Annotated in this window: 54 protein-coding genes and 1 pseudogene (1 of these 55 running past the window's edge); 30 read left to right on the plus strand and 25 right to left on the minus strand. The window is 71.9% G+C overall.

Annotated features, from left to right (window positions below):
- Positions 1 to 148 precede the first annotated feature (148 nt).
- Together ACF1G2_RS11530 and ACF1G2_RS11535 are read right to left on the minus strand one after the other, a co-directional pair.
- Positions 149 to 370, minus strand: a complete 222-nt coding sequence (locus ACF1G2_RS11530) for a hypothetical protein (protein ID WP_329122086.1) — start codon at positions 368 to 370, stop codon at positions 149 to 151.
- 12 nt (positions 371 to 382) lie between these two features.
- A complete protein-coding gene (locus tag ACF1G2_RS11535; protein WP_391798062.1) occupies positions 383 to 1,648 on the minus strand; it encodes an anion permease in 1,266 nt (421 codons plus the stop codon).
- Between the two features lie 398 nt (positions 1,649 to 2,046).
- Between ACF1G2_RS11535 and ACF1G2_RS11540 the strand changes: the two genes are divergently transcribed.
- Both ACF1G2_RS11540 and ACF1G2_RS11545 read left to right on the plus strand, forming a co-directional pair.
- The gene (locus tag ACF1G2_RS11540) at positions 2,047 to 3,174 is read left to right on the plus strand and encodes an alpha/beta hydrolase (RefSeq protein ID WP_391798063.1); all 1,128 of its coding nucleotides are present in this window, start codon (positions 2,047 to 2,049) and stop codon (positions 3,172 to 3,174) included.
- 110 nt (positions 3,175 to 3,284) lie between these two features.
- A complete protein-coding gene (locus tag ACF1G2_RS11545; RefSeq protein ID WP_391798064.1) occupies positions 3,285 to 4,838 on the plus strand; it encodes a hypothetical protein in 1,554 nt (517 codons plus the stop codon).
- 15 nt (positions 4,839 to 4,853) lie between these two features.
- Here ACF1G2_RS11545 and ACF1G2_RS11550 read toward each other — a convergent pair whose 3' ends face one another.
- Both ACF1G2_RS11550 and ACF1G2_RS11555 read right to left on the minus strand, forming a co-directional pair.
- On the minus strand, positions 4,854 to 5,255 hold the full coding sequence (locus tag ACF1G2_RS11550; RefSeq protein ID WP_391798065.1) for a VOC family protein: 402 nt from the start codon (positions 5,253 to 5,255) through the stop codon (positions 4,854 to 4,856).
- A gap of 76 nt (positions 5,256 to 5,331) precedes the next feature.
- On the minus strand, positions 5,332 to 6,222 hold the full coding sequence (locus ACF1G2_RS11555) for a neutral zinc metallopeptidase (RefSeq protein WP_391798066.1): 891 nt from the start codon (positions 6,220 to 6,222) through the stop codon (positions 5,332 to 5,334).
- A gap of 266 nt (positions 6,223 to 6,488) precedes the next feature.
- Between ACF1G2_RS11555 and ACF1G2_RS11560 the strand changes: the two genes are divergently transcribed.
- From ACF1G2_RS11560 to ACF1G2_RS11570, 3 genes are all read left to right on the plus strand, one after another.
- Positions 6,489 to 8,087: an ABC-F family ATP-binding cassette domain-containing protein gene (locus tag ACF1G2_RS11560; RefSeq protein WP_391798067.1), complete on the plus strand. Its 1,599-nt coding sequence runs from the start codon at positions 6,489 to 6,491 to the stop codon at positions 8,085 to 8,087.
- 323 nt (positions 8,088 to 8,410) lie between these two features.
- Positions 8,411 to 8,632, plus strand: coding sequence for a helix-turn-helix domain-containing protein (locus ACF1G2_RS11565; RefSeq protein WP_006123601.1), 222 nt, complete (start codon positions 8,411 to 8,413; stop codon positions 8,630 to 8,632).
- A gap of 119 nt (positions 8,633 to 8,751) precedes the next feature.
- Positions 8,752 to 9,549 (plus strand): enoyl-CoA hydratase/isomerase family protein, encoded by a 798-nt coding sequence (locus ACF1G2_RS11570; protein WP_391798068.1) that lies wholly within the window; start codon positions 8,752 to 8,754, stop codon positions 9,547 to 9,549.
- Positions 9,550 to 9,630: 81 nt separating this feature from the next.
- Here the strand turns inward: ACF1G2_RS11570 and ACF1G2_RS11575 are convergent, their stop codons facing one another.
- On the minus strand, positions 9,631 to 10,335 hold the full coding sequence (locus ACF1G2_RS11575) for a hypothetical protein (RefSeq protein WP_391798069.1): 705 nt from the start codon (positions 10,333 to 10,335) through the stop codon (positions 9,631 to 9,633).
- Between the two features lie 57 nt (positions 10,336 to 10,392).
- On the opposite strand from ACF1G2_RS11575, the gene ACF1G2_RS11580 reads away from it, so the two are divergent.
- The 4 genes from ACF1G2_RS11580 to amaP all read left to right on the plus strand — a co-directional run bounded on the left by ACF1G2_RS11580 (position 10,393) and on the right by amaP (position 12,634).
- Positions 10,393 to 10,845 (plus strand): Asp23/Gls24 family envelope stress response protein, encoded by a 453-nt coding sequence (locus ACF1G2_RS11580; RefSeq protein WP_391798070.1) that lies wholly within the window; start codon positions 10,393 to 10,395, stop codon positions 10,843 to 10,845.
- Positions 10,846 to 10,875: 30 nt separating this feature from the next.
- A complete protein-coding gene (locus tag ACF1G2_RS11585; protein ID WP_391798071.1) occupies positions 10,876 to 11,115 on the plus strand; it encodes a hypothetical protein in 240 nt (79 codons plus the stop codon).
- Positions 11,116 to 11,385: 270 nt separating this feature from the next.
- Positions 11,386 to 12,042: a DUF6286 domain-containing protein gene (locus tag ACF1G2_RS11590; RefSeq protein ID WP_391798145.1), complete on the plus strand. Its 657-nt coding sequence runs from the start codon at positions 11,386 to 11,388 to the stop codon at positions 12,040 to 12,042.
- Between the two features lie 4 nt (positions 12,043 to 12,046).
- Positions 12,047 to 12,634 (plus strand): alkaline shock response membrane anchor protein AmaP, encoded by a 588-nt coding sequence (amaP, locus tag ACF1G2_RS11595; RefSeq protein WP_391798072.1) that lies wholly within the window; start codon positions 12,047 to 12,049, stop codon positions 12,632 to 12,634.
- A gap of 66 nt (positions 12,635 to 12,700) precedes the next feature.
- Here amaP and ACF1G2_RS11600 read toward each other — a convergent pair whose 3' ends face one another.
- The 6 genes from ACF1G2_RS11600 to ACF1G2_RS11625 all read right to left on the minus strand — a co-directional run bounded on the left by ACF1G2_RS11600 (position 12,701) and on the right by ACF1G2_RS11625 (position 18,603).
- Positions 12,701 to 13,456, minus strand: a complete 756-nt coding sequence (locus tag ACF1G2_RS11600; RefSeq protein WP_391798073.1) for an SDR family oxidoreductase — start codon at positions 13,454 to 13,456, stop codon at positions 12,701 to 12,703.
- A gap of 4 nt (positions 13,457 to 13,460) precedes the next feature.
- Positions 13,461 to 15,245, minus strand: coding sequence for a glycoside hydrolase family 15 protein (locus tag ACF1G2_RS11605; RefSeq protein WP_391798074.1), 1,785 nt, complete (start codon positions 15,243 to 15,245; stop codon positions 13,461 to 13,463).
- Positions 15,246 to 15,297: 52 nt separating this feature from the next.
- Positions 15,298 to 16,098 (minus strand): SURF1 family protein, encoded by an 801-nt coding sequence (locus tag ACF1G2_RS11610; RefSeq protein WP_391798075.1) that lies wholly within the window; start codon positions 16,096 to 16,098, stop codon positions 15,298 to 15,300.
- Positions 16,099 to 16,235: 137 nt separating this feature from the next.
- Positions 16,236 to 16,469, minus strand: a complete 234-nt coding sequence (locus ACF1G2_RS11615; RefSeq protein ID WP_361432443.1) for a hypothetical protein — start codon at positions 16,467 to 16,469, stop codon at positions 16,236 to 16,238.
- A gap of 54 nt (positions 16,470 to 16,523) precedes the next feature.
- Positions 16,524 to 17,498 carry a DEDDh family exonuclease gene (locus ACF1G2_RS11620; protein ID WP_391798076.1) on the minus strand — a complete coding sequence of 325 codons (975 nt, stop codon included), beginning with the start codon at positions 17,496 to 17,498 and terminating at the stop codon, positions 16,524 to 16,526.
- 520 nt (positions 17,499 to 18,018) lie between these two features.
- Entirely contained in the window at positions 18,019 to 18,603 is a 585-nt protein-coding gene (locus ACF1G2_RS11625) for an ArsR/SmtB family transcription factor (protein WP_391798077.1), read from the minus strand.
- Between the two features lie 57 nt (positions 18,604 to 18,660).
- Here ACF1G2_RS11625 and ACF1G2_RS11630 point away from each other — a divergent pair, with 57 nt between their 5' ends.
- Positions 18,661 to 19,230: a dienelactone hydrolase family protein gene (locus ACF1G2_RS11630; RefSeq protein ID WP_391798078.1), complete on the plus strand. Its 570-nt coding sequence runs from the start codon at positions 18,661 to 18,663 to the stop codon at positions 19,228 to 19,230.
- 12 nt (positions 19,231 to 19,242) lie between these two features.
- Here ACF1G2_RS11630 and ACF1G2_RS11635 read toward each other — a convergent pair.
- Together ACF1G2_RS11635 and ACF1G2_RS11640 are read right to left on the minus strand one after the other, a co-directional pair.
- Positions 19,243 to 19,420: pseudogene (locus ACF1G2_RS11635) on the minus strand (IS5/IS1182 family transposase); the annotation flags it as partial.
- Between the two features lie 47 nt (positions 19,421 to 19,467).
- Positions 19,468 to 20,106, minus strand: coding sequence for a TetR/AcrR family transcriptional regulator (locus tag ACF1G2_RS11640; RefSeq protein ID WP_391798079.1), 639 nt, complete (start codon positions 20,104 to 20,106; stop codon positions 19,468 to 19,470).
- A gap of 96 nt (positions 20,107 to 20,202) precedes the next feature.
- Between ACF1G2_RS11640 and ACF1G2_RS11645 the strand changes: the two genes are divergently transcribed.
- The 5 genes from ACF1G2_RS11645 (at position 20,203) to ACF1G2_RS11665 (ending at position 25,215) form a co-directional block, all read left to right on the plus strand.
- Positions 20,203 to 21,000 (plus strand): acetoacetate decarboxylase family protein, encoded by a 798-nt coding sequence (locus ACF1G2_RS11645; protein WP_391798080.1) that lies wholly within the window; start codon positions 20,203 to 20,205, stop codon positions 20,998 to 21,000.
- A complete protein-coding gene (locus tag ACF1G2_RS11650) occupies positions 21,000 to 21,884 on the plus strand; it encodes an SDR family NAD(P)-dependent oxidoreductase (RefSeq protein WP_391798081.1) in 885 nt (294 codons plus the stop codon). Before ACF1G2_RS11645 ends, ACF1G2_RS11650 begins: the two co-directional genes overlap by 1 nt.
- An 89-nt stretch (positions 21,885 to 21,973) precedes the next feature.
- Positions 21,974 to 23,254, plus strand: coding sequence for an amidohydrolase family protein (locus ACF1G2_RS11655; RefSeq protein ID WP_391798082.1), 1,281 nt, complete (start codon positions 21,974 to 21,976; stop codon positions 23,252 to 23,254).
- The gene (locus ACF1G2_RS11660) at positions 23,254 to 24,477 is read left to right on the plus strand and encodes an amidohydrolase family protein (protein WP_391798083.1); all 1,224 of its coding nucleotides are present in this window, start codon (positions 23,254 to 23,256) and stop codon (positions 24,475 to 24,477) included. The genes ACF1G2_RS11655 and ACF1G2_RS11660 overlap by 1 nt, the downstream gene beginning before the upstream one ends.
- A gap of 24 nt (positions 24,478 to 24,501) precedes the next feature.
- Complete coding sequence (locus ACF1G2_RS11665) at positions 24,502 to 25,215, plus strand: VIT family protein (RefSeq protein WP_391798084.1); 714 nt, start codon at positions 24,502 to 24,504, stop codon at positions 25,213 to 25,215.
- Here the strand turns inward: ACF1G2_RS11665 and ACF1G2_RS11670 are convergent.
- Positions 25,212 to 28,283 carry an NACHT domain-containing protein gene (locus ACF1G2_RS11670; RefSeq protein WP_391798085.1) on the minus strand — a complete coding sequence of 1,024 codons (3,072 nt, stop codon included), beginning with the start codon at positions 28,281 to 28,283 and terminating at the stop codon, positions 25,212 to 25,214. The two genes, ACF1G2_RS11665 and ACF1G2_RS11670, sit on opposite strands and share 4 nt — an antisense overlap.
- A 158-nt stretch (positions 28,284 to 28,441) precedes the next feature.
- Between ACF1G2_RS11670 and ACF1G2_RS11675 the strand changes: the two genes are divergently transcribed.
- The 3 genes from ACF1G2_RS11675 to ACF1G2_RS11685 are packed head-to-tail and all read left to right on the plus strand — an operon-like array spanning position 28,442 to position 31,158.
- Positions 28,442 to 29,410 (plus strand): sterol desaturase family protein, encoded by a 969-nt coding sequence (locus tag ACF1G2_RS11675; protein ID WP_391798086.1) that lies wholly within the window; start codon positions 28,442 to 28,444, stop codon positions 29,408 to 29,410.
- Positions 29,407 to 30,096, plus strand: a complete 690-nt coding sequence (locus ACF1G2_RS11680) for a lysoplasmalogenase (RefSeq protein ID WP_391798087.1) — start codon at positions 29,407 to 29,409, stop codon at positions 30,094 to 30,096. Before ACF1G2_RS11675 ends, ACF1G2_RS11680 begins: the two co-directional genes overlap by 4 nt.
- 18 nt (positions 30,097 to 30,114) lie before the next feature.
- On the plus strand, positions 30,115 to 31,158 hold the full coding sequence (locus ACF1G2_RS11685) for a zinc-dependent alcohol dehydrogenase family protein (RefSeq protein ID WP_391798088.1): 1,044 nt from the start codon (positions 30,115 to 30,117) through the stop codon (positions 31,156 to 31,158).
- A 190-nt stretch (positions 31,159 to 31,348) separates the two neighbouring features.
- Here ACF1G2_RS11685 and ACF1G2_RS11690 read toward each other — a convergent pair whose 3' ends face one another.
- On the minus strand, positions 31,349 to 32,674 hold the full coding sequence (locus tag ACF1G2_RS11690) for a CoA transferase (protein WP_391798089.1): 1,326 nt from the start codon (positions 32,672 to 32,674) through the stop codon (positions 31,349 to 31,351).
- An 85-nt stretch (positions 32,675 to 32,759) separates the two neighbouring features.
- A complete protein-coding gene (locus ACF1G2_RS11695; RefSeq protein ID WP_391798090.1) occupies positions 32,760 to 34,298 on the minus strand; it encodes a S8 family serine peptidase in 1,539 nt (512 codons plus the stop codon).
- 294 nt (positions 34,299 to 34,592) lie between these two features.
- On the opposite strand from ACF1G2_RS11695, the gene ACF1G2_RS11700 reads away from it, so the two are divergent.
- From ACF1G2_RS11700 to moaA, 3 genes are all read left to right on the plus strand, one after another.
- Positions 34,593 to 34,976 carry a DUF485 domain-containing protein gene (locus ACF1G2_RS11700; protein WP_391798091.1) on the plus strand — a complete coding sequence of 128 codons (384 nt, stop codon included), beginning with the start codon at positions 34,593 to 34,595 and terminating at the stop codon, positions 34,974 to 34,976.
- On the plus strand, positions 34,973 to 36,598 hold the full coding sequence (locus ACF1G2_RS11705; RefSeq protein ID WP_391798092.1) for a cation acetate symporter: 1,626 nt from the start codon (positions 34,973 to 34,975) through the stop codon (positions 36,596 to 36,598). Before ACF1G2_RS11700 ends, ACF1G2_RS11705 begins: the two co-directional genes overlap by 4 nt.
- Before the next feature lie 152 nt (positions 36,599 to 36,750).
- Positions 36,751 to 37,740: a GTP 3',8-cyclase MoaA gene (moaA, locus tag ACF1G2_RS11710; RefSeq protein ID WP_391798093.1), complete on the plus strand. Its 990-nt coding sequence runs from the start codon at positions 36,751 to 36,753 to the stop codon at positions 37,738 to 37,740.
- On the opposite strand, the gene ACF1G2_RS11715 is transcribed toward moaA, so the two are convergent.
- Both ACF1G2_RS11715 and ACF1G2_RS11720 read right to left on the minus strand, forming a co-directional pair.
- Positions 37,723 to 37,962, minus strand: coding sequence for a hypothetical protein (locus ACF1G2_RS11715; protein ID WP_391798146.1), 240 nt, complete (start codon positions 37,960 to 37,962; stop codon positions 37,723 to 37,725). The two genes, moaA and ACF1G2_RS11715, sit on opposite strands and share 18 nt — an antisense overlap.
- Positions 37,963 to 38,146: 184 nt before the next feature.
- Positions 38,147 to 38,491 (minus strand): DUF3099 domain-containing protein, encoded by a 345-nt coding sequence (locus ACF1G2_RS11720; protein WP_391798094.1) that lies wholly within the window; start codon positions 38,489 to 38,491, stop codon positions 38,147 to 38,149.
- A 179-nt stretch (positions 38,492 to 38,670) separates the two neighbouring features.
- Here ACF1G2_RS11720 and ACF1G2_RS11725 point away from each other — a divergent pair, with 179 nt between their 5' ends.
- Entirely contained in the window at positions 38,671 to 38,946 is a 276-nt protein-coding gene (locus ACF1G2_RS11725; protein WP_391798095.1) for a GlsB/YeaQ/YmgE family stress response membrane protein, read from the plus strand.
- A gap of 71 nt (positions 38,947 to 39,017) precedes the next feature.
- Here the strand turns inward: ACF1G2_RS11725 and tyrS are convergent, their stop codons facing one another.
- From tyrS to ACF1G2_RS11740, 3 genes are read right to left on the minus strand one after another with little or no spacing between them, the layout of a single operon-like run.
- The gene (gene tyrS, locus ACF1G2_RS11730; RefSeq protein ID WP_391798096.1) at positions 39,018 to 40,289 is read right to left on the minus strand and encodes a tyrosine--tRNA ligase; all 1,272 of its coding nucleotides are present in this window, start codon (positions 40,287 to 40,289) and stop codon (positions 39,018 to 39,020) included.
- Positions 40,290 to 40,343: 54 nt separating this feature from the next.
- Positions 40,344 to 41,738 (minus strand): metallopeptidase TldD-related protein, encoded by a 1,395-nt coding sequence (locus tag ACF1G2_RS11735; protein WP_391798097.1) that lies wholly within the window; start codon positions 41,736 to 41,738, stop codon positions 40,344 to 40,346.
- Positions 41,735 to 43,255 (minus strand): TldD/PmbA family protein, encoded by a 1,521-nt coding sequence (locus ACF1G2_RS11740; RefSeq protein WP_391798147.1) that lies wholly within the window; start codon positions 43,253 to 43,255, stop codon positions 41,735 to 41,737. The genes ACF1G2_RS11735 and ACF1G2_RS11740 overlap by 4 nt, the downstream gene beginning before the upstream one ends.
- 197 nt (positions 43,256 to 43,452) lie before the next feature.
- On the opposite strand from ACF1G2_RS11740, the gene fabG reads away from it, so the two are divergent.
- From fabG to ACF1G2_RS11755, 3 genes are all read left to right on the plus strand, one after another.
- Positions 43,453 to 44,157: a 3-oxoacyl-[acyl-carrier-protein] reductase gene (gene fabG, locus ACF1G2_RS11745; RefSeq protein WP_391798098.1), complete on the plus strand. Its 705-nt coding sequence runs from the start codon at positions 43,453 to 43,455 to the stop codon at positions 44,155 to 44,157.
- A gap of 5 nt (positions 44,158 to 44,162) precedes the next feature.
- Positions 44,163 to 44,939 carry an enoyl-ACP reductase FabI gene (fabI, locus tag ACF1G2_RS11750; protein ID WP_391798099.1) on the plus strand — a complete coding sequence of 259 codons (777 nt, stop codon included), beginning with the start codon at positions 44,163 to 44,165 and terminating at the stop codon, positions 44,937 to 44,939.
- A gap of 184 nt (positions 44,940 to 45,123) precedes the next feature.
- On the plus strand, positions 45,124 to 45,528 hold the full coding sequence (locus ACF1G2_RS11755; RefSeq protein ID WP_391798100.1) for a hypothetical protein: 405 nt from the start codon (positions 45,124 to 45,126) through the stop codon (positions 45,526 to 45,528).
- On the opposite strand, the gene ACF1G2_RS11760 is transcribed toward ACF1G2_RS11755, so the two are convergent.
- Positions 45,473 to 46,177 (minus strand): FadR/GntR family transcriptional regulator, encoded by a 705-nt coding sequence (locus ACF1G2_RS11760; protein WP_391798101.1) that lies wholly within the window; start codon positions 46,175 to 46,177, stop codon positions 45,473 to 45,475. The genes ACF1G2_RS11755 and ACF1G2_RS11760 overlap by 56 nt on opposite strands.
- 75 nt (positions 46,178 to 46,252) lie before the next feature.
- Between ACF1G2_RS11760 and ACF1G2_RS11765 the strand changes: the two genes are divergently transcribed.
- The 4 genes from ACF1G2_RS11765 (at position 46,253) to ACF1G2_RS11780 (ending at position 48,656) form a co-directional block, all read left to right on the plus strand.
- Entirely contained in the window at positions 46,253 to 47,572 is a 1,320-nt protein-coding gene (locus ACF1G2_RS11765) for a CynX/NimT family MFS transporter (protein WP_391798102.1), read from the plus strand.
- 17 nt (positions 47,573 to 47,589) lie between these two features.
- Positions 47,590 to 47,706 (plus strand): SGM_5486 family transporter-associated protein, encoded by a 117-nt coding sequence (locus ACF1G2_RS11770; RefSeq protein ID WP_352192473.1) that lies wholly within the window; start codon positions 47,590 to 47,592, stop codon positions 47,704 to 47,706.
- A gap of 158 nt (positions 47,707 to 47,864) precedes the next feature.
- Positions 47,865 to 48,071 (plus strand): hypothetical protein, encoded by a 207-nt coding sequence (locus tag ACF1G2_RS11775; RefSeq protein ID WP_391798103.1) that lies wholly within the window; start codon positions 47,865 to 47,867, stop codon positions 48,069 to 48,071.
- A 66-nt stretch (positions 48,072 to 48,137) separates the two neighbouring features.
- On the plus strand, positions 48,138 to 48,656 hold the full coding sequence (locus tag ACF1G2_RS11780; RefSeq protein WP_391798104.1) for a SixA phosphatase family protein: 519 nt from the start codon (positions 48,138 to 48,140) through the stop codon (positions 48,654 to 48,656).
- Positions 48,657 to 48,794: 138 nt separating this feature from the next.
- Here ACF1G2_RS11780 and serB read toward each other — a convergent pair whose 3' ends face one another.
- Positions 48,795 to 50,009 carry a phosphoserine phosphatase SerB gene (serB, locus tag ACF1G2_RS11785; protein WP_391798105.1) on the minus strand — a complete coding sequence of 405 codons (1,215 nt, stop codon included), beginning with the start codon at positions 50,007 to 50,009 and terminating at the stop codon, positions 48,795 to 48,797.
- A 361-nt stretch (positions 50,010 to 50,370) separates the two neighbouring features.
- On the opposite strand from serB, the gene ACF1G2_RS11790 reads away from it, so the two are divergent.
- Positions 50,371 to 52,956, plus strand: a complete 2,586-nt coding sequence (locus ACF1G2_RS11790; protein WP_391798106.1) for an FHA domain-containing protein — start codon at positions 50,371 to 50,373, stop codon at positions 52,954 to 52,956.
- A gap of 91 nt (positions 52,957 to 53,047) precedes the next feature.
- On the opposite strand, the gene ACF1G2_RS11795 is transcribed toward ACF1G2_RS11790, so the two are convergent.
- Both ACF1G2_RS11795 and ACF1G2_RS11800 read right to left on the minus strand, forming a co-directional pair.
- On the minus strand, positions 53,048 to 53,797 hold the full coding sequence (locus tag ACF1G2_RS11795; protein WP_391798107.1) for a transglycosylase SLT domain-containing protein: 750 nt from the start codon (positions 53,795 to 53,797) through the stop codon (positions 53,048 to 53,050).
- Between the two features lie 303 nt (positions 53,798 to 54,100).
- Positions 54,101 to 54,981: the 3' portion of an S-adenosylmethionine:tRNA ribosyltransferase-isomerase gene (locus tag ACF1G2_RS11800; RefSeq protein ID WP_391798148.1), read on the minus strand. Its footprint extends 187 nt past the window's final position; only the last 881 of its 1,068 coding nucleotides appear in the window; the start codon falls outside the window, past its right edge; the stop codon is at positions 54,101 to 54,103.

Below are 54,981 nucleotides of genomic sequence, written 5' to 3' on the forward strand. Positions count from 1 at the left end.
TTTCCCCCACCCCCTTAAACTTTTTGTTGCCGGGGGGGGGGGCGTGGGGGCGCCCCCCCCCCCCCCCCGGGGGGGGGGGGGGGGCCCGGGGGGGGGGGGGCCCCCCCCCGCGGGGGCGCCCCCCCCGGCCGTCGAAGCGGGACCGCCGTCAGACGACGATCAGATAGATGCCGTACGCGACGGCCGCCGCGCACAGCGCGAAGCAGGCGTACGCGCCGGTGCGCGCCAGGGCGGCGGAGCCACCCTGGGAGGCGGCCTGCTCCTGCTTGGAGAGGCCGACGATGCCGAGGGTGAACAGGCCCACCAGGGCCACGGTCGCCACGAGGCTGACTCCGAAGACGGAGCCGAGAGCTGCCCAGTCGATCTTCATGTCTGTCGTTCCTTACACCGCGGCCGAGGCGGCGGGGGCTGCCGGGTCCGTGGGGGCCGGCGAGGGGATGGTGGTCTTGAAGTCCTCGTCCGCGACGGCGGAGACCGAACCGGCGGGGACGGGCGGGGCGACGGCCGCGATCGCGGTGGTCACGACGCCGGCGGGCTCGTCGTCGATCTCGTCGGCGGTCACGTTGTGGTGGTCCACCGGCTTGCGGCGCGACAGCGCCCAGATGACACCCGAGCCGGCCACCAGGAGGACCGCGACGACGGCGACGCCCCAGCTGCCCTGCTTGGTGAGGAACTCGGCGCCGGCGCCTACGAGGCCCGCGGCGGGCAGGGTCAGACCCCAGGCGACGAACATCCGGGTCGCGGTCGACCAGCGGACGACCCCGCCCTTGCGGCCGAGGCCCGCGCCCATCACGGCCCCGGAGCAGGACTGCGTGGTGGAGAGGGAGAAGCCCAGGTTGGACGAGGCCAGGATGACCGTGGCGGCGCTGGTCTGGGCGGCGAAGCCCTGCTGCGGCTGGAGGTCGGTGAGGCCCTTGCCCATGGTGCGGATGATGCGCCAGCCGCCGAGGTAGGTGCCGAGCGCGATCGCGACACCGGCGGAGACGACGACCCACATCGGGGGGTTGGAGCCGGGGGCGAGGACGCCGCCGGTGACCAGAGCGAGGGTGATGACACCCATCGTCTTCTGCGCGTCGTTGGTGCCGTGCGCGAGGGAGACGAGACCGGCGGAGGCGATCTGACCGGCCCGGTAGCCCTTGGCCGTGGCCTTCGTCTCCGTCTTGGAGCCGATCTTGTACGTCAGCTTGGTGGCGGCCATCGCGGCGAGACCGGCGACGAGCGGCGCGGCGATCGCGGGGATGAGGACCTTGCTGACCACGGTCGAGCCGTTGACGGCCGACCAGCCGGCGGACATGACGGCCGCGCCGATGAGTCCGCCGAAGAGGGCGTGGGAGGAGCTGGAGGGCAGACCCAGGAGCCAGGTCAGCAGATTCCAGAGGATGGCGCCGACGAGCGCCGCGAAGATCACTTCGGTACGAATGCCCTGTTCGTTGATGATCCCGCCGGAGATCGTCTTGGCGACCTCGACGGACAGGAACGCGCCGACCAGGTTGAGCACGGCGGACATGGCCACCGCCGTCTTGGGCTTGAGGGCACCGGTCGAGATGGTCGTCGCCATCGCGTTGGCGGTGTCGTGGAAACCGTTCGTGAAATCGAACACGAGAGCTGTCACGACCACAATCGCGAGCAGCAGCGTGATGTGTTCCATTTACCCAGGCAATCGTTTGACGTCAGTGGCTGGACGAACGTAGGCAACCTGAGTGAACGGAAGGTGAACTGGGCCCGGCGGTGTGGTGACTCGAATCGGGGTCCAGGCATTCCGCTTAGGGCTCGGGTGGACGGCCCGTCCACGATGTGGGCAGGGTGCGACCCCGGGTAATCCGTGCCATCAACGGACATGGAGGATTCCCGCCGCTTCCTCCCCGACCACCCGTGTCAGCCCGTGGACGCTCCAGGGGCCGCGTCAGCCGACCGAGGGACCCGCGGAGGAGACCCATGTCACTCTCCGGGGGTGCCGACCTGGTGCCGACCGGGTGCGAACGAGGGCCGGACCACGGGCGGCTCCGTCCGGTGGCAGCCCCGGCCGGACCTGTCGACACTGGGACCGTGCGCCCGGCTACAGCGACGGCAGCGGCCGTCACCACTCTGATCGGTGTCGGCGCGGCCGCGATCGCGGCCGGCCGGTACGCCGGCGACGTCGCCCTCAAGGCCTCGTCCGGCCGGCCCCTGCCCGGCGACCCCCGGCTCACCGTGCACGCCACGGGCCCCGACCGGGTCACCCTCACCCGCAGCCTCGCCTCCCTGCGCCCCGGTACGTACGGGATCGAGGGCGCCGGCGTCCACGCGGTCGTGGGCCCCGTCCTCGACCGGGTGCCGCACACCGCGGACACCGTCGTACGCCGCCTGGAACGCGTCGAGCTCGGCGACCTGGAGCCCGGCGCCCGGGTCCGCCTCACCCCCGAGCTGCACGGCGGCACCCCGTACAGCTCCCTCGGCATCGTCCACGAGGACGTGGAGATCCCCGGCGAGCTCGGCCCGCTGCCCGCCTGGCTCGTCCCCGGGCCCCGCCCCACCTGGGTCATCGCGCTGCACGGCATCGGCACCACCCGGCGGCACCCGCTCAATCTCGTCCCCTTCCTCGCCCGGCGGCAGATTCCCGTCCTCTGCCTCTCCTACCGCGGCGACGAGGACGCGCCCGCCTCGCCGGACGGCCTCGGCCACCTCGGTGACACCGAGTGGCGCGACGTCGACGCCGCCGTCCGCTACGCCGTCCGCAGGGGTGCCGAGCACGTCGTCCTGCACGGCTGGGGGCCCGGCGCCACGATGGCCCTGCACGCCGCCGCCGACTCCGGCGTACGGGACGTGATCCGCGGCCTCGTCCTGGACTCCCCGGTCCTGGACCGGGAGGCCACCCTGCGCAACCTCGCCGCGGCCCGCCGCGTGCCCGGCCCGCTGCTGCCCCTCGCCGTCCGCGCCGCACAGGGCAGGGCCGGGCTGCACGGCGACCGCGTGCGGGAGGCCGCCGACCCGGGAGCCCTGCGCGTGCCGACGCTGGTCTTCCACGGCCCCGACGACACGATCGCCCCCTGGGAGCCGTCCCTCGAACTGGCCGCCCGGCGCCCGGAACTGGTCACCCTGAACACCGTGCGCGGAGCACCGCACGCGGCGATGTGGAACGCCGACCCGGTCCGGTACGAAGAGGCCCTGCGACGGTTCGTCACACCGCTCCTCTAGACCTTCCGCACCCCTCCGCCAGGGCCTCGGCCCGGGGCGTGCGGCCGGTGTTCCGGCGGCCTGTCCGATTCCGATTGGGCTTTCGGGCCGCCAACGGGAAGACTGCCCCCGTGACGTCTCGAAAGCCCGATGAGCAATTGGCGCGCAACTCCAGACTCCGACTTGTCCGTCCGCGGGCACTCGCCACCGCACGGCGTGCCGTGACGACCCGGCGGACCCGCCCGGCCCCCCGGCCGCCGGAGGGCACTCCGCCCCGCGCGGAACTCGCCCGCCAGGCGCGGACCGTCCTCGCCGACGCCGTCCGGATCGCCCGCTGGGTCACCCTCGACGGCGGTGACCGGACCACGGCGGCGTCCGGCCCCCGGTCCGTCCGCGCGACCGCAGCCACCGCCGCGGCGACGGGCACGGCGAAGGGTGCCGCGAAGGGTGCCGCGAACCCCCAGGCGCCCGTGGCCGCGCCCGACGGCGTCCCCGCCCCGGAACGGGCCGCCGCCGCACTGGACCTGACACCCGGCCAGATCCGGGCCGGCTGGGACCGGGCCCGGCTCGCCGGCCTCGTCGAACTCCACGGCGACACCGCCCGCCCCGGCTGGCGGCTGCACGCCTGGGACCGCGACGACTCCGCCGTCCTGCGCGGCTGGGTCGCCCTGTTCGACGCCTGGTCCCTGGTCCACCCCGCCCCGGCGGACGTCGCCCCCGGCGCCGTGGCCGAGGTCGTCGAGGCCGTTCCCCAGGTGCTCTCGCTCCTGCAGCTCTCGGCCGGCCCCGTGGTGGTCCCCGCCCTCCTCGACCTGCTCCGGCAGCGGGTCGAGGAACTGCGCGAGGAGCGCTGCGAGGTGCCAGTCGAGGGCGCGGACATCACGCCCGGCACCGCTCCCGACTCCGCGTCAGGCGCCTCCTCGGCCTCCGTCGCCGCTCTCGCCGGGCCCGAGGGGCTCGACGCCCTGCTCGACTGGGCCCTGGAAGGGCTCGCCGCCGTCGGCGCCCTGACCCTCGGCGAAGGGTCCGACGGCCGCCAGGCCACCCTGACCCCGCTCGGCAACTGGGCGGTCTGGGTCAAGCTGGAGCAGATCTGCGTCGCCGCCCAGAGCCCCGCCGGCAACATCGAGCAGTCCGCCGAGGACATGCTCCGCGGCTGCGCGAGCCTCACCCCCGGCCCGGCCCGCGACGAGTACCGCGCCTGGCTTGCCGCCCGCACGCTCACCAGCGCCGTCGCGGAGCTGCTCGCCGTCGCCCGCGGCGAGGACGCCCTGCTGCGCGGGCTGGCCTTCGAGGCGCTCCGGGTCGTCGGCGCCCCCGCCGAGGCCGAGGTCAGGGCGGCGGCCGAGGAGGCCTCGCTCCGGCCGTACGCCCTGCTGTGGATCGCCGAGTACGAGGGCGCCGACCCCGACGACGCCCAGGACGTCCTCACCCGGGAGGAGGCCACCTGGCTCTGGGTGGACACCGCCGCCGCCGTCGCCGACCACGGGGAGAGCACGCTCCTGGTGCGCCACCTCGACTCGGCCGTCCAGGGCACGGTCCCGGCGCTCCTCGACGCGGTCCGCGCCGTCGGCCACCCCCGTACGGTCCAGGTCCTCGTGGCCCTCGCCGCGGCCCACCCCGACCCCGCCCTCGCCAAGGCGGTCCGCCGGGCGGCCTTCCAGGTCCACACCGGGGGAAGCTGACCGCCCCGCCGGCTCTCAGCCGGTGGCCCCCGGCAGATAGGTGCCGAAGCTCCAGACGTTGCCCTCGCCGTCACGCGCGATGTAGTCCCGCGAGCCGTAGTCCTGGTCCGTCGGCGGCATCACGATGTCGACGCCGTGGGCCACCGACCGGGCGTGGTGATCGTCCACGTCGTCCACGTGGACGTACACCCCGCTGGGTCCGGAGCCCTCGACCAGCTTGTCGAACTCGCTGCCGGTGCCCTTGCTGCCGAGCATCACCATGCCGTTGCCGTACGACAGCTCCGCGTGCACGACCTTGCCGTCCTCGCCCTCGTAGACCGCGGTGCGGGTGAAGCCGAACGCCTCGGTGAGCTGCCGGATCGCGGCATGCGCGTCGTGGTAGGTCAGGGTCGGACAGATGTGGGGTGCCTCGGCCATCCCGATCACTCCTTCTCGCGGCGGGGGAATGTGACCTGGATCTCAGTCTGGCATCCGGTGCGGACATCGGGACGCGTCAGCGGAAGGTGTTGCAGCGCGCCATGTCACCGGTCCTGAAGCCGGTGGCGAACCACTGCCGGCGCTGCGCGGCCGAGCCGTGCGTCCAGTTCTCCGGTGTGACCCGGCCCTGGAACCTCTCCTGGATCCGGTCGTCGCCCACCGCGGCCGCCGCGTCCAGGCCGTCCCGGATGTCGGCCTCGGTCAGGCTGGTGATCAGGGGCCGCCCCGTCTTCTCGTCGGAGGTGGTCGTCGCGTGGCGCGCCCAGACGCCCGCGTAGCAGTCGGCCTGCAGCTCGACCCGTACGGCGTTGGAGTTCGCGCCCGTCCTGCCGTCCTGGGCGCGGGCCAGGGTCCCCATCATGTTCTGCACATGGTGGCCGTACTCGTGCGCCACGACGTACGCCTGGGCGAAGGGCCCGCCGCTCGACCCGAACTTCGTCCGCAGCTTGTCGAAGAAGCCCAGGTCCAGATAGACCTGGCGGTCGCCCGGGCAGTAGAACGGCCCGACCGCCGAGGTGGCCGAGCCGCAGGCGGTGCCGACCCGGTTGGTGAACATGACCGTGCGCGCGTCCCCGTACCGTCCGCCGCGCCGCTCGTACTCCGCCCGCCAGAAGTCCTGCACGCTGTTGACGACCGCCACGATCCGGCAGTCCTCGCGGGTGTTCGCGTCCGATCCGGTCCGGCAGCCCTGCTCGATCTGAGCCGCCGAGGAGGAGGTCGCGACCGGCGCGGGGTCGCCCGAGGCGAGCCCCAGCTGCTCGGGGCCGACCCCGAAGAGCAGCCCCAGGATCAGCGCGATGACGCCGGCGATGCCGCCGCCGACGGTGGCCTTCCCGCCGGGGACGCGGCTGCCGCGGACGTCCCGTACCTCCGAGGTGTCCAGGTCGGCGTCGTCGTCGAACCGCATGCGCCACCACCCTCCGCGTCTCTGCCGCGGCAGTGGCCGCCGCCCTGCGCCCGAGTATCGGAGAATCCGACAGGTGTCGCCCCTTTTGCCGGGCATGGGTGGTAGAGGCCGGTACGTGGGGTGAGGCGCCGGTGCCGGACTGTGGCCGAAAAGCAGTTGCATGCGCCCGTTAGACTGGCCGCATGGCCATTCTCCCCGCGCATGACTAGCGGCGTCGAATCCGCATACAGCCCCTTCCGCCGAACCGTCCGCCCTGGAGTCTGTCCGTGATCACCGCTTCCGGCATCGAGCTGCGCGCCGGCGCCCGCATCCTCATCGAGTCCGCTTCCTTCCGCATCGCCAAGGGCGACCGCATCGGCCTCGTCGGCCGCAACGGAGCGGGCAAGACCACCCTCACCAAGTGCCTCGCGGGCGAGGGCGTGCCCGCCGCCGGCCAGATCGCCCGCTCCGGCGAGGTCGGCTACCTCCCGCAGGACCCGCGCACCGGCGACCTCGACGTCCTGGCCCGCGACCGCATCCTCTCCGCCCGTGGCCTCGACGTCCTCATCAAGAAGATGCGGATGAACGAGGAGCGCATCGCGACCGGCACCGGCGCCACGCGCGACAAGGCGATGAAGCAGTACGAGCGCCAGGAGACCGAGTTCCTCACCAAGGGCGGGTACGCCGCCGAGGCCGAGGCGTCGACCATCGCCGCCGCCCTCGGGCTCCCCGACCGCGTCCTCGGCCAGCCGCTGCACACCCTCTCCGGCGGTCAGCGCCGCCGGGTCGAACTGGCCCGGATCCTGTTCTCCGACGCCGACACGCTCCTTCTCGACGAGCCCACCAACCACCTCGACGCCGACTCCATCGTCTGGCTGCGCGACTACCTCAAGACCTACCGCGGTGGCTTCATCGTCATCTCCCACGACGTCGACCTCGTCGAGACCGTCGTGAACAAGGTCTTCTACCTGGACGCCAACCGCTCGGCGATCGACGTCTACAACATGGGCTGGAAGCTCTACCAGCAGCAGCGCGAGGCCGACGAGAAGCGCCGCAAGCGCGAGCGCCAGAACGCCGAGAAGAAGGCGGCCGCTCTCAACTCGCAGGCCGACAAGATGCGAGCCAAGGCCACCAAGACCGTCGCCGCGCAGAACATGGCCAAGCGGGCCGAGCGTCTGCTCTCGGGCCTGGAGGCGGTCCGGGTCAACGACAAGGTCGCCAAGCTCCGCTTCCCCGAGCCCGCGCCCTGCGGCAAGACCCCGCTGACCGCGGAGGGTCTGTCGAAGTCGTACGGCTCGCTGGAGATCTTCACCGATGTGGACCTCGCGATCGACAAGGGATCGCGCGTCGTCATCCTCGGTCTCAACGGCGCCGGCAAGACGACGCTGCTGCGTCTGCTCGCCGGGGCCGAGAAGCCCGACACCGGCGAGGTGACCCCCGGCCACGGCCTCAAGCTCGGCTATTACGCCCAGGAGCACGAGACGCTCGACCCGGACCGCACGGTCCTGGAGAACATGCGCTCGTCCGCGCCCGACCTCGACCTCGTCGAGGTGCGCAAGACGCTCGGCTCCTTCCTCTTCTCCGGCGACGACGTCGACAAGCCGGCCGGGGTCCTCTCCGGTGGTGAGAAGACCCGGCTGGCCCTCGCGACCCTGGTGGTCTCCTCGGCCAACGTGCTCCTCCTCGACGAGCCGACCAACAACCTCGACCCCGCCAGCCGCGAGGAGATCCTCGGCGCGCTGCGCACCTACAAGGGCGCGGTCGTCCTCGTCACGCACGACGAGGGCGCGGTCGACGCGCTGGAGCCGGAGCGGATCATCCTGCTCCCCGACGGCGTGGAGGACCTGTGGGGTCCGGACTACAAGGACCTCGTGGCGCTCGCCTGATCATCTCGCTATGGATCATTCGGCTCATGGGTGATCCTTCATCTGAGTGAGGGCGTCTCATACCCCTCGGCGCGGCTCCGTGCGGAATCCCTCCGCCGGGGCCGCGCCGTCTTCGTCCTGCCGCTGCCGCGCTGACCTGGCACTTCCTGGCCGGGCGTGTCGCGGAGGGCGGATCGAGCGCGCCGGAATCTTGGATTCCGGTTGTGAGGAGAGCTTCGCCGTCCGCAAACCTGGCGGCACAGACCTTGTCGAATGGGTGGCCAGGACGTCCGGGAGGGGTGATCATGAGAAGTCCAGAGCGCACTTCCCATGAGGAGGCACGGGTGGCCGAGACTCTGAAGAAGGGCAGCCGGGTGACCGGCGCCGCGCGCGACAAGCTCGCGGCAGACCTGAAGAAGAAGTACGACTCCGGTGCGAGCATCCGGGCGCTGGCCGAGGAAACCGGCCGCTCCTACGGGTTCGTCCACCGGATGCTCAGCGAGTCCGGCGTCACGCTGCGTGGACGCGGCGGGGCGACGCGGGGCAAGAAGGCCGCCTCGGCCTGACGGGGCGCGGTTCGTCGGGTCCATCGGTTCTCGCGGTGGCCACCCGGTCGCCCGTGCGGTCGACCGGGTGGTTACTGTGCAGTCACTTAGCAGTGCTGCACCGGAACCGGAGGCGCCCCATGACTTCGCTCGACTCTGTGCTCGTGTTCGACAAGGACGGTGTACGGCTCACCGTCGAGGACGCCGTTGCCACGGTGGCCCTGACCAATCCGGCGAAGCGCAACGCCCAGTCTCCCGCTCTGTGGCGGGCGTTGACGGAGGCCGGACGGTCACTGCCGGGCAGCGTGCGGGTCGTCGTCCTGCGCGGTGAGGGCAAGTCCTTCTCCGCCGGGCTCGACCGGCAGGCGTTCACGCCCGAGGGCTTCGACGGAGAGCCGTCCTTCCTGGACCTGGCACGCGGTTCGGACGAGGACCTGGACGCGGTCATCGCCGAGTACCAGGAAGCGTTCACCTGGTGGCGCCGCAGCGACATCGTGTCGATCGCGGCCGTCCAGGGCCACGCCATCGGGGCCGGGTTCCAGCTCGCCCTCGCCTGCGACCTGCGGGTCGTCGCCGACGACGTGCAGTTCGCCATGCGCGAGACCAGCCTGGGACTCGTACCGGACCTCACCGGCACGCACCCGCTCGTGGGCCTGGTCGGCTATGCCCGCGCGCTGGAGATCTGCGCGACGGGCCGCTTCGTCCACGCGCAGGAGGCCGAGCGCATCGGCCTCGCCAACATCGCCGTGCCCGTCGAGGAGCTCGACGCCGCGGTACGGGACCTCAGCGCCGCGCTGCTCGCGGGGCCGCGCGACGCCGTGATCGAGACGAAGGCGCTCCTCCAGGGCGCCGCCGACCGCACCTACGAGGCCCAGCGCACCGCCGAACGCGCCGCCCAGGCCCGCCGACTGCGCGACCTGGCAGGCCTCGGCGACTGACGCGCGCCTCCGGCCGCCGCGCCGCGCGGCAGTGCGTCCGTGCGCGTGGCGCGTTCGGTCAGCGGGCCGTGCGCCCCGGCCTCAGCGGGCCTCTGAGAAGCGGACCTCGGAGACCAGGACCGTGACCGCCGTCCCCTCGGGCGCGGTCACGGTCGCGCGCGTGCGGGCCGTGCGCGCCACGTCCAGAGCGCGGTGGCCGTCGGCCACCGCCAGCTCCACCCTCAGCGCGCCCGCCGAGCGGTGGACCGGCGCGCCCAGGACGGACGTCAGCCCCGCCACGCCCTCGACGCCCAGCACCGCCCGGGCCACCGGGTCCTCCTCGTCCAGCGGCGCGGTTCGCCCGGGTGGGGGAGTGGGGGCCGGCGAATCCGGAGCGGCCTCCACCAGCGCGGTCACCCGGAGATCCACCGCCGTGATCACCAGGCCCAACGCGCGTTCCGCCTCGGCGAACAGCGCCTGGCGCACCTCCTCCGCCACCACCGGCAGCGGCCGGTCCACCAGCCGGCCCGCCGCCACCGCGAAATCCGCGGTGATCCGCAGCGGCCCCGGCGGCAGCCCGCCCGGCGGTACGGGGAACGGCGCCGTGGGGCCCACTTCCGCGAGCCCCACCCGCAGCTTCCCCGGCACCACACCCCGTACCGGGGTCAGGCTCCGCAGCAGTACCGCGCGCGCGGCGCTCTCCGTCAGCCAGGAGCCGTCCTCCGCCTCCCCGAGCGGAAGCAACCGGCCCGGCCCGAGCCCCTTGCGCATCGTTGCCGATCGTCCCGCCCCAGATGTCGTCGTCATTGGCTCAGCCTAATGTGGGCAAAGGCATTGATAGCTGCAAGAAAGGGATGAACGGTGATGAATGACCCGGCACACCCCAGAGAACCGTCCGTGACCAAGCGCGGCGGCGGCGACCCCGCCAGCCGCGGCCGCACCACCATCGCCGACGGAGTCGTCGAGAAGATCGCCGGCCTCGCCGCACGTGAGGTCCCCGGCGTCCACGCCATGGGGAGCGGGTTCTCCCGCACCATCGGCGCCGTCCGCGACCGGGTACCCGGCGGCGGCGGGACCAGTGCGGGCGCCACGCGTGGCGTGAAGGCCGAGGTCGGCGAGGTGCAGACCGCGCTCGACCTGGAGATCGTCGTCGAGTACGGCGCCTCCATCGCCGAGGTGGCCGGGGCCGTGCGCGAGAACGTCGTCGCGGAGGTGGAGCGGATGACCAGCCTCGAAGTCGTCGAGGTCAACATCGCTGTCAGTGACGTGAAGCTGCCCGAGGACGAGGAAGAAGAGCCGGAGTCGCGGCTCCAGTAGCCGACGGCGGTGCGACCGAAAGGGCTCGGCATGAGCATGGCGGTGGTCGGCCTGATGGCCGGAATGGCCCTCGGATTCGCCGGATACTTCGGCGGCTTCGGGGCGTTCGTGCTGATCGCGGCGTTGGGCGCGATCGGCTTCGTCGTCGGGAGGTTCCTCGAGGGGGACCTGGAACCCGGCGACTTCTTCCGGGGTCGCGAGCGCGGCGACTTCCGAGGCCGCGAGCGCGGCGACTTCCGAAGCCGCGAGCGCGGCGACCGGCTGCGGTGACCGGAGATGACAACCGACAGCATGGGCCCGGCCGGCCGCGGGGGGACCACGATCGCCGACCGGGTCGTCGCGAAGATCGCCGCCCGCGCCGCGCGGGAGGCGATCGGCGTGTTGCCCAAGGGCGGCTCCGCGCCGCACGCCTCGGTCGTCGTGCGGCGTGACGCGGTGCGCGTCTCGGTCAGCCTGGAGCTGGGCTACCCCTCCGACCTCGCCCGGCAGTGCCTCGCGGTCCGCAGCCGGGTGATCCACCGGGTGCGGGAACTGGCGGGCATGGAGGTCCCCGAGGTGGCCGTCCACGTGGAGCGCCTGCACTCCCCGCGCACGGCGGACCGCGCGCCCGCACCCGAGGACCCACCGAGGGAACCGGCCGAGCAACCGGCGCCCCGGGCCCGCCGCTTCTGGGCGGTACGGCGCATCCCTGCGGCCCTCCTCGCGCTGATCATCCTCGGCGGCGCAGGCCTGCTGCTCTACGACGTGGCCGCCGTACGCGCCGACCGGACGGCCATGCGCTGGCGCAGCGAACTCGCCGACGAGCTGGCGATCCGCCCCCTGGACGACACCTGGCTACGGGCCGGCGCGAGCCTCGCCGCACTGATCGGGATCTGGCTCCTGGTCCTGGCGGCCACTCCCGGGCTGCGGGCGGTCCTCCCGATGCGGCGCGACCACGAAGGCGTACGAGCCGGACTCGACCGTGACGCGGCGGCCCTGGCCCTGCGGGACCGTGCGATGGAGGTCTCGGGCGTGCAGTCGGTACGGGTGAAGATGAAGCGCAGGAAGGTGGCGGTGCGGGCGGTCTCGCACTTCCGCGAACTCGACGAGGTACGCGCCGACGTGGAGAGCGTCCTCGGGACCGGCATCGACGAACTCGGCCTCGCCCGGTCACCGGCGCTGACCGTACGGGTGGGCCGCCCGCTGAAGAAGAGGTGAGGGAGTGCCTGTCATTCTCCGGCGCGTCAACCGTGTGGTGCTCGGACTCGTGGGCCTGCTGCTCGTCGTCCTCGGCGGCGCGGTCCTCGCGGCCGGCTTCGAACTGCGGGTGCCCTCGTGGTGGCCGTGGTCCGGTCCCTCCGACGTCCTGCTGAGCCGGGCCGACCGGACGCGGTGGCGCGACGAGGGCTGGTGGTGGCCGGTGGTGATCGCCGTCCTCGGTGTGATCGTGCTCCTGGCCCTGTGGTGGCTGCTCGCCCAGCTCCGGCGGTCCCGGCTCGCGGAGATCCTCGTCGACACGGGGGACGGCGAGGCGGCGACGGTACGTTGCCGGTCCCTGGAGAGCGTCATCGAAGCGGACGCGACGGCCCAGGCGGGGGTGGCCCGGGCCCGGATCTTCCTGACGGGGCGCCGCACGGCCCCCCGCGCGCGGGTCGCGCTGCGCCTGGAGCCGTACGCCTCCCCGGCCGCCGCGCAGACCACCCTCGCCACCGAGGCCCTTGACCATGCCCGCGCCTCGACGGGCCTGAGCGCCCTCCCGGCGGAGGCCCGCCTGCGCGCCGTCAAGCACCGCGCGCGCCGGGTGACCTGACACACCGTCGCGGGCATCCGTCCCCTCTATGGGACGGATGCCCACCGCCCAGCCGGCGGCCGGGGCTCAGAAGCCGTGCCGGGCCCCGCCGTCCACCGACATCATCACGCCCGTCACATAGGACGCCGCGGGCGAGAGCAGGAACGCCGCCGTGCGGCCGAACTCCTCCGGGGTGCCGTAGCGCCGCAGCGGGATACGGGACTCGCTCGCCGCGCGTGACGCCTCCGCGTCGCCCGAGAGGGCGTCGAGCTGACGCACCCGGTCCGTGTCGATCCGGCCCGGGAGCACGCCCACCACCCGGATGCCCCGCGGCCCCAGGTCCGCCGCCAGGGACTTGGCGAACCCGGCGAGGCCCGGACGCAGCCCGTTGGAGATCGTCAGGCCCGGGATCGGCTCGTGGACCGAGCCGGAGAGCACGAAGCCGATGACCCCGCCCTCGGTCAGCTCGTCCGCCGCCGCCCTGGCCATCCGCACGGCCCCGAGGAAGACGGTGTCGAACGCCGACGCCCACTGCTCGTCGGTGTTGTCCGCGCCGAAGCCGGGGGCGGGACCGCCGACGCTGACGAGGATGCCGTCGAAGCGCCCGAAGCGGGACCGCGCCTCCGAGACCAGCCGGGCCGGCGCACCGGGATCGGCGTTGTCGACGGCGAGACCCGCCGCGCCCGCGCCCAGCTCGACGACCGCCTCGGCGACCGACTTCTCCTCGCGTCCGGTGACCAGCACCTTCGCGCCCTCGGCGAGCAGCGCCTCGGCCGAGGCACGGCCGAGCCCCCGCGTCGCGCCGGTCACCACGTACACCCGGTCCTTCAGTCCAAGATCCATGGACCTATCCTGCCGGGTCCTCCCAGGGCAGCGCGAGGGCCGTTCCCACCAGTCCGATGTGGCTGAACGCCTGCGGGAAGTTGCCCAGCTGCCGCCGTGCCACCGGGTCGTACTCCTCGGCGAGCAGCCCCACGTCGTTGCAGAGCTCCACGAGGCGCTCGAAGAGCTCGCGCGCCTCGCGCTCCCGTCCGGTCGTCCGCAGCGCGTCCGCCATCCAGAAGGAGCAGACCAGAAACGTTCCCTCCCCGCCGGGGAGGCCGTCGACCGAGGCATCCGAGGTGCTGTAGCGGCGGACGAAGCCGCCGTGAGTCAGCTCCTTGCGCACCGCGTCCACCGTCCCCACCACCCGGGGATCGTCCGACGGCAGGAACCCCACCCGCGGGATGAGCAGCGTCGCCGCGTCCAGTTCCCGCGACCCGTAGGACTGGGTGAACGTGTTGCGCTCGGGGTCGTACCCCTTGGCGCACACGTCCGCGTGGATCTCGTCCCGCAGCGCCCGCCAGCGCGCCGGATCCCCGCTCAGCGACGGGTCGTCCTCCAGGGTGCGCACCGCCCGGTCGGCGGCGACCCAGGCCATCACCTTCGAGTGCACGAAGTGACGGCGCGGCCCGCGTACCTCCCACAGCCCCTCGTCCGGGTCACGCCACGTCGACTCCAGGAAGCCGAGCAGGCTCAGCTGCAGGTTCCAGGCGTGGCGGACCGGCGGAATACCGGCTTCCCGCGCCATGCTCAGCGAGTCTATGACCTCGCCGTACACATCGAGCTGGAACTGGTCCACGGCCGCGTTCCCGATCCGCACCGGCGCCGAGTCCGCGTAGCCGCTCAGCCAGGGCAGCGTCGTCTCGGGAAGCCGCCGCTCGCCGCCGGGCCCGTACATGATCTGCAGATCCGCAGGGTCGCCCGCCACCGCCCGCAGCAGCCAGTCGCGCCATGCCGCCGCCTCGTCGACGTAGCCGGCCGACAGCAGCGCGCCCAGGGTCAGGGTCGAGTCGCGCAGCCAGCAGGAGCGGTAGTCCCAGTTCCGTACGCCGCCCAGCTCCTCCGGGAGCGAGGTGGTGGGCGCGGCGACGATGCCGCCCGTCGGCGCGTAGGTGAGCGCCTTGAGCGTGATCAGCGAGCGCATCACCGCCTCGCGGTAGGGCCCCTCGTACACGCACCGAGCCGCCCAGTCCCGCCAGTCCCGCAGACAGTCCTCCAGCGCACCGAAGGGGTCGATGAGCTCCGGGCGCGGCTCGTGCGAGGGGTGCCAGGTGAGCACGAACGCGACCTTCTCGCCCGCGTCCACCGTGAATGAGGAACAGGTCGAGAACTGCTGGCCCCAGGTCTTCACGGGCGGCTCGCTGCGCAGCCAGACCGAGTCGGGACCGGCGACGGCCACATGATGGCCGTCGCTGCGCCGCATCCACGGCACGATCGAGCCGTAGTCGAAGCGCAGCCGCAGCACCGCGCTCATCTCGACGGTGCCGCTGACGCCCTCCACGATCCGCATGACATCGGGCGCGGTGTCGCGCTGTGGCATGAAGTCGACGACCTTCACGGTGCCCGTGCGGGTCTCCCAGTACGTCTCCAGGACCAGCGAGTCGCCCGCGTAGCCGCGCGTCGTACAGGTCGTGGCGCCCTTGGGCGCGATCCGCCAGTGGCCGTTGTCCTCGTCGCCGAGCAGCGCGGCGAAGCACGCGGCCGAGTCGAAGCGCGGCAGACACAGCCAGTCGATCGAACCGTCGCGTCCGACGAGTGCGGCGGTCTGCAGATCGCCGATGAGGGCGTAGTCGTCGATACGTTGCGTCACGCTCTGGCGTGTTCCCGGATGGGGCGACGGTCAATCAGAGGGACGGTGTGGCCTACGCCGCGGCCGGAGCCGGCTCGGGGGTGTCCGCGCCGCCCTCGGTGCGGGCCGCGGCCTCGCGGTCGCGCTTCTCGCGGCGGACCAGGATCGTCCAGCCGACGGGTACGCCGGCGGCGAAGAGCCACCACTGCACGGCGTACGCCATGTGCGCGCCGATCGAGTCGTGGTCGGGCTCGGGGATCAGCTCGGGGGTGTTCCCGGCCGGTTCGGGGGCGGTCTGCTCGACATAGCCGCCGAGCACCGTACGGCCGGTGAGCTCGGCCTGCTGTGCGCTGTTGATCAGCATCACCTGACGGTCCGGCAGTCCGCGCAGGTCCTTGATCCCGCTGGCGCCGGTCGTCTCGTCGGCCTTGAGCCGGCCGGTCACGGTCACCTCGCCCTTGGGGGCGGGCGGGACCGGGGGGTACGCCTTCTGGTCGGCCGAGGCGGGGACCCAGCCCCGGTTGACGAGCACGACCCGGCCGTCGGCGAGCGCCAGCGGCGTCAGGACGAGGAAGCCGACCTGGTCGTCGGCGTTGGTGCGGCGGCGGACGACGACCTCGTGCGTGGTGTCGAAGGTGCCGGTGACCGTGACCCGGCGCCAGTAGTCCGCGCGCGGCACGGTGTGACCGGGGGAGGTCAGCTTCTCGACGGGGAGCGGCTCCGCCTTCAGGTTCTCCGCGATCAGGGCGTTCTGCGCGACCCGGCGTTCGTGCCGGTGGAACTGCCAGAAGCCCAGCTCGATCATCGTCGGGACGAGGACGAGGGCCACGAGGGTGAGGATCACCCACTGCCGGGACAACAGGAAGCGGTACACCCCATGACCGTACAACTGTGGTCATGGGGTGCACGCACGGGGGTTCCGGTCGCCGGGGAGCGTCCGGGGCGTCTCCGGGGCGTGTCGGGGGCGTGTCGGGCCCGGAGGGCGTCCGGGGCCGCCCGTGCGTCCGCTGCTCAGACGTGGTCGACGATCCCCACCTTTCCCTCCGCCCGGGCGCAGTGCCCGCCGCAGTACCAGGTGCCCTCGACCTCGACGCCCTGGCCGATGATCTGGACCTTGCAGTGCTCACAGATGGGCGCCATGCGGTGAATGGCGCAGGAGAAGCAGTCGAAGACGTGCACCGCGCCCTGCGCGTGCACCTCGAAGGACATGCCGTAATCGTTTCCGCAGACCTCACAACGTGCCATGCGCCACAGGGTGCGACGTGAGCCGGGCGAGGCGCGGGCGGCACGCCCGGCGCGTCACCCGTCTGCCGGGGCCACGTCGCGCAGCAGCTGGGTGAAGGCGGCCTCGTCGACGATCGGGGTGCCGAAGGACTTCGCCTTCACCGTCTTGGAGGTGGCGGAGTCCGGATCGTTCGTCACCAGCAGGCTCGTCAGCCGCGAGACGCTCGTGGCGACATGCAGCCCCGCCTCGACGGCGCGGTCCTCGAGCAACTCGCGGTCGATGGAGGTGTCGCCCGAGAACGCCACCCGCATGCCCTGCTTGAGTGGTTTGTCCGCTTCGTAACGTCCGGGGTTCGGATGCGGGCACGGCGGACGCTTCCGCGAGGGGCGCCAGCCGTTCGCGTGGTACGAGGCCTGGTGGCCGATCCGGGCCGGGCCGGGCGTGGACACCCACTCCGTCAGCGGGCGGCACTCCAGGAGCGGCAGCCGTACGTTCCGCTCGGCCGCCGCGCGCAGGCTCGGCCGGAACGCCTCGGCCAGCACCCGCGCGTCGTCCAGAGCGTTGTGCGCTTGCTGCTGGACCACCCCGAAGTGCGCGGCCAGCGACTCCAGCTTGTGGTTCGGCAGCGGCAGCGACAGCTCCTTGGCCAGCGCGATCGTGCACAGCCGCTGGCGCACGGGCGCGGTGCGCTCCGCCCGCGCGTACTCCCGGGAGATCATCGACCAGTCGAAGAGCGCGTTGTGCGCCACCAGGACCCGGCCGTCGAGCCGCTCGGAGAACTCGGCGGCGATCTCCGGGAAGAGCGGCGCGTCCTTCAGCACGTCACGGGTCAGCCCGTGGATCCAGACCGGTCCGGGGTCCCGCTCCGGATTCACCAGCGTGTACCAGTGGTCCTCGACCTCGCCCTGGGCGTCCAGCCGGTAGACGGCAGCCGACACTATCCGGTCGTCGCGGGCGAGTCCGGTGGTCTCCACGTCGACGACCGCGTACCCCTGTGGGTAGGCGGCCGGCCACGTCGCTGCTGTCGTACGGTCGTCGAGCATGGTCACTGAGAATACGGGCCCCTGCCGACAGCCCCGCCCCCCGGTGCCCCGACGGTGACAGGAACCGGCCAGCCGGTCCACGCGCCGCCGGACGCGCGGCGGCCATGACGCCCGTCGTGCCGGGGAGTTCACGGGAGCCGCCGCGCGGACTCAGCCGGGACGGGCCACCAGGTCACCGGGGGCGCCCTGTTCGAGACCGCAGCCGTCGACCGGTCCCGGCAGCAGACGCCAGAGCGTCCCGGTCGCGCCCTCGGGTGCGGGCGCCGAGACCAGGTCGCCGGAATGGACGACGGCCCGCTTTCCGTGGACGAGGTTGGTGCAGTCGCACAGCCCGACGTACGACCAGTCCGCGGCGTACAGGGCGACCGACAGGTCCAGGTCGCCCCGGGTCCTCGCCGGCTGGGTCCCGTGCGGCCTGTCCGATGGGTCAGGTGACTCGATGCCCTGCTGCCTGAGAGGGGGCCGGGGCGGTGCGGGCGTGGGCTCTGCAGGCCGCGGCTGTGGTCGGCACCACCTTCCGTACAGGTCAGTCCGCCGCGGACTCGGCCTCTGGCAGCGCCGGATGGTCGGTCGGGTAGAGCCCGGCTGTGAAGCCGTACACCACATCGCCTCCGCGCGGCAGTCGGGCGTAGTCGTTGGCGAGTTCCAGGACCCGTGACCAGAACTCGCGGGCCTGCTCCTGCGGGATCCGCACATGCCGCACGATCGAGGACAGTTGATCTGCCTGGTGTGCCGGGGCCGACTCTGCTGCGGCCGTGGCGAGATCATTGGTGCAGTACGGGGTGGCGCCGCCCCCGTCGGTCGGGCTGACGGTGCCGACGCGAAAGATGCGGGCGGTGCGGCCGTAGAAACGTTCCTCGATGGCCCGCACCCGGCGGGTCCGCACGACCTTCAGCAACTGGGCGTCGACCAGGACGCTCACGTGGTGCGCGACCGTGCTCTTCGGGCGGTCGAGGGCGGTGGCCAGTTCGCTCACCGTTGCGGCGCGTTCGAGGAGCAGTTCGAGGATGGCGTCGCGTAGCGGGCTGGCCAGCGCGCGGAGCTGGGCCGGGGCCGTCACGTCTGTGACATCGGCGAGGTCGTAGTCGGGGAGGCGGGTACTGTTCGACACTCCTCGATTATTCTAAAGTTCCAGATCATTCGCTACTCGCCGGCAAGGGGTTCGGGCATGACAGAGGTCGTACTGTTCCATCACGCGCAGGGGCTGACCCCCGGAGTCGCCGCTTTCGCCGGCGAACTCCGCGCCGTCGGCCACACCGTCCACACGCCCGATCTCTTCGAGGGGCGTACCTTCGGCACCCTTGAGGAGGGTTCGGGCTACGTCGAGCGGATCGGCTTCCGCGAGATCACCGAGCGTGGCGTCCGCGCGGTCGAGCACCTGTCACAGGACATCGTCTACGCCGGCTTCTCGCTCGGAGTGCTGCCTGCCCAGAAGCTGGCTCAGACACGGGCGGGCGCGCGGGGCGCGCTCCTGTTCCACGCATGCATCCCCGTGTCGGAGTTCGGCGCGGCGTGGCCTGATGGTGTGCCGGTGCAGGTGCACGCCAAGGAAGCCGACCCGATCTTCGCCGAGGACATCGACGCCGCTCGCGCGCTCGTCTCCGATTCCGCTGACGCGGAGATGTTTCTGTATCCCGGAGACGAGCACCTGTTCGCGGACCACTCGCTGCCGTCCTACGACCCGGACGCTGCCAAGCTGCTGACCCGGCGGACGATCGAGTTCCTCGGCTCGCGCTAGGTTGTCGGCGGGTCATGCGCACAGCCAGAGCCGCAGGGCCGCGACGACCACGGTGCCGTGAAAGACGTACGTCCTCTTGTCGAAACGTGGCCACTGCCCGGCTCGCCTTCAACCGGTTGATCAGCCGCTCGACTTCGTCTCCGCGGACATGGCGTGCCGCATCGAAGCCGGCGGTCCGGCTCGTCTCTGACCTGCCGGACAGATCCTGGGACGGGCCCACACGCGCGTGCCACCGAATCAATCGGCCGTCCCGTCCCACGGTCCCAACAGTCCCTCCACCAGGGCCCGTACGGAGGTGGTGAAGAGACGCTCGGGGTCGATCGGGCGCGCCAGGGCGCGGATGAGCTCGGGGTCGGCCGGGTCGGTCGTCTCCGTCTCCCAGAGCTCCTCCTCGGCGGGGGACTGGACCGGCGCCCGCTCGCGGTTGCGCTCCACGAGGACGTAACCGACGACCTGGACCTGCACCGCCCGGACCGCCTCCGCCGCCCGGGCGCCGCGCAGGCCCGCCGCGTGCACCTCGTCGGCCAGGGCGCGCTGCGCCGGCAGGAACATCCGCTCCGTCAGGCCCCGTTCGTGGACCATCGCCACCAGATGCGGGCGCGCGCGCAGTTCGCGCCGCAGCGAGCGGGCCACCGAGACGATCCGGTCGACCGGGGTGCGCCCGCGCGGGGTGATCGCGGCGAGATCGGCGACCGTCCGCTCGACGAGGGCGTCGAGCAGCGACTCGCGGTTGCCGACGTGCCAGTAGATCGAGGTGACCGCGGTGCCCAGTTCCGTGGCGAGCCTGCGCATGGTCAGGGCGTCCGGGCCGTGCTGCCTCACCAGAGCGGCGGCGGTCGCGAGGACCTCCTCGCGGGTGAGTGCGGTACGCGCCATCGTCCCCCCAATTCTGTTGCGTGCACGCCTATTTACCCTTCATCGCCACCGGTGTAACTGTGTTACAGGCCGACGGTCCCTGAAGGGTGGTACGTCATGGCACGAGTACGGTACGGGGCGCGCACCGACGCCGAGATCACGGCGGCCCGCGCCAAGAGCAGCAAGCTTCCCGACATCTGGTCCACCGGCGTGGTCGCCGTCTGGGAGACCGATCCGGACGTGGTGGCGGCCGTCCTGCCGCCCCCGCTGAAACCCACCGAACGGCCCCTGGTACGGGCCGCCATCTCCCAGGTTGACCTCCCCGGCTACCCCCTGGGCGCCGGCTCGGTCGCCGTCGCCGCCGCCCACGGCGACCAGGAGGGCTGGTACCCGCTCGTCATGCCGATGACCCTGGAGCGGGCCCTCGTCGGCGGCCGTGAGGTCTTCGGCGAGCCGAAGAAGCTCGGCGAGGTCGTCGTCGAACGCGACGGGCTCGTCGTCCGGGCCTCCCTCGGGCGCCACGGCATCGACTTCGTCGAGGTGCGCGGAGCGGTCTCCGGCCCCCTGCCCCTGCCGGAGCCCGCGGAGAAGACCGACTTCTACTTCAAGTTCCTGCCGGGCGTGGACGGCACCGGCTTCGACGCCGAGCCCGTCCTCGTCCACTGCGTCCGGGCCGAGAAGGTGCGCAAGCTGGAACGGATCACCGGCGACGTCGTGCTCCGCGAGTCCATGTACGACCCCGTCGCCGACCTCCCGGTACGCCGGATCGTCGAGATCACCATCGGCGAGAAGACCACCGACCAGAAGGGCCGGGTCGCGGAACGGGTCAGCGCCGAGGCCCTCCTGCCGTACATCCACCAGCGCTACGACGACCCGCAGCAGATCCTCGACGGACCGCCGGAAGGGAGCGTGTGATGGAGCTGCGTCAGGGGCAGGTCGCGGTCGTCACCGGCGCGGCGAGCGGCATCGGGCTCGCGATGGCGCGCCGGTTCGCCGCCGAGGGCCTCGCCGTCGTCCTCGGCGATGTGGAGGAGGGCGCGCTCGCCAAGGCGGCCGAGGAGCTGACGGAGGGCGGGGCCCAGGTCCTCGCCCGTACCGTCGACGTCAGCGCCCCGGAGTCCGTACGGGCCTTCGCCGACGCGGCGTTCGACACCTTCGGCGCGGTGCACGTCCTGTGCAACAACGCCGGGGTCGGCTCCGGCGCAGAGGGCCGGATGTGGGAGCACGAGCCCAACGACTGGAAGTGGGCCTTCTCCGTCAACGTCTGGGGCGTCTTCCACGGCATCCAGGCCTTCGTCCCGCGCATGATCGCCGGCGGCGAGCCCGGGCACGTCGTCAACACCTCCTCGGGTGACGGCGGCATCGCCCCGCTGCCGACCGCCTCCGTCTACGCCGTCACCAAGGCGGCCGTCGTCACCATGACCGAGTCGCTGTACGCCCATCTGAAGGCCGAGCACGCGCGCGTGGGGGCGTCCGTGCTCTTCCCCGGCCCGCACATGCTGCGCACCGGGCTCTGGGAGTCGCACCGCAACCGGCCGGAGCGGTACGCCAAGGAGCGACCGCGCAAGACCCCGTACCGCAGCCTGGACCAGTGGGAGTCGGCGATGAAGGCCGCCGGGCACGAGGTCGCCTTCACGCCCGTCGAGGAGGTCGCGGAGCACGTCGTCGACGGCATCCGCGCCGACCGGTTCTGGATGCTCCCGGCGAGCGAGCACAGCGACCGGCAGATCCGCGCGCGCTCGCAGTCGATGCTCGACCGCGCCGACCCGTCGTACCTGGAGAACTTCATTCTCGACTGACCGTGCCGCCCCGCCGGCCGCGATCTCCGGCCGGGGGTCCGGGGGTAGTCCCCGGGAAGGCACGGCATCCCCGACCGAGGGACTTAGCCATGAGCTTTGAGGACCCGTACCTGATCATCTCCTCCGACTGCCACGCCGGTCTGCCCACCGAGCGCTACCGGCCCTATCTCGACTCCCGGTTCCACCGCGCCTTCGACGAGTTCCTCGCCGGGCGCGACGCCCGCCGCGAGGCCATGACCCGACTCGGAGTACGCAACGAGGCCTTCGCGAACAAGTGGTTCAGCGACAACGAGGAAGGGCTGCGGGGCGGCTGGGACGCCGCGCAGCGGCTCAAGGAGCTCGACGGCGACGGGGTGGCGGCCGAGGTCGTCTTCCCCGACGCGGACGCCGTCGACAGCCAGACCGCCGCGCCCTTCGGGGTCGGCCTCGGACTCTCCGGCGACCAGGACCCCGACCTCGGCATGGCGGGCGCGCAGGCGCACAACCGCTGGCTCGCCGAGTTCGTCGGCCGGAATCCCGAGCGGCACTGCGGGGTGGCGCTGCTGCCCATCACGGCCGAGCCGTCCAAGGTCGTCGCCGAGATCCACCGGGCCAAGGAGTCCGGGCTCGGGGCGCTGATGATCCCCTCGATGTGGGTGGACAGGGAGCCGTACCACGACCCGCGCTACGAGCCGGTCTGGGCGGCGGCCGCCGAGACCGGGATGCCGCTCGTCACCCACTCCGGCGCCGCGCCGCGCGAGGAGTACGGCGACCACCTCGGCATCTACGTCAGCGAGGTCACCTGGTGGCCCGCCAGGCCGCTGTGGTTCCTCCTCTGGTCCGGGGTCTTCGAGCGCCACCCGGGCTTAAGGTTCGGTGTCGCCGAATCGGGCTGCTGGTGGCTGCCGAACCTGCTCTGGTTCATGGACCGCCTCTACCTCGGCGCGCACGGCGGCAAGAAGCTGTCCCCGTTCGCCGAACTCAGGCGGCCGCCGAGCGAGTACCTCGACCGCCAGGTCTTCATCTGCGCCACCAACACCAAGCGGCGCGAGCTGGCCCAGCGGTACGAGATCGGCGTGGACAACATCCTGTGGGGCTCGGACTTCCCGCACCCGGAGGGGACCTGGCCCGACACGCGCGCGTGGCTGGGGAACACCTTCCACGACATCCCGGTCGCGGAGACGCGGCGGATGCTGGGCCTCGCCGCGGCGGAGGTCTTCGGATTCGACACCGAGGCGCTGGCTCCGCTCGCCCGCCGCATCGGCCCCACCCCCGCCGAACTGGGCCAGTCGCCCGACCAGACCGCGGTCGAGGCCTCCTGGGCCCGCTCCCGCGAGGTCGGCCGACACTGGCTGACGGACCACGACTTCCCCGCTTTGGGGGTGAACTGATGGACCGGTACACCGTCATCTCGGCGGACTGCCACGCGGGCGCCGACCTCCTCGACTACAAGCCGTACCTGGAGAAGAGGCACCACGACGCCTTCGACGCCTGGGCGGCCGGCTACGTCAACCCGTACGAGGACCTGCTCGCCGACACCGCCGACCGCAACTGGAACTCCGGGCGCCGGCTGCGCGAGCTGGAGGCGGACGGGATCGTCGCCGAGGTCGTCTTCCCCAACACCATCCCGCCGTTCTTCCCCTCCGCCTCCCTGATGGCCCCCGCGCCGAGCCGGGAGGAGTTCGAGCAGCGCTGGGCCGGGCTGCGCGCGCACAACCGCTGGCTGGCCGACTTCTGCGCGGACGCGCCCGGCCGCCGGGCGGGCGTCGCGCAGATCCTCCTCAACGACGTCGACGAGGCCGTGAAGGAGATCCGCCGCACCAAGGAGGCCGGCCTCACCGGCGGGATCCTGCTGCCGGGCGCCCCGCCCGGCAGCGGGATCCCCGAGCTGTACTCGCAGACGTACGACCCGATCTGGGCGGTCTGCGCGGAGCTGGACGTCCCGGTCAACCACCACGGCGGCTCCGCCTCGCCGCCGCTCGGCGACGAACCGGCGGCGCGCGCGGTCTTCATGGTGGAGACGACGTGGTTCTCGCACCGGGCGCTCTGGCACCTCGTCTTCGGCGGCGCCTTCCGCCGCCACCCGGAACTCAGACTGGTCCTCACCGAGCAGGGCTCGGGCTGGATCCCCGGGGTCGTCGAGATGCTGGACTACTACCACGCCCGCCTGGTCGCGGCGGCCTCCCGGGCTGCCACCGCCGAGTCCAAGTTCGGCGCGGGACTGGCGGAGTCGATGGGCAAGGGCCCCAGCGAGGTCTGGCGCGACAACTGCTTCGTCGGCGCGAGCTTCATGCGACCGCACGAGGTCCCGCTGCGCGACCGGATCGGAGTCGACAAGATCATGTGGGGCAGCGACTACCCGCACGACGAGGGCACGACGCCGTACTCCCGCGAAGGCCTCCGCATCGCCTACGCGGGGCTGCCGAGGGAGGAGGTGGCGGCGATGGCCGGAGGTAACGCGGCCCGCGTCTACGGTTTCGACCTGCCGTTCCTCGACACCCTGGCCGCCGTGCACGGCCCGACCGTCGAGGAGATCGCCGAGCCCCTGAAGGAGGTCCCGGCGGGCGCGACGAGCCCCGCCTTCGCCCCGGGCGGGTCGGTACGCGTGTGGTGACGGACCGGATGAGAACCTCCCCGGGTGACTGACGAACCCGCCCACGACGAGGCCCACGGCGGAGGTCTCGGCACCCGTCTCAACTGGCTCCGGGCCGCCGTGCTCGGAGCCAACGACGGAGTCGTCTCCACCGCGGGCCTCGTCGTCGGCGTCGCCGGCGCGACCGGCTCCCGGGCCGCGCTCCTCACCGCGGGCCTGGCCGGACTGCTCGCCGGATCGATGTCGATGGCGGCGGGGGAGTACGTCTCGGTCTCCACGCAGCGCGACGCCGAGAAGGCGGCGCTGGCCGAGGAGAGACGCGAGCTCCGCGAGGACCCGGAAGCCGAACTGGCCGAACTGACGGGCCTCCTGTCGGCCCGCGGCCTCTCACGGGATGTCGCCCGCGAGGCCGCCGAACAGCTCACCGCCCGTGACGCCCTGCGCGCCCACGCACGTGTGGAACTCGGGATCGACCCCGACGCCCTCACCAACCCCTGGCACGCGGCCGGCGCCAGCTTCCTCGCCTTCACGGCCGGCGCGCTGCTCCCCCTCCTCGCGATCGTCCTCCCGCCCGCCTCCACCCGTCTCTGGATCACGGTCCTCTCGGTCCTCGCCGCCTTGGCCCTCACCGGCTGGTGCAGCGCCCGCCTGGGCGCGGCCCCACCCCGCCGCGCGGTCCTGCGCACAACGGCCGGCGGCGCCCTGGCGATGGCGGTGACGTACGCGGCGGGGTCGCTGCTGGGGGCGACGGGGATCTAGGGCCGGCGGGTGATTCGGCCAGGTGCGAACAGCTCTTCGCCGATGAGCCGGGTCTCGCCACTGACGTCCATCGTGAGGTCGCCCCGGTCGGCGAGCGCGGTCACGTCGACCGGCGAGCCGTCCGCCGCCGTGCACGACCAGAGCCCGAGGTGCTCGAGGGCCGGATGGTCGCGCAGGGGGGCCAGGTCCGGCAGCGCGCACCGGAGCAGGTACAGACGGCGCAGGCGTGGCAGGCGGTGGAGCAGACCGAGATCGGGAGCGGGCAGCTCGGACAGCTGCAGCGTCTCGATGTCCGGCGGCGCGTCCATGGAGAGAAGCTGGTTCAGCTGCGTGCGTCCGCCGAGCGAGAGTGTGCTGAGCAGCGGCCACCGTTCGATGCCCGCCAGGTCGATGTACCGGGAGTGGCGCCCCAACGCGAGACTTGTGAGCTGTGACCCGATGGGCAGTTCGGCCAGCCTCTCGACGAGCAGCGGTTGCAGGAGTCCGAAGGAGAGCAGGTCGGGCATGTCCCGCAGGGGTTCGGCGGACAACTCCGCATGCCCGTCGAACAGGGAGAGTGACTCCAGGCCGGGCCTCGCGACAGGAGAGAGGTCCCGCACCCGCGGACACATGCTCAGCCCGACCCGCCGAAGGCCGGAGAAGCGCCGGAGTCCGGAGAGATCGGCGAGCGCGGCGTTGTCGTAGAAGAACACCCGTCGCAGGTCGTCGAGCACATACAGCGCGGTCGGATCGGGGTGGGATCCGGTGAGATGGACACCACGCACCTCGGGAAGGAGGCTCAGCGCCGCGAGCTGGTCCGGCGACTGCACATGCAGGTAGTCGAAGTCGCCCGCGCCTACGGACAGCACCTCGCGTGCGTACCGTTCCGTGTCGAAGGCGCCCCACGCCTGCGACACCTGGAACGGCACAGGGTGCCTCCGGTCGTCCCGGAACCGAGCCACCACCTCGAACGCCGCGTCCCCCGTGATCAGCGCCGCCGTCCGGACGACCGCCGCCGCGCTCTCCGCGTCCAGGCTCTCGGGACCCGGCAGCAGCTCCAGGACCAGGTGCCCGACCCGTGCCAGTTCCTCGGCGTCCTCCTGACCGCGCGGCGGCAGCAGCTCCTGGGTCCGCTCCTCCACCTCCGCCCGCACCGCCGGATCCAGCTCCGGCGCCTGTTCCAGGCAGGCGGCGGCGAGGAGCACGAGTCGGTGCCGCAGCTTCGGTGCCCGGTCCGCGCGCCGTAGCAACTGCTTCAGCAGCCGGGCGCGCTCGTCCACGCGCGCGTGCCCAACCGCCATCTGCACGACGTCGTCCCAGGTGTCGTCGTGCGCGTGCTTCACCAGGACGCCGAAGTCCCGTGCCTCGACCGCGGCCTTCGCACCCAGGTAGTCCTGGAACGTCCGGTGCACGAACCCCACCGAGCCGGGGGCCGGTTCGCGCAGCAGACCGCTGCGGATCAGCAGATGCGCGAAGACCTGCTCCGCCGTGCCCCGCACCTGCGGCATCGCGGCGAGCCATTCCTCCACCATCTCCGCGGCCTCCGCGCGGTCCGCCTCGACCTGCCCGTTCCGGATCAGCCAGTACGCCAGCCGCTGCAGCAGCGCCGTCTGCTCCTCGCGCGTCAGGTCGACGCCCTCGACCGCACAGATCTCCCGCTCCGTGTCACGCCGCACGAGCAGCATGTCGAGGGCCGCGTCGTACAGTTCCTTCCGCGCGCGAGGCAGCTGCATCCGCCGGTCGCGGTTGAGCGCGCAGAGCAGCGCGCACATCAGCGGGTTCGTGGCGAGCCGACCGAGGTCCCTGCGGGTGGCGACGGCCTGTCGCAGAGCGGTCTCGTAGCCGGTGAGCGTCTCGTCCTCCGGCTCCTCCAGCCGTGCCGCCTCGTGCCAGTGACCGATGAACGCGCGGATGCCGTCCCGGTCCATCGACAGCAGCGAGTGGGCGGTGAAGCCCTGACGGGACAGCCATTCCTCCGGCACTGCCGAGGGGCGGGTCGTCACGACGTAGCGGGCGGCCGGAAAGGCCGTGACCAGGCTCTTCAGCCAGGTCTCGGTCCGCTGGCGCAGCCGCACCGGGACCTCGTCCACACCGTCGACCAGCACCAGCGCCCGCCCGCTCACGAGCAGATCCTCCGCCCAGCTCGCGGGAGGACGAAGCGGAACCCCGGCCGCGCGCAGGAAGTCCTCGGGCGCCGGCAGCGAGTCCACCGAGGTGAAGGCGCGGAGCCGGAGCACGAACGGCACGCAGCGGTTCCAGTCGGCGAGGTCGCCGTCGAAGGAGCGACGAGCCGCGTTCAGGGCCAGCCACTGGACCAGGGTGCTCTTGCCGGAGCCGGCGGGGCCCCTCAGCAGCAGCCGGTCCGTCGCCGTGAGGGCCTGTTCGGTGGTCACCGTCGTGGGCCCCGCGTGCGGCAGACCATGGACGGCGTCGGCCCGTTCGCCGCTCACCGCCAGCCCGATGTACGCCGTGTCCAGCGCCCACTCCCGCGCCGACCGCCCGAGTGTCAGCCCGAACAGCTCGAGCCGCCCGTGCGTCGCCGCCATGAACTCCGCGTACCGCTGCTCGAAGGCCAGGGCTTCCGCCTCCGGCCGGGGCCGGGCCGCGGACAGGGATTCCACCGCGTCCCGCGTCCGTGCGGCCACGCGCGCGTGCTCCACCGCCGCCCGGGCCGGGAAGGCCGCTTCGGCCGTCAGCTGTTCCACGAGGTGGGCGCAGCACAGCCCGAGCAGGTCGTCGTACAGCTCCACCGTCCGGACACCGAGGCCCGTGTCAGGGGCTCGCAGCTCCGCGCGCAGCCGCTCCGGGTCGAGGTCCACTGCGAAGAGCCGGTCCGCGTCGAGCGTGCCCGCGGCGGCGAAGGCGTCCCGCACGCCGTCGATCGCCGCGAGCCTTTCGTGCTCGGGAACCGTTCCGTACCGCTCCGCGAGCCGGCCGCCGAGGACCTTCGCCAGGCGGTCCGGGCCGGCGGGCCGGGGCAGCGGTCGGAGGGGGGACGGGACGATCCCCGCGCCCTTCCTCGGTGCGATCACCGACCGCGCGACCGCGCCCAGCACCGTCCCCGCCAGTCGCGCCAGTGCAACTTCCATACCCTGCAACGGAGTTCCTCCCCCAACGACCGCCGTCCTCGCGATCGTACGCAAAAGACGCTTGTCGGAAGGTGCCAAAGCCTGCTGACAAGTCGTCTCGCATACTTGTCGGTAACGACGTCTAGTCGCGTCCGGCCCGCGCCCCTACCGTCTTCGGCATGCCGAACCTGCCCGATGTCGTGCTCTGGTCCATACCGGCGTTCGTCCTGCTGACCGTTGTCGAGATGGTCAGCTACCGACTCCATCCCGACGACGACGCCGCCGGGTACGAGGCCAGGGACGCCGCCACCAGCATCGGCATGGGGCTCGGGAGTCTCTTCGTCGACCTTCTGTGGAAGATCCCGATCGTCGCGATCTACACGGCCGTCCACGAGCTCACCCCGCTCCGCGTCCCCGTCCTGTGGTGGACGATCCCGCTGATGCTCCTCGCCCAGGACTTCTTCTACTACTGGTCGCACCGCGGTCACCACGTCATCCGGATCCTGTGGGCCTCCCACGTCGTGCACCACAGCAGCCGCAGCTTCAACCTCTCCACCGCGCTGCGCCAGCCCTGGACCGGCTTCACCTCCTGGCCGTTCTACCTGCCGATGATCGCGCTCGGCGTCCACCCGGCCGCCGTGGCCTTCTGCTCCTCGGTCAGCCTCGTCTACCAGTTCTGGATCCACACCGAGCGCATCGACAGGCTCCCCCGTCCCTTCGAGTACGTCCTCAACACCCCCTCCCACCACCGCGTCCACCACGCCTCGCAGGGCGGCTACCTGGACCGGAACTTCGGCGGCATCCTGATCCTCTGGGACCGGATGTTCGGCTCCTGGGTGGCGGAGACCGAGCGGCCCGTCTTCGGGCTCACCAAGAACATCGAGACCTACAACCCGCTGCGCGTCGCCACCCACGAGTACGCCGCCATCGCCCGGGACGTGCGGTCCGCGACCGGCTGGCGCGAGCGAGCCGGGCGGGTCTTCCGGGGGCCGGGATGGCAGCCCGCCGCCACGCCCGTACCCGCCGCCGCGCCCGTACCCGCCGCCGCGCCCGTACCCGCCGCCGCGCCGGGGCCCGCCGTCGCGCACGGCACCGGTCCCGCCCTCCCGCACGGCACCGGGCCCGCCGCCGCGGAGACCATCGCGTGAGCACCCGTACCGCGGGCCCCGCCGCCCCCGCCCCCGCCCCCGCCGCCGCCCCCGTCGCCGCGCTCTCCTGCGTCCTCCTCGCCGCCTTCGCACTCGCCGTCGCCGTCGACCTCGGCTCCCTCCTCGCCGGTGCCGAACTCGGACACCGGATCGCCAAACCGCTGCTGATGCCGCTGCTCGCCGCGTACGCCGCCACCCGCGGCGCCCCGAAGCTCCTGCTCGGGGCGCTGCTCCTCGGCTGGGGCGGCGACGTCCTCCTGCTCGCCGACGCCGACTGGGCCTTCCTCGCCGGCATGGGCTCCTTCGCCGCCGGTCACGTCTGCTACCTCGCGCTCTTCGGACGGCGGCGCGCGTCCGTCCCGCTCGGCATCGCGTACGCCGCCGCCCTCCTCGGCACGGTCGTGCTCCTCTGGCCCGACCTCCCCGCCGGACTGCGGATCCCCCTCGCCGGTTACTCGCTCCTGCTCGGCGCGATGGCGTACCGCTCCGGGTCCCTCGGGCTCACGGCGGGCGCGGGCGGCGCGCTCTTCCTGCTCTCCGACACCCTGATCGCGACCGGGATCGCGGAGTGGCCCCAGCCCCCCGCCACCGCCGTCTGGGTCATGGCCACCTACATCGCCGCGCAGTACCTGCTGACCGCGGGGGTGCTCACACAGGCGTACGGTGAGCGGAGTACCGCCGACTGAGAGCAAGGACCGTCCGTCATGCGCGCCACCACCATCCACGCCCCGTTCGACATGCGCGTGGAGGACGTGCCCGACCCCGTGATCCAGGACCCCGCCGACGTCGTCGTCCGGGTCCTGCGCGCCTGCATCTGCGGCAGCGACCTGTGGGCCTACCGCGGCGTGGCCGCCCGGCAGCCCGGCCAGCGCATCGGGCACGAGTTCCTGGGCATCGTCGAGGCGGCAGGCCCGGACGTCTCCGGCTTCGCCGCCGGTGACCTGGTCGTCGCGCCCTTCGTCTGGTCCGACGGCACCTGCGAGTACTGCTCCGAGGGCCTGCAGACCTCCTGCCCGCGGGGTGGCTTCTGGGGCTCGGTCGGCTCCGACGGCGGCCAGGGCGAGGCCGTCCGGGTCCCCTTCGCCGACGGCACCCTCGTCAAGCTGCCCGCTGACGCGGCCTCCGACGACCGTCTGCTGACCGCGCTCCTCGCCCTCTCCGACGTCATGGGCACCGGCCACCACGCCGCCGTCGGCGCGGGCGTGCGCAAGGGCTCCACGGTCGCGGTCGTCGGCGACGGCGCCGTGGGCCTGTGCGGCGTCCTCGCCGCGAAGCGGCTCGGCGCCGAGCGGATCATCGCGCTCGGCCGCCACGCCGTCCGTACCGACATCGCCCGCGCGTTCGGCGCCACCGACGTCGTCGCCGAACGCGGCGAGGCCGCCGAGGCCGCCGTACGCGAGCTCACCGGCGGCCAGGGCGCCCACGCCGTCATCGAGGCGGTCGGCACGGAGCAGTCGATGCGCACGGCCGTCGCCATCACCCGCGACGGCGGCTCCATCGGCTACGTCGGCGTCCCGCACGGCAGCGGTACGGGGCTCGACCTCTCCGTGATGTTCGACCGGAACATCGCGCTGCGGGGCGGTGTCGCGCCCGTCCGCGCGTACATCCCCGAGCTGCTCCCGGACGTCCTCGACGGCACCATCGACCCGTCCCCGGTCTTCGACGTGACGGTCGACCTCGACGGCGTCCCGGCCGGCTACAAGGCCATGGACGACCGCACCGCCCTGAAGGTCCTCGTCAAGCCCTGACGGCCGCACGAGGGCCCGGTGCGCCGCATGAGGCCGGGGGCGCCGCGCGAGGCCCGGGGGCGCTGCACGAGGCCGGGGGCGTCGCATGAGGCCGGGGGCGCCGCGCGAGGCCCGGTGCGCCGCGCGAGGCCCGGTGTGCCGCACGAGGCCCGGTGCGCCGCACGAGGCCGGGGGCGCCGCCCCCCTCGGCTCAGGCCCCCGACCACACCGGGTCGTCGCCGCCCTGGCGGCCCGGTGGGCGCGACCACGCCGTGGGGCCGCCCTCGTACCTCACGGGCGACACCGCGTGGCGCAGCAGTCCCAGCGGGCCGGACGTCTCCGTGAGGTGGTCCTCGGGCACGTAGCGGGGGAGGGCGTGCGCCAGCCAGTGGCCCGTCTGCGCCAGGGCCAGGCGTACGAGACGCGTGCCGCCCTCGCTCTCCTGCTCCGTCAGGGACCGCAGTACGGCCGCCGCGAGCAGATACCCCGACCCGTGATCCAGGGCCTGCGCGGGCAGCGCCCCCGGTTCGTCCGCCGAGCCCTCGGCCGCCGCGATCCCCGTCGCCACCTGCACCAGGCTGTCGAAGCCGCGCCGCTCGCCCCACGGCCCGTAGTCGCCCCACGCCGAGATCCGCGCGATCACCAGACCGGCCCGGTGCAGACCGAAGCGCTCCAGGGCGCCGGGGCGGTAGCCGGTGACCAGGACGTCCGCCTCGTCCAGCAGCGCGTCCAGGGCGCGCCGGTCCGCAGGCCGGTCCAGGTCCAGCGCCGCCGTCCGCTTGCCGACGTTCGTGTCCGCGTGCTGGTCGGGCAGTTCGGGATTGCCCGGCGGGTCGATCCGGAGCACGTCGGCGCCGAGCAGCGCCAGCGTTCTCGTCGCCACCGGTCCGGCGAGGACCCGGGTCAGGTCCAGGACGCGCAGGGGGCCCGGGCGCCGCTTCCCGCCCGGGCGCCGCTTCCCGGCCGGGGCCGCGTCGTCCAGCCGTTCCCGCGTCAGCAGCGGCCGCGCCGCCACCTCCCGGCCCTGCTCGTGCGCCGCCCACTCCTCAGGCGTCCGCAGGGCGACCGCCAGCCCGCCGGCCGCGTAGGCCGCCGTCTCGACCTCGACCGCCCTGCGCTCGGCGATCGCCGCCTCCACCGCCTCCACCGACTCCTCCCGGACGCCCAGCGCGGAGAGCAGCGCCGCCCGGTGGTGGGGGTAGTTCGCGTGCGTACGGACCCAGCCGTCGGACGCCTTCCAGAAGCGGGACAGCGGCGCGAAGTTCACCGGAGCCCGGCCGCCGACGCGGAGGTGACGCTCGCTCACGAAGGCCGTGGCGACGGCCCCGTCGTCCACCCGGACCCTTCCCGGCAGGCCGCCCCGCTCGACCGCGGCCAGGCCCGCGACCGCCACCGTCGCCCGCGCCAGGTCCATCACCGGCAGCCGCGCCGGCAGAAGCCCCGACGGGCCGGTGAACGCCACCCGGTCCACCAGGGCGGGATCGCCGCCCAGGGCCGACCACAACAACTCCGTACCCGTACGCACTGTGTTGTCCATCCCGGCATGATGGCACTCCGTGCCACGCAAAGGGTCCCGGTGTGGTTCACCACACCGGGACCCCTCCTGCCTGCCGGCGTGGTGCCTACCGGCGCACGGCGTCGAGCGCGTTCACGAGACCGGCTCCGTAGAAGCCGTTCTTGTTCTTGCCGCCCACGCAGACCGCGTCGACGGTGCCGTCGGCGTTGATGTCGTACGGGTTGGTGCAGGCGCGGTCGTCGGCCTGCGCGTACAGCAGGGCCTTGAGCGCGGCCGGGCTGGCCTTCGGGTGCGTCGACTTCAGCAGCGCGAGCACACCGGCGGCGTGCGGCGAGGCCATCGACGTACCGGCCTTGTAGTTGAAGCCGCCGTTGACCGTGGTCGACAGGATCCGGCCGTTGACCGCCGGAGCGTCCGGGGTCTGGTACTCCGTGCGGTCGCCGCCGGGCGCCGCGACGTCGATGATCCCGTCACCGTAGTTGGAGTACGAGGCCTTCAGGTCCTTGGCACCGGTCGCGGAGACCGTGACCACGCCCGGCAGCATCGCCGGGTAGTCCAGGCACTCCTTCGGGTCGACGACCCGCGTCACCGGCGTGGTGTCGTTCGGGCTGCTGTCGTCGGTGAGCTCGTCCGACGCCAGGTCCATGGCGGAGTTGCCCGCCGCCGCCACGTTGACGGTGCCCTTGCGCTCCGCGTAGCGCGTCGCGCGGGTCACGGCCTCGATCAGGGCCTTCTGGTCGGCGTCGTTCTTGCACGCGAACAGCCACGGGTCCGTGTAGTAGCTGTTGTTGGTGACGTCGACGCCGTGCTCGGCCGCCCACACGAAGCCGCAGACGACGGCCTCGGTGTAGAAGAAGCCGTCAGGGGTGGAGACCTTGATGCCCGAGACCTTCACGCCCGGCGCGACACCGGTGATGCCGGTGCCGTTCTTGGCGGCGGCGATCGTGCCGGCGACGTGCGTGCCGTGGTCGCTCTCGCCCGGGTTCGGGCGCCACGAGCCGGGGGTGATGTCCGGCTTGCCCGTCACGCAGTTGGCCGAGGCCCTGGCATCGAAGTTCGGCGCCAGGTCCGGGTGCGTGTCGTCGACACCCGTGTCGATGACGCCCACCGTGACGTTCCGGCTGCCGAGCGTCCGCTTGTGGGCCTTGTCCGCCTGGATGGCGGGCAGGTCCCACTGGAGCGGCTCGAGCGCGTCCTGGTCGTCCGTCGCGCGGGCCGCGGCGGACGTGGCCTCGGACGCGGTGAGCGCCTGGCCGCCCTCGCCGACGGAGGTGTCGGTCTGGACGGAGAGCGGTGCGGTGCGGGTCGAACCGGCCGACACCACACCGCGGGTCTTACGGATCGTCGTCGCGAACTCGGGGTTCTGCGAGTGGACGACGATGACGCCTATCTGGTCATAGGAGATGACCACCGTGCCACCGGCCTCGGCTATCGCCTTCTTCACCGAGGCGGCCGTCTTGCGACCCCCGTCGACGTTGACGACGTACGACAGCTTCGGGGCATTCGTCGAGACGGCGGGCGTCGCCGGGGTGTCGCTCGCCACCGCGGCGGAGGCGCCGGTCGGAAGGAAGCCGAGCGAGGCCGTGAGCGCGAGGCCGGCCGGCAGAGCGAGTACTCGGCCGCGTCTCGATCCCAGATGAGCCATGGGTTCTCCACATCATCCGTATGTACTGCCCGCCGGCGGATTGCGGACGGGCAGGTGCATGACGAGTGAAGCTATCGCTGATCTTCCCGCCCCATCAATGAGTTGAGAGGATTTCCTGCATTTCCGGAGGAAGATCCAGAAGAAGGTCCAGGGAAGAAGACCACCCCGGTGAACCACTTCGCCGCGCGCCCCGTGCCGTTGTGCAGGGGAGGAGCTCCGGTCGGAGCCCGTTCCCCGTCCCCCAGTGAGGCCCCTTTGTCCATGCCCACAGCACCCGCGTCGCGAGGAGATTCCGTGGCAACCGAAGCACTGCCGCCGCCCCAAGGCGGCACGGAGGCCCCCACCGGCCCCGCCCAGCCCACGACCGAGGCGTTCGTCGAGGTGCAGGAGAGCGCGGAGTTCGGCGAACTGCGCCGCACGTACCGCTCCTTCGCCTTCCCCCTGACGGTCGCCTTCATCGCCTGGTACCTGCTCTACGTGCTGCTCTCCAACTACGCGGGCGGCTTCATGGGGACCAGGCTCTTCGGCAACATCAACGTGGCGCTCGTCCTCGGCCTCGGCCAGTTCGCCACGACCTTCCTCATCGCCTGGCTCTACTCGCGGCACGCGGCGAGCCGCCTCGACCCCAAGGCCGAGGCCATCAAGTCCCGTATGGAACACCCGGAGGCCGACGCGTGAGCAGCACCCTTCTCCTCGCGGCGGGCAACGCCACCAGCGAGCACCGCCCGCTGATCATCGCCCTCTTCGGCGCGTTCGTCGTCGCCACGCTCGTCATCACCGTCTGGGCCGGCCGCCAGACCAAGAGCGCCGCCGACTTCTACGCCGGCGGCCGCCAGTTCACCGGCTTCCAGAACGGCCTCGCGATCTCCGGCGACTACATGTCCGCCGCGTCCTTCCTCGGCATCGCGGGCGCCATCGCACTCTTCGGCTACGACGGCTTCCTGTACTCGATCGGCTTCCTGGTCGCCTGGCTGGTCGCCCTGCTCCTGGTCGCCGAGCCGCTGCGCAACTCCGGCCGGTTCACCATGGGCGACGTCCTCGCCTACCGCATGCGCCAGCGCCCCGTCCGTACCGCCGCGGGCACCTCCACGATCGTCGTCTCGATCTTCTACCTGCTGGCGCAGATGGCCGGCGCGGGCGTTCTCGTCTCGCTGCTCCTCGGCATCACCAGCGACGGCGGCAAGATCGCCATCGTCGCGCTGGTCGGCGTCCTGATGATCGTGTACGTCACCATCGGCGGCATGAAGGGCACCACCTGGGTGCAGATGGTCAAGGCCGTCCTGCTCATCGCGGGCACGCTCCTGATCACCTTCCTCATCCTGCTGAAGTTCGACTTCAACCTCTCCGACCTGCTCGGCGCCGCCGCCAGCAACAGCGGTAAGGGCCAGGCGTTCCTGGAGCCCGGCCTCAAGTACGGGGCCACCGGCATCTCGAAGCTGGACTTCCTCTCGCTCGGCATCGCGCTCGTCCTCGGCACCGCCGGCCTGCCGCACATCCTGATCCGCTTCTACACGGTGCCCACCGCCAAGGCAGCCCGTAAGTCGGTCAACTGGGCCATCGGCATCATCGGCGCCTTCTACCTGATGACGATCGTCCTCGGCTTCGGCGCCGCGGCCCTGCTGAAGAACAGCGACATCATCGCCTCGAACAAGGCGGGCAACACCGCCGCACCGCTCGCGGCCCTGGAGATCGGCGGCGGCGCCGGCTCCACCGGCGGGGCGTTCCTGCTCGCGGTGATCTCCGCCGTCGCCTTCGCCACCATCCTCGCGGTGGTCGCCGGACTGACCCTGGCCTCTTCGTCGTCCTTCGCGCACGACATCTACGCCAACGTCATCCGGCGCGGGAAGGCCACGGAGAAGGAGGAGGTCCGCGCGGCGCGCTGGGCCACCGTCCTCATCGGCGTCGTCTCGATCGCGCTCGGCGCGCTCGCCCGCGACCTCAACGTCGCCGGCCTGGTCGCCCTCGCCTTCGCCGTGGCCGCCTCCGCCAACCTGCCGACCATCCTCTACAGCCTGTTCTGGAAGCGGTTCACCACCCAGGGCGCGCTCTGGTCGATCTACGGCGGTCTGATCTCCTCGGTCGTCCTGGTGCTCTTCTCGCCGGTCGTCTCCGGCAAGCCCACCTCGATGTTCAAGACCGTGGACTTCTACTGGTTCCCGCTGGAGAACCCGGGCATCGTCTCGATCCCGCTGGGCTTCCTGCTCGGCTGGCTCGGCTCCCTCCTCTCCAAGGAGGAGCCGGACAAGGGCAAGTACGCGGAGCTGGAGGTCAAGTCGCTCACCGGTGTCGGAGCGCACTGATCCGTGCACGGTACGCGACATCCGGGCGGCCGCGTCGTAGGGTCCTACGACGCGGCCGCTCCGGTCCTCGTTCCAATCGGCCCCTGCTGGTTGTCGGTGGTCTCGCGTAGGCTCGCTGTATAAATCACCGAACGACGGGAAGGGGGCCCTCAGTGCTCATCGACACCTACGGCCGGGTGGCCACCGACCTGCGCGTCTCGCTCACCGACCGCTGCAATCTGCGGTGTACGTACTGCATGCCGGAAGAGGGCCTGCAGTGGCTGGCCAAGCCCGACCTGCTGACCGACGACGAGATCGTCCGGCTGGTACGGATCGCTGTCACCGACCTCGGTGTCACGGAGGTCCGCTTCACCGGCGGCGAACCGCTGCTCCGCCCCGGCCTCGTGGGCATCGTCGAGCGCTGCGCCGCCCTCGAGCCCCGCCCGAAGATGTCCCTGACCACGAACGGCATCGGGCTCAAGCGCACGGCCGCCGCGCTGAAGGCCGCCGGTCTCGACCGGGTCAACGTCTCCCTCGACACCCTGCGGCCCGAGGTCTTCAAGACCCTGACCCGCCGCGACCGCCACCACGACGTGCTCGACGGCATGGCCGCCGCGCGCGACGCCGGCCTCACGCCGGTCAAGGTCAACGCCGTCCTGATGCCCGGACTCAACGACGACGAGGCCCCGGACCTGCTGGCATGGGCGGTGGAGAACGGATACGAACTCCGCTTCATCGAGCAGATGCCCCTCGACGCCCAGCACGGCTGGAAGCGCGACGGCATGATCACCGCCGGGGACATCCTGGAGTCGCTGCGGACGCGTTTCACCCTCACCGCCGAGGGCGCGGACGAGCGGGGCTCGGCCCCCGCGGAGCGCTGGGTCGTGGACGGCGGACCGCACACCGTCGGGGTCATCGCCTCCGTCACCCGCCCGTTCTGCCGGGCGTGCGACCGGACCCGGCTCACGGCCGACGGACAGGTGCGCACCTGCCTCTTCGCCACCGAGGAGACCGACCTGCGCGCGGCCCTGCGCTCGGAGGCGCCGGACGCCGAGATCGCCCGGATCTGGAAGCTGGCGATGTGGGGCAAGAAGGCCGGCTCGGGCCTGGACGACCCGAGCTTCCTTCAGCCGGAGCGGCCGATGTCAGCGATCGGCGGCTGACTCCCACTCCGCGAGCGGGACGACGTCCTTCAGGAACCCCCGTACGCCCAGGAACTGGGAGAGATGCTCGCGGTGGTCCTCGCAGGCGAGCCAGGTCTTGCGGCGCTCCGGCGTGTGCAGCTTGGGGTTGTTCCAGGCCAGCACCCATACGGCGTCGGCGCGGCAGCCCTTGGCGGAGCAGATCGGCGTCTCGATCGGGGTCTCGTCACTCACCGGATTGATCACACGATCATTGTCCAACAATGGCGATGCCGAGCAGCCACGGGGGGAGCTGCCCGGCACCGGTCCGTCGCTCCGACGGGGGATGCGGAGCGCGTAGGCAGTATGTCACGGGGGATGGGGTGCGGTGCACCGGAACGTCATCATTGATCTGAGCATTTCTTGAGCTTTCGACTCCAGATGATGATCAGCTCTGTCCGGACGGACGCTCCGCTCGCGGTTCCGCGGTGGTGCCCCCGGGGGAGAGCTCGGGACGGGTCGGTCCCGGTACGAACGTGGAGGGCAGAGTCGGCGGCTTCTCCCGCCCGGCGTTCGCGATGACCACCGCGACATAGGGGAGCAGCCCACCCAGCACCAGAGCCACGATGGCCACATGGCGCTCGACGTTCCAGAGGAGGACGGCGGCGATGACGGACAGCGTCCGCACCGACATCGAGATCACGTACCGCCGTTCCCGGCCACGGACGTCGTCGGCCAGGCCCTGACGGGCCCCGGTGATTCGGAAGACCTCTGTTCCACCGTGCTTCCGCATCGCATTCCACCACCAGCGTCCGCGCCGGACCTCCCCGGTCCGGACCTGTCTCCACGGTACGCCCGCCGCCCGAGACGGTGGAGACCGGGGCACGTACGGCGCTCTCCGACATGCGCCGTATGGCGGATGGGCCGAGACTGGGCCCACATGCGCAGATTGCGCCGCCTGAGGAGGCGACCATGAGTTGGTTGTGGGCAATCATCGTGGGCTTCGTGCTCGGTCTGATCGCCAAGGCGATCATCCCGGGGAAGCAGCAGATCCCACTCTGGCTGACGACCGTGTTCGGCATCATCGGCAGCGTTCTCGGCAACTCCGTCGCGACCTGGATCGGCGTCGAGGACACGAAGGGCATCGACTGGACGCGGCACCTGCTCCAACTCGCCGGCGCGGTGCTCGTGGTCTTCCTCGGCGACATGGCGTGGAACGCGATCAAGGGCAACAGGCAACGAGCCTGAGGGCCGCACCGGCGAAGGCCGGTACACGCCTCACGCGCGTACCGGCCTTCGCCATGTCCTGACCCGGGACGTCAGCCCTGTGCGCCGACCTCGATCGCCGCCAGGTTCTTCTTGCCCCGGCGCAGCACCAGCCAGCGGCCGTGCAGCAGCTCGTCCGCCGACACCTCGGCGTCCTCGGCGGTGACCTTCACGTTGTTCACGTACGCCCCGCCCTCCTTCACCGTCCGGCGCGCACCCGACTTGCTCGGGGCCAGCCCGACCTCGACGAACAGGTCGACGACCTGCCCGAGCTCGGCCACCCGCGCGTGCGGCAGCTCGGAGAGCGCCGCGGCCAGCGTGGCCTCGTCCAGCTCGGCCAGGTCGCCCTGACCGAAGAGCGCCTTCGAGGCGTTGATGACCGCCGCGCACTGCCCGGCGCCGTGCACCAGCGTCGTCAGCTCCTCGGCGAGCGCCCGCTGCGCGGTCCTCGCCTGCGGCCGCTCGGCGGTGAGCCGCTCCAGCTCCTCCAGCTCCTCGCGGGACTTGAAGGACAGGATGCGCATGTACGTCGAGATGTCCCGGTCGTCCACGTTCAGCCAGAACTGGTAGAACGCGTACGGCGTCGTCATCTCGGGGTCGAGCCACACGGCCCCGCTCTCGGTCTTGCCGAACTTCGTGCCGTCCGCCTTGACCATCAGCGGGGTCGCCAGCGCGTGCACCTCGGCGCCCGGCTCGAGCCGGTGGATCAGGTCGAGCCCGGCCACCAGGTTGCCCCACTGGTCGGACCCGCCCTGCTGCAGCGTGCAGCCGTGACGCCGGTACAGCTCCAGGAAGTCCATGCCCTGCAGCAGCTGGTAGCTGAACTCGGTGTAGCTGATGCCCTGCTCGGACTCCAGGCGCCGTGCGACGGAGTCCTTGGTCAGCATCTTGTTGACCCGGAAGTGCTTGCCGATGTCCCGCAGGAACTCGATCGCGGAGAGGCCCGCGGTCCAGTCCAGGTTGTTCACCATGACCGCAGCGTTCTCCCCCTCGAAGGAGAGGAACGGCTCGATCTGGCTCCGCAGCCGGTTCACCCAGTTCGCCACCGTCTCCGGGTCGTTCAGGGTGCGCTCGGCCGTCGGACGCGGGTCGCCGATCTGGCCCGTGGCCCCGCCGACCAGAGCCAGCGGCCGGTGACCGGCCTGCTGGAGCCGGCGGACGGTGAGCACCTGGACCAGGTGGCCGACGTGGAGGCTGGCCGCGGTCGGGTCGAAACCGCAATAGAACGTGACAGGACCGTCCGCGAGAGCCTTGCGCAGTGCGTCCTCGTCGGTGGACTGGGCGAACAGCCCGCGCCACTTGAGCTCGTCGACGATGTCCGTCACGATTCTCGGTCTCCTTGGTTGATGGTTGTCACGCCGTGACTCAGTCTATGGGGGTCAGACACCCTTGCTGACCGAGCTCATGTTGAAGTCCGGCACCCGCAGCGCCGGCATCGCGGCCCTGGTGAACCAGTCGCTCCACTCGCGCGGCAGGGTCTTCTCCGTCCGGCCCGCCTCCGAGGCCCGGGACAGCAGGTCCACCGGCGACTCGTTGAACCGGAAGTTGTTCACCTCGCCGACCACCTCGCCGTTCTCGACGAGGTAGACGCCGTCCCGGGTCAGCCCCGTCAGCAGCAGCGTCGCCGGGTCCACCTCGCGGATGTACCAGAGGCAGGTCAGCAGCAGACCCCGCTCGGTGGCGGCCACCATCTCCTCCAGCGACTGCTCGCCGCCGCCGTCCAGGATCAGGTTCCCCGCCCCCGGTGCCACGGGCAGCCGGGTGAGCGCCGCGGTGTGCCGGGTGGTGATCAGATGCTCCAGCCTGCCCTCCCGCACCCAGTCGATCGGCATCAGCGGCAGCCCGTTGTCGAAGACGGAGGAGTCGTCGCCCGAGGAGTGCGCGATCACGAAGGGAGCCGACTCCAGACCCGGCTCGTTCGGATCGCTGCGCAGGGTCAGCGGCAGCGGGGAGAGCGTCTCGCCGAGCCGCGTGCCACCGCCCGGCTTCGAGAAGACCGTACGGCCCTCCACCGCGTCGCGGGCCGCCGAGGACCACAGCTGGTAGATCAGCAGGTCGGCCACGGCGGTCGGCGGCAGCAGCGTCTCGTACCGGCCGGCGGGCAGCTCGATCCTGCGCTCCGCCCAGCCGAGCCGCTTCGCCAGGTCGGCGTCGAGCGCCCCAGGGTCGACGTCCTTGAAGTCCCGCGTGGAGCGCCCGGCCCACGCGGACCGCGAGCGGTCGGGCGACTTGGCGTTGAGCTCCAGGGTGCCGTTGGGCTGGTCGTGCCGCAGCCGCAGCCCCGTCGACGTACCGAGGTAGGTCGAGGTCAGCTCGTGGTTGGCGAAGCCGTACAGCTCACGGCCGCCCGCCCGGGCGCGGGCGAAGGCCTCGCCGAGCGCGGGCGCGAAGTCCGTGAAGACGGCGGAGGTGGTCTCGGCCGGCGCGTCGGTGAAGTCCGGGGAGGCGTCCACGCCTTCGACCAGCGGCTGGGCGTCCTCGGCGGGACCGGCGGCCCGTGCCGCGGCCTCGGCCGCCCGCACCAGGGGCTCCAGGTCGTCGACCGTCACGGCGGAGCGCGAGACCACACCGGACGCCGTCCCCTGCGCGCCGTCGACGGTCGCGACCACGGTGAGCGTACGGCCCCGGGTCACGCCGTTCGTCGTCAGGGCGTTGCCCGCCCAGCGCAGGTTGGCGGAGGACTCCTCGTCGGCGATGACGACACAGCCGTCCGCCCGGGACAGTTCGAGCGCCCGCTCGACGATCTCGTACGGCTTGGTGAAACGGGAGCTCATCGCCCGGCCTCCTGCGTGGTGTTCAAGATGTTGACGCCCCGGAAGAGGGCGGACGGGCAGCCGTGGGAGACCGCCGCGACCTGGCCCGGCTGGGCCTTGCCGCAGTTGAACGCGCCGCCCAGGACGTACGTCTGCGGGCCGCCGACCTTCTCCATCGAGCCCCAGAAGTCGGTCGTCGTCGCCTGGTACGCGACGTCCCGCAGCTGCCCGGCCAGCTTGCCGTTCTCGATGCGGTAGAAGCGCTGCCCGGTGAACTGGAAGTTGTACCGCTGCATGTCGATCGACCACGAGCGGTCGCCGACCACGTAGATGCCGCGCTCGACGCCCCCGATCAGATCCTCCGTGGAGAGGCCGCCCGGGTCGGGCTGGAGCGAGACGTTCGCCATCCGCTGCACCGGCACATGGCCGGGGGAGTCGGCGAACGCGCAGCCGTTCGACCGGCCCAGGCCCGTCAGCTTCGCGATCCGCCGGTCCAGCTGGTAGCCGACGAGCGTGCCGTCCTTCACCAGGTCCCAGCTCTGCCCCTCGACGCCCTCGTCGTCGTACCCGATCGTCGCGAGACCGTGCTCGGCGGTGCGGTCACCCGTCACGTTCATGATCGACGAGCCGTACGCCAGCTTCCCCAGCTGGTCGAAGGTGGCGAAGGAGGTCCCGGCGTACGCCGCCTCGTACCCCAGCGCCCGGTCGAGCTCGGTGGCGTGGCCGATCGACTCGTGGATCGTCAGCCAGAGGTTCGACGGGTCGACCACCAGGTCGTACGCCCCCGCCTCCACGCTCGGCGCGCGCATCTTCTCGGCGAGCAGGTCCGGGATCCGCTCCAGCTCCGCGTCCCAGTCCCAGCCGGTGCCGGTCAGGTACTCCCAGCCCCGGCCGACGGGCGGCGCGATCGTCCGCATCGAGTCGAACTCGCCCGTCGTCTCGTCGACGGCGACCGCGGTGAGCTGCGGGTGCAGCCGGACCCGCTGCTGGGTGGTGACGGTGCCCGCCGTGTCCGCGTAGAACTTGTTCTCCTGGACGGTCATCAGCGAGGCGTCCACGTGCGCCACACCGTCCGCCCGCAGCAGCCGCTCGCTCCACTCGGCGAGCAGCGCGCTCTTCTCGGCGCCGGGGATGTCGAAGGGGTTGATCTCGTACGCCGAGATCCAGGTCTTCTCCGCGTGCACCGGCTCCTCGGCGAGCTCCACCCTCTCGTCCGACCCGGCCGCCGCGATCACCTGGGCGGACAGCTTGGCCATGGCGACGGCCTGCGAGGCGACCCGCGCCGCCCCGTCCATGGTCAGATCGACCCCGGAGGCGAACCCCCAGGCCCCGCCGTGCACCACCCGCACCGCGTATCCGAGGTCCGTGGTGTCCGACGACCCCGAGGGCTTGGCGTCGCGCAGCCGCCACGAGGCGCTGCGCACCCGCTCCAGACGGAAGTCGGCATGGTCGGAGCCGAGGGCACGCGCGCGTGCGAGCGCCGCGTCGGCGAGCGCCCGCAGCGGCAGCGCCGTGAAGGCCGCGTCGATGGAATGGATGCCAGATGGCACAGCTGTCTCCTGTCGTGTGAGACCGGTCATCCCCGATCATGTCGCGCTTTCGGCCGCCACGCCCAGAGCTTTATGTAGGGATCCGACAGTGACATCCGTACGCCACTGTCAGGGGCCGAGTCCTCGTGGGCGGAAGCGGACCGATAGGTTTCTGGCATTCAGACCGCTATCGAAAGGGTGATCCGTTGAGCCGCTCGGTTCTCGTCACCGGAGGCAACCGGGGCATCGGCCTCGCCATCGCCCGCGCGTTCGCCGATGCAGGCGACAAGGTCGCGATCACGTACCGCTCCGGTGAGCCGCCGGCGGGCTTCCTGGCCGTCAAGTGCGACATCACCGACGGCGAGCAGGTCGAGCAGGCGTACAAGGAGATCGAGGAGAAGCACGGTCCGGTCGAGGTCCTGGTGGCGAACGCCGGGGTCACCAAGGACCAGCTCCTGATGCGCATGAGCGAGGAGGACTTCACGTCCGTCCTCGACACCAACCTGACCGGCACCTTCCGGGTGGTCAAGCGCGCCAACCGCGGCATGCTGCGGGCCAAGAAGGGCCGTGTCGTCCTGATCTCCTCGGTCGTCGGCCTCCTCGGCTCGGCGGGGCAGGCGAACTACGCCGCCTCGAAGGCCGGCCTTGTCGGCTTCGCCCGTTCCCTGGCCCGAGAGCTCGGCTCGCGCAACATCACGTTCAATGTCGTCGCCCCCGGTTTCGTCGACACCGACATGACCGCGGTGCTGACCGAGGAGCAGCGCGCGGGCATCGTGTCCCAGGTGCCGCTGGGCCGCTACGCGCAGCCCGGGGAGATCGCCGCCGCGGTGAAGTTCCTCGCCTCCGACGACGCCTCGTACATCACTGGAGCCGTCATCCCGGTTGACGGCGGATTGGGCATGGGTCACTGATCACCATGAGCGGAATTCTCGAGGGCAAGCGCATCCTGATCACCGGTGTGCTGATGGAGTCCTCCATCGCCTTCCACACCGCGAAGCTGGCCCAGGAACAGGGCGCGGAGATCATCCTCACCGCGTGGCCGCGTCCGACGCTGACCGAGCGCATCGCCAAGAAGCTGCCGGAGCCCGACAAGGTCAAGGTCCTGGAGCTGGACGTCTCCAACGACGAGCACCTCGCCCGTCTGGAGGGCCAGGTCCGCGAGCACCTCGGCGACCGTCTGGACGGCATCGTCCACTCCATCGGCTTCGCCCCGCAGGACGCGCTCGGCGGCAACTTCCTGAACACGCCGTTCGAGTCGGTGGCCACCGCCATGCACGTCTCGGCCTTCTCGCTGAAGTCCCTGACGATGGCCCTGCTGCCGCTGATGCACCAGGGCGGTTCGGTCGTCGGCCTCACCTTCGACGCGCAGTTCGCCTGGCCGCAGTACGACTGGATGGGCCCGGCCAAGGCGGCGCTCGAGGCCACGAACCGCTACATGGCGCGTGACCTGGGCAAGCAGGAGATCCGCTGCAACCTGATCTCGGCGGGTCCGATCGGCTCGATGGCCGCGAAGTCGATCCCCGGCTTCAGCGAGCTGGCGGCGGTCTGGGACAGCCGTTCGCCGCTGACCTGGGACCTCGCCGACCCGGAGCCGGCCGGCCGTGGCGTCGTCGCCCTGCTGTCCGACTGGTTCCCGAAGACCACGGGCGAGATCGTCCACGTCGACGGCGGTCTGCACGCGATCGGCGCCTGAGCGCCTCCACGCGCGCGTACCAAGGCCGGGCGGCCCTCCACGGGAGGGCCGCCCGGCCTTCGTCGTGCCTTCGTCGTCCGTACGTCGTACGGGAGGACGGCCGCCCGAGTCGAAAAGTCGGGCGAACCACCTCAGACTGGACCGGAGCGTGACATCCGGTTACTGACGGGGAGGAGGTACGGGCATGCGCGCGCCGCACCCCAGGGTCGCCGCTCTCGCGTCGGCCGCCGCACTCCTGGCCGGCCTCGCCGTCGCCGCCGAGGTCCGCGCCGCCTCCGCCCCCGCGGAGGCGCCGCCCGCGCCGGCGGCGCAGGAGCCCGAGAACTTCGGGGCCTCGTGCCAGACGGTCGTCGAGGGCTCCCGGGTCACCGCGTACTGCCAGAACCCGTACCCCACCACCGACCGCGTCCAGCTGCACGTCGAGTGCGACCGCTGGTGGGACGTGGACACCGACAGCACCCCCGTCGAGGTCGGCCCGACCGCCTACGCCGAGCTCACCGGCCGCTGCTGGAAGGAGGTGCGCTCCGCCTGGCTCACGCACCAGCCGGCCGAGCACCCTCCGCAGGTCCCAGGTTCCTCAGGCACATGAACGGATAGCCCGCGGCCTCGGCCGCCGCCGTGTCCGCGTCACCGGCCCGGATCGCCTCCACCAGGCGCGCGTGGTCCATGTGGTGCTCGGGCCGCAGCTCGTGGCCCACGTCGTCCCGCAGCCACTGGCGCAGGACGTGGCCGAGGTCGGCGTAGAGCTCGGTGAGCACCTCGTTGTGCGAGGCGATCACCACCGCGTGGTGGAACGCGCCGTCCGCCATCACGAACCGCTCGGTGTCCCCGGAGGCGAACGCCTCCTCGCGGCCCGCCAGCAACGCGTCCAGCTGCTTCAGGTCCCGCTCCGTGCGCCGCTGCGCCGCGAGCCGGGCCCCGGAGGACTCCAGGGTCGAACGCAGCTCCGCGACGTGGCGCGGATCGGAGCCGGCGAACCGCCGGTGCATGACGCCCGCCAGCTCGCTCGTCGCGATGACGTACGTCCCCGAGCCCTGCCGGATGTCGAGCAGCCCGTTGTGCGCGAGCGCCCGGACGGCCTCGCGCACGGTGTTGCGGGCCACGCCCAGCTGCTCGACCAGCTCCGGTTCGGTCGGGATCCGCGACCCGACCGGCCACTCGCCGGAGGTGATCTGGTTCCGCAGCTCGGCGATCACCTGATCGGAGAGCCCGGAACGCCGGGGGGAGCCGAGCGCCATGGCACACCTTTCCTGGGTAGGAAGAGTGGTTGCGGATTGGACAACCAATCATCCCATGATTCTATGATGGCGCTCATGCATGACGAGCCGCAGACCCTCGAGACCGCCGCCCCGCCGGCCCGCACCTCCGTCACCGCCACGTCCGCCACCACGGGGGATTCTCCCGCACCGGACCGGCCGGCCGTATGGATCACCCGGCTCGTCGTCGTCGCCCTGGTGCTCGCCGCGCTCAATCTCCGCCCCGCCATCACCAGCCTCGGCGCGCTCCTCGAAGAGGTCCGCGACGGGCTCCACATGAGCGGCAGCGTGGCCGGCGTCCTCACCTCCGTCCCCCCGCTCTGCTTCGCGGTCTTCGGCATCACCGCGCCCCGCCTCGCCCGCCGCTTCGGCCCCTCCGCCGTCGTCTGCGCCGGCATGGCGGCGATCTTCGCGGGCCTCGCGATCCGCCCCTTCGCCTCGGGCACCGTCGGCTTCCTCGCCGCCAGCGCCCTCGCGCTCATGGGCATCGCGGTCAGCAACGTCCTCATGCCCGTCATCGTCAAGCGGTACTTCCCCGACCGCGTCGGCAGCATGACCGGGCTCTACTCCATGGCGCTCGCCCTCGGCACCTCCCTGGCCGCCGCCGCGACCGTGCCCATGACCGAGGCGCTGGGCGGCAGTTGGCGCACCGGCATCGGCGTCTGGGCGGTCCTCGCCGCCCTCGCCGTCATGCCCTGGATCCCGCTCGTCCGCGACCGCATCACCCAGGCGACCGCCGACCGGGCGCCCGGGACCGCGACCGCCCCGTCCGCCACCGCTCCCCAGGCGGCTGCCCCGCTCCGGATCACCCGCAGCCGCACCGCCTGGGCCCTCGCCGCCTTCTTCGGCCTCCAGGCCACCGGCGCGTACATCACCATGGGCTGGATGCCGCAGATCTTCCGCGACGCCGGTGTCCCCGCCGGCACCGCCGGCGTGCTCCTCGCGGTCACCATGGTCATGGGCGTCCCGCTCGCGTTCGTCATTCCCGGCCTCGCGACCCGGCTCAGGAACCAGGGCCCGATCGTCGTCGCCCTGGGCCTGTGCGGCCTCGTCGGCTACAGCGGCCTCTACGTCGCACCCGCCGGGGGCGCCTGGGTCTGGGCGCTGCTCCTCGGCGTCTCCAACTGCGCCTTCCCGCTCGCGCTCACCATGATCGGCCTGCGCTCCCGCACCGGCGCCGGCGTCGTCCGGCTCTCCGCCTTCGCGCAGAGCGTCGGCTACCTCATCTCCATCCCCGGCCCGCTCCTGGTCGGCGTCCTCTACCAGCACAGCGGCGGCTGGGGACTGCCGATCGCGCTGATGGCCGGGCTGATGATCCCGCAGATGATCGTCGGCAGCCTCGCGGGCAGGGCCCGGACGGTCGAGGACGAATGCTGAGATGCGAGACTGTCCCCATGCCAGTGCTCGACCCGAATCCCCAGAACGGCCAGAAGAAGCTGCTGCTCGTGCTCGGCGCGATGCTCGCCATCTCGGTCGTGATCGCCGTCATCGCCACCGTCGCCTCCCCCTGACCCGCACCGGGTGGGGGTAACCCCACCATCCCCTAGGGGGTGAGTGTCAGGGTGAAGTGGGTGGATCACCTGATGGGCTCGCGGAGCCGCGCTCCGTAGCGTGGAGACATCGTCGCAGTCACCGCTGCGGACGTCGTCCCGACCCCACGGAGGCGGCCATGCCGGCCCGCACGCACACCCGGACCCCGCCCCCGTCCGCAGGCGGCGTCGACACCCGGCTGCCCTGGTGGGCGGTCGTCCTGCCCGTCGCCGCCTTCGTCGCCCTCTTCCTGCTCATCGCCGGACCGGGCGGGGCGCACGCGGCCGAGGGCGACCCCGCGGTCGGCCGTCTTCTGGAGCAGATCCAGCAGACGCTGCCCCGCTGACCTCCGAGCCCGCGGGCGACCCAACACCCTGCGCCCGGCGGCCCGTTTCATGGGAAGCTGGAGCCCATGAGCGTCGATACACCCCGCAGGATTGTGCTGCTCCGGCATGCCAAGGCCGACTGGCCCCAGGTGTCCGACCACGAGCGACCGCTCGCCGAGCGCGGCCGCACGGACGCCCCCGTGGCCGGCCGAAAGCTCGCCGACACCGGGATCACCTTCGATCTGGCCCTCTGTTCGACCGCTGCCAGGACCCGCGAGACCTGGAAACTGGCCGTGCAGGAGCTGCCGCACCGACCCAGGACCGTCTACGAGGAGCGACTCTACGAGGCCTCGCTCGGTGAACTGATCGCCCTGCTCAACGAGGTCTCCGACGAGGTGAGGAACGTCCTCGTCATCGGCCACAACCCCGGCATGCACGCGCTCTCCGACGCCCTCGCCGGCGCGGCGGAGGGCGACAGCGCGGTCCGGATGAACCGGGGAGGCTTCCCGACCGCCGCCTTCGCGGTCGTGGGCTTCGACGGCTCCTGGAAGTCTGTGGAGCACGGGGTCGGCACGCTGCTCGACTACTGGGCGCCGCACGACTGATCCGTACACTCCGTACACCCCCGTACACCCGTCGCGCGTTCGTCGCGCGTCGCCTCGCGTGTTCCGTCGTGTACGGCAGAAGGCCCGGTCACCACTCGGTGACCGGGCCTTCTGCCGTACACGGCCGCACGGGGCGCCTCAGTGCAGCACGTCCTCGTCGCCGTCCGCCGCCTCGACCTCCTCGCGGGTGATCCCGAGGAGATACAGGACGGTGTCGAGGAAGGGGACGTTCACGGCGGTGTGCGCCGCCTTGCGCACCACCGGCTTGGCGTTGAAGGCCACGCCGAGCCCCGCCGCGTTCAGCATGTCGAGGTCGTTGGCGCCGTCACCGATCGCCACGGTCTGCGACAGCGGCACACCCGCCTCCGCCGCGAAGCGGCGCAGCAGCCGCGCCTTGCCCGCCCGGTCCACGATCTCCCCGGTGACGCGGCCCGTCAGCTTCCCGTCCACGACCTCCAGCGTGTTGGCCGAGGCGAAGTCGAGCCCGAGGCGTTCCTTGAGGTCGTCCGTGACCTGGGTGAACCCGCCCGAGACCACACCCACCTGGTACCCGAGCCGCTTGAGCGTACGGATGAGGGTGCGGGCGCCGGGGGTCATCCGTACCTCGGTGCGGACCTTCTCCACCACGGAGGCGTCGAGCCCGGCCAGCAGTTCCACGCGCGCGTGGAGGGACTGCTCGAAGTCCAGCTCGCCGCGCATCGCGGCCGCGGTGACCTCGGCGACCTTGTCCTCGCAGCCCGCGTGCGCCGCGAAGAGCTCGATCACCTCGTCCTGGATGAGCGTGGAGTCGACGTCCATGACGACCAGCCGCTGGGCGCGGCGGTGCAGACCGGCCGAGACGACGGCGACGTCCACGCCGATGCCGTGCGCCTCGGTGGCGAGCGCCGTCCGCAGCGGCTCGGTCTCGCAGCCCGAGACGGCGAACTCGACGGCCGTCACCGGATACTTCGCCAGCCGGAAGATACGGTCGATGTTCCCGCCGGTCCCGGCGATCCTCGCCGTTATGGCGGCGGTCTGCTCGGCGGTCAGCGGGTGCCCGAGCACGGTGACGTGCGAGCGGCCGCTGCCGCGCGGACGGTTGTCACCGGTGCCGGAGATGATCTCGGCCTGGAGCTTCAGCGACTCCGCCCAGCTGTGGACCGTCGCCCGCAGCTCGCCCTGGGAGGCGACGGTCGGCTCGGTGACGAGCGCGCACAGGACGAGGCGGCCGCGGGAGACGACCTGCTCGATGTCCACGACGTCGACGGAGTAGGCGGCGAGGGTGTCGAAGAGCCCGGCGGTGATCCCGGGACGGTCCTTCCCGAAGATCTTGACGAGAAGGGTGGGAACGTCTGAGGTCTGCGATGCGCTCATGGTGCTTCCACCGTATCGGGCACTGCGTGCCACCAGTCACCCCGTCCCGCGTACCGGACACCCGGCCGGCCGCACACCAGCCACCGTAGCTCTCACCCCCGGCTCGCACCACGGCTCGCGCCGCCGCTCCCTCCCGGCTCGCGCCGCGGTTCGTACGGCGTCCCCCGACGGCTCGCGTCCCGTCGGCGATCGCACGCCGTCCCGGTGACTTCCGGCGGCTCGCCCGCCGGCGTGCCGAACGCCTCTCTGCGGGGTCTTCACACGGCCCGACTTTCGGAGTACGGGCCCGGCCTGAAATAGTTCCCCCCGATGTTCGCCATCCCTAAGACTCCCGCGACGGGGGTACATCGGGGGACAAATAGTGGGGCATGGAGTGCCAGAACTCGTACTGGAATTGAACGGAAGGACCTGGACGCTCGATCCGTCCAGGTCGTACACCCTGGGACGCGATCCACAGGGTGACCTGGTGATCGACGACGCCAGGGTCTCGTGGCGACACGCCACCATCAGCTGGGGCGGCCGGAGTTGGGTCATCGAGGACCACGGCTCGACCAACGGCACCTTCGTCCGGGGGCAGCGGATCCACCAGATGGAGATCGCCCCCGGATCCGCGGTGCACCTCGGCAACGCGACCGACGGCCCGCGGCTGAATCTCGCCGCCGGAGCCCAGCAGGCCGCGCAGCAACCCGCGGCCCACGCCGCCCCGAACGCCCAGCAGGCCGCCGCACAGGCCGACTGGGCGACCCATCAGGCTCCGCCGCAGCAGGGCCAGAACCAGGCCCCGCAGCAGGCCTGGCCGCAGCAGGCTCCGCAGGGCCAGCACCAGCAGTACCCGCAGCAGCACCTCCCGCACCAGCAGGGCGGCCCCGTCGAGCAGTTGGCGCAGAAGGTGCCCGGCCAGGGAGGCGGCGCCGCGGGGGCGCCGCCGGTCTACGGCGACCGCAGCCCCACCACGTTCCACCAGCTGGCCCTCGGCCACGTCATGCGCATCGGTCGTGCGCTCGAGAACGAACTGGTCGTCTCCGACCTCCAGGTCTCGCGCCACCACGCCGAGTTCCACGCGACGCCCGACGGCCGCTTCGAGATCCGCGACCTCGGCTCTCACAACGGCACGTACGTCAACGGTCAGCCGATCGCCAAGGGCGGCTCCGTCCTCATCGGCCCCAACGACATCGTCGGTGTCGGTCACTCGACCTTCCGGATGGTCGGCGGCCAGCTCGAGGAGTTCGTCGACACCGGCGAGGTCTCCTTCTCGGCCCGCCACCTCACGGTCACGGTCGACGGCGGCAAGCAGATCCTCAAGGACGTCAGCTTCGGCGTGCCGGAGAAGTCGCTCATCGGCGTCATCGGCCCCTCGGGTTCCGGCAAGTCCACGCTGCTCAAGGCGCTCACCGGCTACCGACCGGCCAACGAGGGCGACGTCCTCTACGACAACCGGAGCCTCTACAAGCAGTTCGCCGAGCTGCGTCAGCGCATCGGTCTCGTTCCGCAGGACGACATCCTGCACAAGGAGCTGACCGTACAGAAGGCACTCCGGTACGCGGCCAAGCTCCGCTTCCCCGGCGACACCGCGCCGGCCGAGCGCGAGGCCCGCATCGACGAGGTGCTGCGCGAGCTCAAGCTCGACATCCACAAGGAGAAGAAGGTCACCTCCCTCTCCGGTGGCCAGCGCAAGCGTGTCTCCGTCGCCCTGGAGCTCCTCACCAAGCCGTCGCTGATCTTCCTGGACGAGCCGACCTCCGGCCTCGACCCCGGCATGGACCGCGACGTCATGCAGCTGCTGCGCGGCCTCGCCGACGACGGCCGCACGGTCCTCGTCGTGACGCACTCCGTGGCCGAGCTCGGTCTCTGCGACAAGCTGCTCGTGATGGCGCCCGGCGGCTCCGTGGCCTACTTCGGCCCGCCGGAGGAGGCGCTGAACTTCTTCGGCTACAGCACCTGGGCCGACGTCTTCTCCGCCTTCGAGAACTACCGCGACTACGACTGGGCGGGCCGCTGGAAGGGCTCGCAGCACTACCAGATGTACGCCGCGGACATCGACGCCGTCGCCGCCCAGCCCGTCCAGATGCCGCAGCAGGCGATGGCCCGGCCGCCCAAGCCGCAGGGCTGGGGCTCCCAGCTGTGGACCCTGATCCGCCGCTACGCCTCGGTGATCGCGTCCGACAAGGGCTTCATGGGCCTGATGGTGATCCTGCCGGCCGTCCTCGGCGCGGTCTCCGTCGTCATCCCCGCCGACTTCGGCCTCGGCAAGCCCACACCGCCGTCCCGCTTCAACGGGGACGCGGGCACGATCATGCTGATCCTCGCGGTCGGCATGTGCTTCAGCGGCGCGGCCAACTCCGTACGTGAGCTGATCAAGGAACGGGTCATCTACGAACGGGAGCGGGCGACCGGCCTCTCCCGCTCGGCGTACCTGATGTCCAAGGTCATCGTGCTCGGCCTGATCACCGCCCTCCAGGGCGTGATCATCTGCGGCATCGGCTTCGCCACCCGCGAGCTGCCGGAGGAGGGCCTGGTCCTGCCGCCGGCCGTCGAGCTCTGCGTCACGATCATCGCGCTCGGCTTCACCTCGATGATGTTCGGCCTGGTCATCTCCTCGCTGGTGAAGACCGCCGAGAAGACGATGCCGCTGCTCGTCATGTTCGCGATCGTCCAGGTCGTCTTCACCGGCATCCTCTTCCAGGTGTACGGATCGCCCGGCCTGGAGCAGTTCGCCTGGCTCATGCCCTCGCGCTGGGCCATCGCCGCCGCGGGTTCGACGCTCGACCTCGGCCACCTGATGCCGCCGTGGGACCCCAAGGACCCGACCAACCTGGACCCGCTGTGGGACAGCACGGTCGGCCAGTGGGGCTTCAACCTCACGGTCCTGGTGCTCATCGGCGTCGTCTGCGCCTTCGTCGTGGCGCGCCTGCTGCGCCGCCACGAGCCCGAGGTCATGCGCAAGTAGCCACGGGCCTCACGAGACGCCGAAGGGCGGCACCCCTGCACGGGGTGCCGCCCTTCGCGTGGTTCTGACGGGCTCGGGGGCGCCGACAGGATCAGTACGCGCTGTTGACGTTGTCGATCGAGCCGTAGCGGTCGGCCGCGTAGTTGGCGGCGGCGACGATGTTGGCGACCGGGTCGTACTGGTCGAACTTGGTGCCCGCGACGTGGTAGGCCTTGAAGGTCGGGTAGATGACCTGCAGCAGGCCCTTCGAGGGCACGCCGTTGATGGCGTTGATGTCCCAGTTGTTGATGGCCCGCGGGTTGCCGCTGGACTCACGCATGATGTTCTTGTGCAGGCCGTTGTACGAGCCCGGAATGTTGTGCTTGTCCATGATGAACAGCGCCTCGCGGATCCAGCCGTCGAGGTTGTTCGCGAAGACGGGCGTGCGGGCGGCGGCACGGCTCGCGGCCGCCTTCGCCTCGGCGCGCTTCTTCGCCTCGGCCTTGGCCTTGGCCTCGGCGGCGGCCTTGGCGTCGGCCTTGGCCTTCGCCTCGGCGGCGGCCTTGGCGGCCTTCGCCTTCGCCGCGGCGGCGGCCTTCGCGTCCGCCTCGGCCTTGGCCTTGAGGCTGATGGCGTCCTGCTGCGCGGTGAGGCTCGTGTGCAGGGCCTTGGCCTGCGGGCTGTTCGCGTCGTAGGCGAGCGCGACCTGCTGGCTGTTCATGAGCGCCTGGGGCTCGGTCTCCGCGGCGGCGTTGCCGGGGACCAGGGTGAAACCGAGGGCGACGGCGCCGAGGGCAGCGACGCCGGCAAGGGAAGCCTTGTGCGTCTTCTTCAGGCGATAGTGGCCAGGAGTGTTAGACATGCGGGACTACCTCTTCGAATCGCTGGGGGGTCGCTCAGGCCGGGGCGGCGCTGCGCCTGCTCGGCGGCGACGAACGCAATTCTTAGCGGCAGCAAAATCCTGTGGCAAAGGTGTGACGTACGACCCCAGGTAGTGGATCAGGGGCCCGCGCATAGCCCACCAAAACCCCCATAGGGCCCGCTCATACGGTCCTTATTTGCCCAATAAGGAACCACTAGGGGTCTTCGTAAGTGACCTGCGTCCTATGCGCGGGCTCACATAGGGCAGGTAACAGCCTCACCGGGCGTTGCTCACGCAATGCACTCAGTGAGGGCTCTCCTCCGGGAGGAGGAGGTGGACGTCGCCGAACTCGTGCCAGAGGTAGAGCTCTTGCACGGCCTCGGTGTAGGCCCGGTGCAGCGCGGCCTCTCCGGCGATCGCCTCCAGCATCAGCAGATGAGAGGCCCGGGGCTCGTGCAGCCCGGTCAACAGCCCGTCCACCACGCGTACCCCGCGCGCCGGGGTCACCACCAGGTCCGTCCACCCGCACGCCGCCCGCACCTCACCCCCCTCGCCCGCGGCCGACTCCAGCGCCCGTACGGCCGTCGTCCCCACGGCCACGACCCGGCCCCCGCCCGCCCTCGCCGCGTTCACCAGCCGCGCCGTCGTCGCCGGCACCTCGAAGCGTTCCGGGTAGGGCGGCTCGTGCGCCTCCGCCGACGCCACACCCGTATGAAGCGTGAGCGGGGCGAACTGGATCCCCCGGCTCACCAGCTCCGCCACCAGCCGGGCCGTGAACGGCCGCCCCGCGCTCGGCATCTCCGCCGACCCGGCACCGTCGGGGGAGGGGAGCGAGAAGACCGTCTGGTACGCGGAGAGCGGCTGGTCCCGCTCCGTGTACCCGTACCGGATCGGGCGCCCGTACCGCGCCAGCAGGGCGGGCACGGGCGTGTCCGCCCTCGCCCACCACAGCCGCGCCGCCCCGGGGGCCAGCGGCTCCGTCAGGACGAGCCGGGCCCCTCCCGGCAGCCGGACCACCGCCCCCGCCGGCCCGCCCGGCCGCGGCCGGGTGCTGCCCCGGCCGTCCGGCTCCCGCACCTCGACGGCCCAGCGGCCGTCCTCCCCACGCGTCGAGAAGTGGACGACGACCCGCTCGCCGCCGCCGTCGGCGCACAGCCGGCCGGTGACGGCGGCCGCCAGCGTCG

The sequence above is a fragment of the Streptomyces sp. NPDC013457 genome, assembly GCF_043089925.1.
GTDB lineage: Bacteria > Actinomycetota > Actinomycetes > Streptomycetales > Streptomycetaceae > Streptomyces.

Excerpts from the sequence above, each read along its gene's own strand:
- ACF1G2_RS11530 (WP_329122086.1), bottom strand. The coding sequence starts at position 370 with ATGAAGATCGACTGGGCAGCTCTCGGCTCCGTCTTCGGAGTCAGCCTC.
- ACF1G2_RS11535 (WP_391798062.1), bottom strand. The coding sequence starts at position 1,648 with ATGGAACACATCACGCTGCTGCTCGCGATTGTGGTCGTGACAGCTCTC.
- ACF1G2_RS11550 (WP_391798065.1), bottom strand. The coding sequence starts at position 5,255 with ATGGCCGAGGCACCCCACATCTGTCCGACCCTGACCTACCACGACGCG.
- ACF1G2_RS11555 (WP_391798066.1), bottom strand. The coding sequence starts at position 6,222 with ATGCGGTTCGACGACGACGCCGACCTGGACACCTCGGAGGTACGGGAC.
- ACF1G2_RS11570 (WP_391798068.1), top strand. The coding sequence starts at position 8,752 with ATGACTTCGCTCGACTCTGTGCTCGTGTTCGACAAGGACGGTGTACGG.
- ACF1G2_RS11575 (WP_391798069.1), bottom strand. The coding sequence starts at position 10,335 with ATGACGACGACATCTGGGGCGGGACGATCGGCAACGATGCGCAAGGGG.
- ACF1G2_RS11580 (WP_391798070.1), top strand. The coding sequence starts at position 10,393 with ATGAATGACCCGGCACACCCCAGAGAACCGTCCGTGACCAAGCGCGGC.
- ACF1G2_RS11585 (WP_391798071.1), top strand. The coding sequence starts at position 10,876 with ATGAGCATGGCGGTGGTCGGCCTGATGGCCGGAATGGCCCTCGGATTC.
- ACF1G2_RS11590 (WP_391798145.1), top strand. The coding sequence starts at position 11,386 with ATGGAGGTCCCCGAGGTGGCCGTCCACGTGGAGCGCCTGCACTCCCCG.
- ACF1G2_RS11600 (WP_391798073.1), bottom strand. The coding sequence starts at position 13,456 with ATGGATCTTGGACTGAAGGACCGGGTGTACGTGGTGACCGGCGCGACG.
- ACF1G2_RS11615 (WP_361432443.1), bottom strand. The coding sequence starts at position 16,469 with ATGGCACGTTGTGAGGTCTGCGGAAACGATTACGGCATGTCCTTCGAG.
- ACF1G2_RS11630 (WP_391798078.1), top strand. The coding sequence starts at position 18,661 with ATGACAGAGGTCGTACTGTTCCATCACGCGCAGGGGCTGACCCCCGGA.
- ACF1G2_RS11640 (WP_391798079.1), bottom strand. The coding sequence starts at position 20,106 with ATGGCGCGTACCGCACTCACCCGCGAGGAGGTCCTCGCGACCGCCGCC.
- ACF1G2_RS11645 (WP_391798080.1), top strand. The coding sequence starts at position 20,203 with ATGGCACGAGTACGGTACGGGGCGCGCACCGACGCCGAGATCACGGCG.
- ACF1G2_RS11650 (WP_391798081.1), top strand. The coding sequence starts at position 21,000 with ATGGAGCTGCGTCAGGGGCAGGTCGCGGTCGTCACCGGCGCGGCGAGC.
- ACF1G2_RS11655 (WP_391798082.1), top strand. The coding sequence starts at position 21,974 with ATGAGCTTTGAGGACCCGTACCTGATCATCTCCTCCGACTGCCACGCC.
- ACF1G2_RS11660 (WP_391798083.1), top strand. The coding sequence starts at position 23,254 with ATGGACCGGTACACCGTCATCTCGGCGGACTGCCACGCGGGCGCCGAC.
- ACF1G2_RS11670 (WP_391798085.1), bottom strand. The coding sequence starts at position 28,283 with ATGGAAGTTGCACTGGCGCGACTGGCGGGGACGGTGCTGGGCGCGGTC.
- ACF1G2_RS11675 (WP_391798086.1), top strand. The coding sequence starts at position 28,442 with ATGCCGAACCTGCCCGATGTCGTGCTCTGGTCCATACCGGCGTTCGTC.
- ACF1G2_RS11685 (WP_391798088.1), top strand. The coding sequence starts at position 30,115 with ATGCGCGCCACCACCATCCACGCCCCGTTCGACATGCGCGTGGAGGAC.
- ACF1G2_RS11690 (WP_391798089.1), bottom strand. The coding sequence starts at position 32,674 with ATGGACAACACAGTGCGTACGGGTACGGAGTTGTTGTGGTCGGCCCTG.
- ACF1G2_RS11695 (WP_391798090.1), bottom strand. The coding sequence starts at position 34,298 with ATGGCTCATCTGGGATCGAGACGCGGCCGAGTACTCGCTCTGCCGGCC.
- ACF1G2_RS11720 (WP_391798094.1), bottom strand. The coding sequence starts at position 38,491 with ATGCGGAAGCACGGTGGAACAGAGGTCTTCCGAATCACCGGGGCCCGT.
- ACF1G2_RS11725 (WP_391798095.1), top strand. The coding sequence starts at position 38,671 with ATGAGTTGGTTGTGGGCAATCATCGTGGGCTTCGTGCTCGGTCTGATC.
- ACF1G2_RS11735 (WP_391798097.1), bottom strand. The coding sequence starts at position 41,738 with ATGAGCTCCCGTTTCACCAAGCCGTACGAGATCGTCGAGCGGGCGCTC.
- fabI (WP_391798099.1), top strand. The coding sequence starts at position 44,163 with ATGAGCGGAATTCTCGAGGGCAAGCGCATCCTGATCACCGGTGTGCTG.
- ACF1G2_RS11755 (WP_391798100.1), top strand. The coding sequence starts at position 45,124 with ATGCGCGCGCCGCACCCCAGGGTCGCCGCTCTCGCGTCGGCCGCCGCA.
- ACF1G2_RS11760 (WP_391798101.1), bottom strand. The coding sequence starts at position 46,177 with ATGGCGCTCGGCTCCCCCCGGCGTTCCGGGCTCTCCGATCAGGTGATC.
- ACF1G2_RS11765 (WP_391798102.1), top strand. The coding sequence starts at position 46,253 with ATGCATGACGAGCCGCAGACCCTCGAGACCGCCGCCCCGCCGGCCCGC.
- ACF1G2_RS11770 (WP_352192473.1), top strand. The coding sequence starts at position 47,590 with ATGCCAGTGCTCGACCCGAATCCCCAGAACGGCCAGAAGAAGCTGCTG.
- ACF1G2_RS11775 (WP_391798103.1), top strand. The coding sequence starts at position 47,865 with ATGCCGGCCCGCACGCACACCCGGACCCCGCCCCCGTCCGCAGGCGGC.
- ACF1G2_RS11780 (WP_391798104.1), top strand. The coding sequence starts at position 48,138 with ATGAGCGTCGATACACCCCGCAGGATTGTGCTGCTCCGGCATGCCAAG.
- serB (WP_391798105.1), bottom strand. The coding sequence starts at position 50,009 with ATGAGCGCATCGCAGACCTCAGACGTTCCCACCCTTCTCGTCAAGATC.
- ACF1G2_RS11795 (WP_391798107.1), bottom strand. The coding sequence starts at position 53,797 with ATGTCTAACACTCCTGGCCACTATCGCCTGAAGAAGACGCACAAGGCT.